The sequence below is a fragment of the Actinacidiphila sp. bgisy167 genome (genome assembly GCF_965342175.1).
Lineage (GTDB): Bacteria > Actinomycetota > Actinomycetes > Streptomycetales > Streptomycetaceae > Actinacidiphila.
On the sequence record NZ_CBDRBL010000024.1, the window covers coordinates 1 to 56,900 of the forward strand.

At 73.2% G+C, this 56,900-nt stretch carries 53 protein-coding genes and 1 pseudogene (1 of these 54 running past the window's edge); 37 read left to right on the forward strand and 17 right to left on the reverse strand.

The window, feature by feature from the left end:
- Positions 1–52: 52 nt before the first annotated feature.
- Positions 53–226, reverse strand: coding sequence for a hypothetical protein (locus ACRWND_RS12225; protein ID WP_431948734.1), 174 nt, complete (start codon positions 224–226; stop codon positions 53–55).
- A 205-nt stretch (positions 227–431) separates the two neighbouring features.
- Between ACRWND_RS12225 and ACRWND_RS12230 the strand changes: the two genes are divergently transcribed.
- From ACRWND_RS12230 to ACRWND_RS12250, 5 genes are all read left to right on the forward strand, one after another.
- Positions 432–1,694 (forward strand): NYN domain-containing protein, encoded by a 1,263-nt coding sequence (locus ACRWND_RS12230; RefSeq protein WP_431948735.1) that lies wholly within the window; start codon positions 432–434, stop codon positions 1,692–1,694.
- Between the two features lie 59 nt (positions 1,695–1,753).
- Positions 1,754–2,764: an ABC transporter ATP-binding protein gene (locus tag ACRWND_RS12235; protein WP_431948736.1), complete on the forward strand. Its 1,011-nt coding sequence runs from the start codon at positions 1,754–1,756 to the stop codon at positions 2,762–2,764.
- Positions 2,761–2,895 (forward strand): hypothetical protein, encoded by a 135-nt coding sequence (locus ACRWND_RS12240; RefSeq protein ID WP_431948737.1) that lies wholly within the window; start codon positions 2,761–2,763, stop codon positions 2,893–2,895. Before ACRWND_RS12235 ends, ACRWND_RS12240 begins: the two co-directional genes overlap by 4 nt.
- A gap of 110 nt (positions 2,896–3,005) precedes the next feature.
- The gene (locus ACRWND_RS12245; protein ID WP_431948800.1) at positions 3,006–3,722 is read left to right on the forward strand and encodes an ABC transporter permease; all 717 of its coding nucleotides are present in this window, start codon (positions 3,006–3,008) and stop codon (positions 3,720–3,722) included.
- Positions 3,723–3,864: 142 nt separating this feature from the next.
- Complete coding sequence (locus ACRWND_RS12250) at positions 3,865–4,395, forward strand: ABC transporter permease (RefSeq protein ID WP_431948801.1); 531 nt, start codon at positions 3,865–3,867, stop codon at positions 4,393–4,395.
- Positions 4,396–4,758: 363 nt separating this feature from the next.
- On the opposite strand, the gene ybaK is transcribed toward ACRWND_RS12250, so the two are convergent.
- The 3 genes from ybaK to ACRWND_RS12265 all read right to left on the reverse strand — a co-directional run bounded on the left by ybaK (position 4,759) and on the right by ACRWND_RS12265 (position 8,035).
- Positions 4,759–5,259, reverse strand: a complete 501-nt coding sequence (gene ybaK / locus ACRWND_RS12255) for a Cys-tRNA(Pro) deacylase (RefSeq protein ID WP_431948738.1) — start codon at positions 5,257–5,259, stop codon at positions 4,759–4,761.
- 17 nt (positions 5,260–5,276) lie between these two features.
- Positions 5,277–5,984 carry an LON peptidase substrate-binding domain-containing protein gene (locus ACRWND_RS12260; RefSeq protein ID WP_431948739.1) on the reverse strand — a complete coding sequence of 236 codons (708 nt, stop codon included), beginning with the start codon at positions 5,982–5,984 and terminating at the stop codon, positions 5,277–5,279.
- Between the two features lie 479 nt (positions 5,985–6,463).
- Positions 6,464–8,035, reverse strand: a complete 1,572-nt coding sequence (locus tag ACRWND_RS12265; protein WP_431948740.1) for an oxidoreductase — start codon at positions 8,033–8,035, stop codon at positions 6,464–6,466.
- Between the two features lie 130 nt (positions 8,036–8,165).
- Between ACRWND_RS12265 and hisD the strand changes: the two genes are divergently transcribed.
- The 8 genes from hisD to hisF are packed head-to-tail and all read left to right on the forward strand — an operon-like array spanning position 8,166 to position 13,913.
- Positions 8,166–9,488 (forward strand): histidinol dehydrogenase, encoded by a 1,323-nt coding sequence (gene hisD / locus ACRWND_RS12270; protein ID WP_431948741.1) that lies wholly within the window; start codon positions 8,166–8,168, stop codon positions 9,486–9,488.
- The gene (locus tag ACRWND_RS12275) at positions 9,485–10,585 is read left to right on the forward strand and encodes a histidinol-phosphate transaminase (RefSeq protein ID WP_431948742.1); all 1,101 of its coding nucleotides are present in this window, start codon (positions 9,485–9,487) and stop codon (positions 10,583–10,585) included. Before hisD ends, ACRWND_RS12275 begins: the two co-directional genes overlap by 4 nt.
- Before the next feature lie 4 nt (positions 10,586–10,589).
- On the forward strand, positions 10,590–11,183 hold the full coding sequence (gene hisB, locus ACRWND_RS12280; RefSeq protein WP_319661088.1) for an imidazoleglycerol-phosphate dehydratase HisB: 594 nt from the start codon (positions 10,590–10,592) through the stop codon (positions 11,181–11,183).
- Complete coding sequence (locus ACRWND_RS12285) at positions 11,183–11,335, forward strand: hypothetical protein (protein ID WP_431948743.1); 153 nt, start codon at positions 11,183–11,185, stop codon at positions 11,333–11,335. Before hisB ends, ACRWND_RS12285 begins: the two co-directional genes overlap by 1 nt.
- A gap of 14 nt (positions 11,336–11,349) precedes the next feature.
- Entirely contained in the window at positions 11,350–12,000 is a 651-nt protein-coding gene (gene hisH, locus ACRWND_RS12290; RefSeq protein ID WP_431948744.1) for an imidazole glycerol phosphate synthase subunit HisH, read from the forward strand.
- A 13-nt stretch (positions 12,001–12,013) separates the two neighbouring features.
- A complete protein-coding gene (priA, locus tag ACRWND_RS12295) occupies positions 12,014–12,748 on the forward strand; it encodes a bifunctional 1-(5-phosphoribosyl)-5-((5-phosphoribosylamino)methylideneamino)imidazole-4-carboxamide isomerase/phosphoribosylanthranilate isomerase PriA (protein ID WP_431948745.1) in 735 nt (244 codons plus the stop codon).
- A complete protein-coding gene (locus tag ACRWND_RS12300; RefSeq protein ID WP_431948746.1) occupies positions 12,745–13,143 on the forward strand; it encodes a Rid family hydrolase in 399 nt (132 codons plus the stop codon). Before priA ends, ACRWND_RS12300 begins: the two co-directional genes overlap by 4 nt.
- Before the next feature lie 5 nt (positions 13,144–13,148).
- Positions 13,149–13,913: an imidazole glycerol phosphate synthase subunit HisF gene (gene hisF, locus ACRWND_RS12305; RefSeq protein WP_431948747.1), complete on the forward strand. Its 765-nt coding sequence runs from the start codon at positions 13,149–13,151 to the stop codon at positions 13,911–13,913.
- 36 nt (positions 13,914–13,949) lie between these two features.
- On the opposite strand, the gene ACRWND_RS12310 is transcribed toward hisF, so the two are convergent.
- The 5 genes and pseudogenes from ACRWND_RS12310 to ACRWND_RS12330 form a co-directional block, all read right to left on the reverse strand.
- Positions 13,950–14,702 carry a hypothetical protein gene (locus ACRWND_RS12310; protein ID WP_431948748.1) on the reverse strand — a complete coding sequence of 251 codons (753 nt, stop codon included), beginning with the start codon at positions 14,700–14,702 and terminating at the stop codon, positions 13,950–13,952.
- Between the two features lie 103 nt (positions 14,703–14,805).
- Positions 14,806–15,990 carry an MFS transporter gene (locus ACRWND_RS12315; RefSeq protein WP_431948749.1) on the reverse strand — a complete coding sequence of 395 codons (1,185 nt, stop codon included), beginning with the start codon at positions 15,988–15,990 and terminating at the stop codon, positions 14,806–14,808.
- Between the two features lie 3 nt (positions 15,991–15,993).
- A pseudogene (locus tag ACRWND_RS12320) lies at positions 15,994–16,444 on the reverse strand (NUDIX hydrolase).
- Between the two features lie 201 nt (positions 16,445–16,645).
- Positions 16,646–17,284 (reverse strand): TIGR03085 family metal-binding protein, encoded by a 639-nt coding sequence (locus ACRWND_RS12325; protein ID WP_431948750.1) that lies wholly within the window; start codon positions 17,282–17,284, stop codon positions 16,646–16,648.
- Between the two features lie 39 nt (positions 17,285–17,323).
- A complete protein-coding gene (locus ACRWND_RS12330) occupies positions 17,324–18,202 on the reverse strand; it encodes a hypothetical protein (protein ID WP_431948751.1) in 879 nt (292 codons plus the stop codon).
- Between the two features lie 81 nt (positions 18,203–18,283).
- Here ACRWND_RS12330 and hisI point away from each other — a divergent pair, with 81 nt between their 5' ends.
- From hisI to ACRWND_RS12400, 14 genes are all read left to right on the forward strand, one after another.
- On the forward strand, positions 18,284–18,631 hold the full coding sequence (gene hisI / locus ACRWND_RS12335; protein ID WP_431948752.1) for a phosphoribosyl-AMP cyclohydrolase: 348 nt from the start codon (positions 18,284–18,286) through the stop codon (positions 18,629–18,631).
- A gap of 32 nt (positions 18,632–18,663) precedes the next feature.
- Positions 18,664–20,184 (forward strand): anthranilate synthase component I, encoded by a 1,521-nt coding sequence (locus ACRWND_RS12340; RefSeq protein WP_431948753.1) that lies wholly within the window; start codon positions 18,664–18,666, stop codon positions 20,182–20,184.
- Positions 20,185–20,273: 89 nt separating this feature from the next.
- Positions 20,274–20,951 carry a TIGR02234 family membrane protein gene (locus ACRWND_RS12345; RefSeq protein ID WP_431948754.1) on the forward strand — a complete coding sequence of 226 codons (678 nt, stop codon included), beginning with the start codon at positions 20,274–20,276 and terminating at the stop codon, positions 20,949–20,951.
- Positions 20,952–21,073: 122 nt separating this feature from the next.
- On the forward strand, positions 21,074–21,286 hold the full coding sequence (locus ACRWND_RS12350; RefSeq protein ID WP_431948755.1) for an HGxxPAAW family protein: 213 nt from the start codon (positions 21,074–21,076) through the stop codon (positions 21,284–21,286).
- Positions 21,287–21,395: 109 nt separating this feature from the next.
- Positions 21,396–21,812 (forward strand): DUF2752 domain-containing protein, encoded by a 417-nt coding sequence (locus ACRWND_RS12355; RefSeq protein WP_431948756.1) that lies wholly within the window; start codon positions 21,396–21,398, stop codon positions 21,810–21,812.
- A 146-nt stretch (positions 21,813–21,958) separates the two neighbouring features.
- A complete protein-coding gene (trpC, locus tag ACRWND_RS12360) occupies positions 21,959–22,768 on the forward strand; it encodes an indole-3-glycerol phosphate synthase TrpC (RefSeq protein ID WP_431948757.1) in 810 nt (269 codons plus the stop codon).
- Positions 22,769–22,776: 8 nt separating this feature from the next.
- Positions 22,777–22,914 (forward strand): tryptophan biosynthesis modulator TrpM, encoded by a 138-nt coding sequence (gene trpM, locus ACRWND_RS12365; RefSeq protein ID WP_431948758.1) that lies wholly within the window; start codon positions 22,777–22,779, stop codon positions 22,912–22,914.
- A gap of 198 nt (positions 22,915–23,112) precedes the next feature.
- Positions 23,113–24,357, forward strand: coding sequence for a tryptophan synthase subunit beta (gene trpB, locus ACRWND_RS12370; protein WP_431948759.1), 1,245 nt, complete (start codon positions 23,113–23,115; stop codon positions 24,355–24,357).
- Positions 24,354–25,163: a tryptophan synthase subunit alpha gene (trpA, locus tag ACRWND_RS12375; RefSeq protein ID WP_431948760.1), complete on the forward strand. Its 810-nt coding sequence runs from the start codon at positions 24,354–24,356 to the stop codon at positions 25,161–25,163. Before trpB ends, trpA begins: the two co-directional genes overlap by 4 nt.
- 75 nt (positions 25,164–25,238) lie before the next feature.
- Positions 25,239–26,075, forward strand: coding sequence for a DsbA family protein (locus ACRWND_RS12380; protein WP_431948761.1), 837 nt, complete (start codon positions 25,239–25,241; stop codon positions 26,073–26,075).
- Positions 26,076–26,204: 129 nt separating this feature from the next.
- Positions 26,205–27,290, forward strand: coding sequence for a prolipoprotein diacylglyceryl transferase (gene lgt / locus ACRWND_RS12385; RefSeq protein ID WP_431948762.1), 1,086 nt, complete (start codon positions 26,205–26,207; stop codon positions 27,288–27,290).
- A gap of 189 nt (positions 27,291–27,479) precedes the next feature.
- Positions 27,480–28,253 carry a VIT1/CCC1 transporter family protein gene (locus ACRWND_RS12390; protein WP_431948763.1) on the forward strand — a complete coding sequence of 258 codons (774 nt, stop codon included), beginning with the start codon at positions 27,480–27,482 and terminating at the stop codon, positions 28,251–28,253.
- A 288-nt stretch (positions 28,254–28,541) separates the two neighbouring features.
- Positions 28,542–33,128, forward strand: a complete 4,587-nt coding sequence (gene gltB / locus ACRWND_RS12395) for a glutamate synthase large subunit (protein ID WP_431948802.1) — start codon at positions 28,542–28,544, stop codon at positions 33,126–33,128.
- Positions 33,121–34,581: a glutamate synthase subunit beta gene (locus tag ACRWND_RS12400; RefSeq protein WP_431948764.1), complete on the forward strand. Its 1,461-nt coding sequence runs from the start codon at positions 33,121–33,123 to the stop codon at positions 34,579–34,581. Before gltB ends, ACRWND_RS12400 begins: the two co-directional genes overlap by 8 nt.
- Positions 34,582–35,052: 471 nt before the next feature.
- Here ACRWND_RS12400 and ACRWND_RS12405 read toward each other — a convergent pair whose 3' ends face one another.
- Complete coding sequence (locus ACRWND_RS12405) at positions 35,053–36,120, reverse strand: hypothetical protein (RefSeq protein ID WP_431948765.1); 1,068 nt, start codon at positions 36,118–36,120, stop codon at positions 35,053–35,055.
- 153 nt (positions 36,121–36,273) lie between these two features.
- Between ACRWND_RS12405 and ACRWND_RS12410 the strand changes: the two genes are divergently transcribed.
- The 3 genes from ACRWND_RS12410 (at position 36,274) to ACRWND_RS12420 (ending at position 39,442) form a co-directional block, all read left to right on the forward strand.
- Positions 36,274–36,492 (forward strand): hypothetical protein, encoded by a 219-nt coding sequence (locus ACRWND_RS12410; RefSeq protein WP_431948766.1) that lies wholly within the window; start codon positions 36,274–36,276, stop codon positions 36,490–36,492.
- 38 nt (positions 36,493–36,530) lie between these two features.
- Positions 36,531–38,360, forward strand: coding sequence for an alkyl/aryl-sulfatase (locus ACRWND_RS12415; protein WP_431948767.1), 1,830 nt, complete (start codon positions 36,531–36,533; stop codon positions 38,358–38,360).
- A gap of 101 nt (positions 38,361–38,461) precedes the next feature.
- On the forward strand, positions 38,462–39,442 hold the full coding sequence (locus ACRWND_RS12420; protein WP_431948768.1) for an alpha/beta fold hydrolase: 981 nt from the start codon (positions 38,462–38,464) through the stop codon (positions 39,440–39,442).
- 99 nt (positions 39,443–39,541) lie between these two features.
- Here ACRWND_RS12420 and ACRWND_RS12425 read toward each other — a convergent pair whose 3' ends face one another.
- From ACRWND_RS12425 to ACRWND_RS12435, 3 genes are all read right to left on the reverse strand, one after another.
- Positions 39,542–40,444: a hypothetical protein gene (locus ACRWND_RS12425; RefSeq protein ID WP_431948769.1), complete on the reverse strand. Its 903-nt coding sequence runs from the start codon at positions 40,442–40,444 to the stop codon at positions 39,542–39,544.
- A gap of 42 nt (positions 40,445–40,486) precedes the next feature.
- Entirely contained in the window at positions 40,487–41,509 is a 1,023-nt protein-coding gene (locus ACRWND_RS12430; RefSeq protein ID WP_431948770.1) for a class I SAM-dependent methyltransferase, read from the reverse strand.
- 220 nt (positions 41,510–41,729) lie between these two features.
- Complete coding sequence (locus ACRWND_RS12435) at positions 41,730–42,128, reverse strand: VOC family protein (protein WP_431948771.1); 399 nt, start codon at positions 42,126–42,128, stop codon at positions 41,730–41,732.
- Positions 42,129–42,506: 378 nt separating this feature from the next.
- Here ACRWND_RS12435 and pepN point away from each other — a divergent pair, with 378 nt between their 5' ends.
- From pepN to ACRWND_RS12450, 3 genes are all read left to right on the forward strand, one after another.
- Positions 42,507–45,020, forward strand: coding sequence for an aminopeptidase N (pepN, locus tag ACRWND_RS12440; protein WP_431948772.1), 2,514 nt, complete (start codon positions 42,507–42,509; stop codon positions 45,018–45,020).
- 779 nt (positions 45,021–45,799) lie between these two features.
- Positions 45,800–47,185 (forward strand): pyridoxal phosphate-dependent decarboxylase family protein, encoded by a 1,386-nt coding sequence (locus ACRWND_RS12445; RefSeq protein ID WP_431948773.1) that lies wholly within the window; start codon positions 45,800–45,802, stop codon positions 47,183–47,185.
- The gene (locus tag ACRWND_RS12450) at positions 47,182–48,615 is read left to right on the forward strand and encodes a lysine N(6)-hydroxylase/L-ornithine N(5)-oxygenase family protein (RefSeq protein ID WP_431948774.1); all 1,434 of its coding nucleotides are present in this window, start codon (positions 47,182–47,184) and stop codon (positions 48,613–48,615) included. The genes ACRWND_RS12445 and ACRWND_RS12450 overlap by 4 nt, the downstream gene beginning before the upstream one ends.
- Here the strand turns inward: ACRWND_RS12450 and ACRWND_RS12455 are convergent.
- The 3 genes from ACRWND_RS12455 to ACRWND_RS12465 are packed head-to-tail and all read right to left on the reverse strand — an operon-like array spanning position 48,557 to position 51,983.
- Positions 48,557–49,315 carry a succinate dehydrogenase/fumarate reductase iron-sulfur subunit gene (locus ACRWND_RS12455; protein WP_431948775.1) on the reverse strand — a complete coding sequence of 253 codons (759 nt, stop codon included), beginning with the start codon at positions 49,313–49,315 and terminating at the stop codon, positions 48,557–48,559. The genes ACRWND_RS12450 and ACRWND_RS12455 overlap by 59 nt on opposite strands.
- A complete protein-coding gene (locus ACRWND_RS12460) occupies positions 49,312–51,246 on the reverse strand; it encodes a fumarate reductase/succinate dehydrogenase flavoprotein subunit (protein ID WP_431948776.1) in 1,935 nt (644 codons plus the stop codon). Before ACRWND_RS12460 ends, ACRWND_RS12455 begins: the two co-directional genes overlap by 4 nt.
- 2 nt (positions 51,247–51,248) lie before the next feature.
- Positions 51,249–51,983, reverse strand: a complete 735-nt coding sequence (locus tag ACRWND_RS12465) for a succinate dehydrogenase cytochrome b subunit (protein WP_431948777.1) — start codon at positions 51,981–51,983, stop codon at positions 51,249–51,251.
- Between the two features lie 93 nt (positions 51,984–52,076).
- Between ACRWND_RS12465 and ACRWND_RS12470 the strand changes: the two genes are divergently transcribed.
- The 4 genes from ACRWND_RS12470 to pyk all read left to right on the forward strand — a co-directional run bounded on the left by ACRWND_RS12470 (position 52,077) and on the right by pyk (position 56,026).
- Positions 52,077–52,964 (forward strand): LysR family transcriptional regulator, encoded by an 888-nt coding sequence (locus tag ACRWND_RS12470; protein ID WP_431948778.1) that lies wholly within the window; start codon positions 52,077–52,079, stop codon positions 52,962–52,964.
- Between the two features lie 65 nt (positions 52,965–53,029).
- A complete protein-coding gene (locus tag ACRWND_RS12475; protein WP_431948779.1) occupies positions 53,030–53,182 on the forward strand; it encodes a hypothetical protein in 153 nt (50 codons plus the stop codon).
- Positions 53,183–53,736: 554 nt separating this feature from the next.
- Positions 53,737–54,441 (forward strand): SIMPL domain-containing protein, encoded by a 705-nt coding sequence (locus ACRWND_RS12480; protein WP_431948780.1) that lies wholly within the window; start codon positions 53,737–53,739, stop codon positions 54,439–54,441.
- Between the two features lie 145 nt (positions 54,442–54,586).
- Positions 54,587–56,026, forward strand: a complete 1,440-nt coding sequence (pyk, locus tag ACRWND_RS12485) for a pyruvate kinase (RefSeq protein WP_431948781.1) — start codon at positions 54,587–54,589, stop codon at positions 56,024–56,026.
- Between the two features lie 145 nt (positions 56,027–56,171).
- On the opposite strand, the gene ACRWND_RS12490 is transcribed toward pyk, so the two are convergent.
- Positions 56,172–56,900, reverse strand: partial view of a lytic transglycosylase domain-containing protein gene (locus ACRWND_RS12490; RefSeq protein ID WP_431948782.1) — the 3' portion only. Its footprint extends 546 nt past the window's final position; the window shows 729 of its 1,275 coding nt (coding positions 547–1,275); its start codon lies off the right edge, out of view; it ends in the stop codon at positions 56,172–56,174.

Genomic DNA, 56,900 nt, shown 5'->3' on the forward strand with positions numbered 1-56,900 from the left:
CCCCCTTCCGGCCGGGGTCCCACCCTCGGTCATGAGCGAGCGGCGCTGCGCGCTAGTTGTGGCCGAACTTCTTCTGCCGCTTGGGCGAGGTGTGCGGTTCGGCACCCGGGGCCGTCATCGCCATCGGCTCGCGTCCGCCCGCGCTCTTCGCGTGCTCTTCGGTGGTCGCGGCGCTGCGGTCGTGCTGCCGGCCGGTACGTTCGCCCCGGTTCTTGTTCTTGCCCACGATTCCTCCTTGGGGGAAATCACGGATGATGGGCCGCACCCAGGCTTGCACGTGAGTACGAAGGTCGCATTTCGGGCAGTTGCCTCAGTGTGGCGCGCCGGTGATCGCGTAACCGGTCACAACGCCCCGGAGTTCGGGCAGACTCGGGGCGACAGCGTCGCCAGGGGGACGGACGGCAGGACTTTCGGAGAAGAGGGTGAGACCGATGGACCGCTGCGTCGTCCTCGTGGACGCCGGCTACCTGCTCGGAGCCGCCGCGAGCCTCCTCGCCGGAGAGCCCTCCCGGTCCCGGATCACCGTCGACCACTCCGAGATCGTCACGGGTCTGCGGGAGCGCGCCGAGCAGGAGACCGGGCGGCCGCTGCTGCGGATCTACTGGTTCGACGGCGCCCCCGACCGCGTCCCCCAACCGGAGCACCGCAGGTTGCGCGTGATGCCCCGGGTGACGGTCCGCCTCGGCGCGCTGACCCGCACCGACGGGCGCTGGGCGCAGAAGGGCGTCGACGCGGCCATGCACGCCGAGCTGTCGGAGCTGGCCCGCAACCGGGCGTGCTCCGACGTCGTGCTGGTCACCGGCGACGGCGATCTCCTGCCCGGCATGATGACGGCGAAGGAGCACGGCGTCGCCGTCCACCTGTGGGCCGTGCAGGCCGCGGACGGTGACTTCAACCAGTCCGAGGACCTGGTGGCCGAGGCCGACGAGCGGCGCGTGCTGGACCGGGAGTGGATCACCCGGGCCATCCGTGTGCGCGAGCCCGCCGGGGTCTGCGCGCCCCTCACCCCGCGGCCCGAGATCGCCGCCATCCTCTCCGCGCCGCTGCCCGAGACCGCTCAGGGGGCCGAGCCGCAGCCCGCGGCCGACCAGCCCGCGGAGCCGGGCGCCGCAGCGCCCCAGGTCGCCACCGCCGACCGCAACGGCAACCGGGCGAAGCCCGGGTCGCCCGCGGCCGCCTCGGGCAAGGCAGTGGTGCCCACCCCCAAGGACGTCGCCGGCCTCGTCCACCGCGGGCACTCCGCCGCGCATCCCGCCTCCCAGGCCACCGCCTCCCCGGCCGGTGCCGGCGCGACCCTGCGCTGGTCCTCCGACCGGGGGCTGGTCGGCGGCGCCGAGGCCGCCGACCCGGGCCTGCCCACTCTGGCCCAGCTCACCAGCCCCGAACAGCGCTGGGCGGACCGCGAGGAGGACATCACGGCCGTCAGCGGCGACCCGTACGAGGTCGGCCAGGTCTTCGCCCGCCGCTGGATCGGCCGGCTCACCGACCCGTCCCACCTGCAGGAGCTCTCCGCCGAGTACCCTCGCGTCCCGCACCGCATCGACGGCGAGCTGCTGCGCTACGCCGCCCGGTTCGGGCTCCTGGCCCACAAGGACGACCAGATCGACGAGCACGACCGTTACGCCATCCGGGCGGGCTTCTGGCGCGAGATCGACGCCCGCGCGGCCCCCGCGGGAGCTCCGGCGGGGGAGTGAGCGCGCCGGACCCACCCTGCGGCGCCTTCCGGCCTGGACGCAGCGTAGGCTCGATCCTCGTGAGTACGGGCACGGAACAGGACGCCACCGCGCGGGCGGTGGTGGTGACCGTGCGCGGGCTCGTGAAGAGCTACCCGGCCGGGCGGGGCAGGCGCGGCGCCGGGAGCCCCCCGGTGCGTGCCAACGACGGCATCGACCTGGACATCCGGGGCGGCGAGATCTTCGGGCTGCTCGGCCCCAACGGCGCCGGCAAGACCACCCTCGTGCGCCAGTTGACGGGACTGCTGCGCCCCGACGCGGGCAGCGTGCAACTGCTCGGGCACGACCTCGTACGGCACCCTGAGCGCGCGGCGCGACTGGTGGGCTACCTCGGCCAGGAGTCGAGCGCGCTGGACGAGCTGACCGTCGCCCTCGCCGCCGAGACCACCGGACGGCTGCGCGGCCTCGACGCCGGGTCCGCGCGCGCCGAACGCGACGCGGTCCTGGAGGAACTGGAACTCACCGCCCTCGCCTCCCGGCCGCTCAAGCGCCTGTCGGGCGGCGAGCGCCGGCTCGCCTGCTTCGCCGCCGCCCTGGTGGGCGAGCGGCCGGTGCTCGTCCTGGACGAGCCGACCACCGCCATGGACCCGGTGGCCCGGCGCGCGGTGTGGGCGGCGGTCGACCGGCGGCGCGCCGCACACGGCACCACGGTGCTGCTGGTCACCCACAACGTGATCGAGGCCGAGACCGTGCTCGACCGGGTCGCGGTCATCGACGAGGGCCGGGTGATCGCCTGCGACACCCCTGCTGGGCTCAAGGCGCTGGTCGCCGACGAGGTACGGCTGGACCTCGTGTGGCGGGACGAGCCCCCGCTGGCCGTGCCGGCGGTGGCGGCCCTGCGGGAGACCGCCGGTGTCACCGGGCGCCGCTGGACGCTGCGGCTGCCGCAGCAGCGGGCCCGTGCCCTGGTCGCCGAGCTGACCGGTGGCCCCGCCTTCACCGCACTCGACGACTTCACCCTGACGGCGCCGAGCCTGGAGGATGTCTACCTGGCGCTCGGCGGCCGGGGGAAGGGACTGGTCAAGGCGTGAACGGCGGCAACGGCAGCGGCGACAGCCGGAATGGCGTCAACCCCGGCGGCATGACCATGACCTCGGACGTGGACCGGAACGTGAACCTGGACATGGCGCGCGGCACCGCGCAGCAGGGCGGTACGCAGTGACCATCATCTCCACGGGAGCCGCCACCCCGACGGCGGCTCCGGCGGCGCCCGTCACCCCCCTCGGCGCGGAGGCCGCGACGCTCGCCCCGCGCGCCCGGCTGCTGCCGGCGATGGCCGCGGTGTACCGGGCGCAGCTGTCCCGGGCGCGCATCGCCCGGATCCCGCTGCTGTTCGTGGCGACCTTCCAGTCGGTCGGCATCATGATCATGATGCGGGGTGTCGTCGACGGCGGTCCGGCCGCGCGCGCGGTGGTCGCCGGGTCGAGCGTGCTGGTCGTCGCCTTCGTGGCGCTCAACCTGCTGGCCCAGTACTTCGGGCAGCTGCGCGCCTCCGGCGGGCTCGACCACTACGCGACCCTTCCGGTGCCGCCGGCCGCGGTGGTGCTGGGTGTGGCGGGCGCGTACGCCTCCTTCACCGTGCCCGGGACGCTCGTGACGGCGGGCATCGGCTGTGCGCTGTTCCAGCTGCCCGTGGCGAACCTGTGGGTGCTCGCCGCGGTGATCCCGCTGGCGGGGGCCGCGCTCTCCGGGCTGGGGGCGGCGCTCGGACTGCTCGCGCCGCGCCAGGAGCTGGCCACCCTGGCCGGGCAGCTCGGCATGTCGGCCGCGCTGCTGCTGGGGGTGCTGCCGGCCGGCAACCTCCCCGAGCCCATCCGCTACGTACGGGATCTGCTGCCCTCCACCTACGGCGTGGAGGCCCTCATCCGCAGCTTCGACGCCCGCCCCCACTGGCTGGGCGTGGTGGCCGACCTGTCGGTGTGCGCGGCCGTCGGCCTGGTGTCACTGGCAGTGGCCACCTGGGCCTACCGCCGCGCGGCCTGCCGGTGACCTTCGGGCATGGGGCTGCCGAGGTGCCGGTGACGCGTGTCGTGGACGGACCTGGCACGATGGCAGGGTGACCGCGCTTTCGACCTCGCATGAGCCATGGCCGCCCGCGCCGCTGCCGCCGTCCTCGGAGCAGGAGGGCCGCATGGACCCCGTCCGGGAGCTCAAGAGCGGCGCGTTGACGGCGGTGCTCGTGGCCGTGACGGGCGTGCTCCTCGGCCTGCTGTGGCTGTGGCTCGCGCCGCGGATCCCGCTGGTCTCCGACGGCAAGGCGGTCTACCTCAAGGACACCGAAGGGGAGCAGGCGATCGGCGCCGACGGCACCTTCGTCCTCCTCGGACTCTGCATCGGGGTGCTCACCGGCGCGCTCGTCTACTGGCGGAACCGGCGCGGCGGCGTCGGAGTCGTCCTCGGCATGGCCGTGGGCGGCGTACTGGGCTCCCTGCTGGCCTGGCGGCTGGGCAGCTGGCTCGGCCCCACGAGCGACCTGATCGCGCACGCCAGGGCGGTCGGCGCGAAGAAGGTGTTCGACGGTCCGCTCGAGCTCCAGGCCAAGGGCGCGCTTCTGGCGTGGCCCATCGGGGCCGTCCTCACGCACCTGGCGCTCACCACGGCCTTCACATCGCGCGACGAGCAACCCCCCGCCGCGCAGCCGCCGCCTCCCGCGGGCGGCTGACCGGCCGGACGCCGGAGCCCGCGAGGTCGTGCCGGGGCGCCTGCCGGGCCCTTGGCCGTGGACACAGCGCCGTCGGCCGACGCAGTGCGCGGGGTCGAGCACACTGTTCAGCCGCCCACGACGACACCCTCGCCCTTGGGATTCACGGGGTTCACCGCACGAAGAGGACGCGGTGAGAGTCTTTGTCGAGGTAGAAGGCGGCGGTGTAGAGGTCACGCGTGATGGATTTGTCCAGGCGGGTGCTGCTGAGCCATCGCGAGACCGGCGAAACCCCGGCAGCTTCGGCAACGGGGCCAGGAATGCCCTTGGGCCTGCGCAGCTCGAAGTGCCACCCAGGATGTTTCAGGAGCGCGGCGCCCGGGGTCAGGCACGTGCGATCGGCGCGACGACCGCGTCCGTGAGCCGCACCAGGTCCTGGGGCGCCAGCTCGACCTCCAGGCCGCGCTTGCCGGCCGAGACGAAGACCGTCGTGTGCTCCAGCGCGGAGGCGTCCACCACGGTGCGCAGCCGCTTGCGCTGGCCCAGCGGGGAGATGCCGCCCCTGACATAGCCCGTGGTCCGCTCGGCGGCGGCCGGGTCCGCCATGCCGGCCCGCTTGCCCCCGGCCGCGGAGGCGAGCGCCTTCAGGTCCAGGGAGCCCGCGACGGGGACGACGGCGACCGTGAGCGCCCCGTCCACGTCCGCGACGAGGGTCTTGAACACCCGGTCGGGGGAGGTGCCCAGCGCCTGCGCGGCCTCCTGGCCGTAGCCGAGCTCCGAGGCGGGGTCGTGGGCGTACGCGTGCACAGTGAAGGCGGCGTTCGCCTTCTCCAAGGCGACGGTGGCGGGCGTGCCGCCGGAGGACGACTGCTTCTTCTTGGCCATGGCGCTCAGAGAATACGTCAGTTGGGGCTCGGGACCTGCCGGGTCAGGTCCACTGCGGGCAGAACGCGCAGCTTGTCGATGACGGCGGCCTCGTGACGCAGCAGCCGCAACTCCTGCTCCAGCCGCGCCGCGGTGTCCGGCGCCTCCAGCAGCGCCTGCTTCGCCGGGGTCCCGACGACGGTCGCGGCCGCCACCAGGTACGACAGCACGGTCGGGTCGTCCGGCAGTTCCTGGTGCCCGGCCAGACTCCGCTCGCGTGCCCCGGCCAGCCGCTTGCGGTAGATCCGGAAGGCGCGCGCCACGTCGGACGCCAGCGCCCCCGAACCGATGCCCGGTTCCTCCGCGACCTCCTCCACCTCACCGACGAGGTACGGCCCCGAGGCGTCCACCGACAGCAGCCTGAAGCGCGTGGTGCCGGTGGCCACGACGTCGAAGCCGCCGTCACCGCGTTCCCCGATGGTCGTCGCGTCCGCGACGCAGCCGACGGGATACAGCGCCTCGGACAGATCCGCCGCGTATCCGGCCGCCGCGTCCTTCGCCCCGGCGGGGGCGACCTCGTGGCCGTCCTTGATCGCCACCACGCCGAACCGGCGCGGAGTGTCCTCCGGCACGGCCAGCAATTCGCGGAAGAGGGCGCGGTAGCGCTCCTCGAAGACGTTCAGCGGCAGCACGAGCCCCGGGAAGAGGACGGAGCCGAGCGGGAAGAGCGGAAGGCGAGCGGTCACGGGCAGCAAGCCTAGGGCCTGCGGCGCCCGCCCCTTGCCGTCTCGTCCCGTGCCGCCCGTTTTCGCCTCCTGGCGGGGCGGGGCGCACCGGGCGGCGCTCGCCCGCCGCCGCGGGTCGGCGGCTCGGCGTCGGGATGCGGCCGGCCGTACGGGGCGGCCGCGGGCGTACGACGCTGGGGCGGCCTCCGAGCACGGGCACTGCGCGGCCGCCCGCCCGGGTGAGCTCCGGGGTGCTGTCGGGCGGCCGGTGGCCTCGTCCGGCGTTCGCACCTCGCCGGGGCGGTCGGCCCTTCGCGTCCGCGCGTCCCGGCGGCAGCTGCAGGGCAGAGGAGGCGGGGGCGTGTCGTCGGCGGTGAGGAATCCAGCCGAGTACGGTGCGGGCCGCGGCGGTCTCTCTGGCCTGCCGGCGGCATGCCTGCCGGGGTGCCGGTCGCGGCCCGCGCACCCGGCCCCCAGCGCGCTCGGTGGGCGCGCGGGTGTCAGCCGCGGCGAAGGAGGCGGGACGCGCCGGCGGCGACGGTGGTGGCGAGGATCCATCCGAGCATGGTGAGGGCCGCGGCGGCCCACTGAGCGCTGCCGTCGAGGCGCCAGGCGTTGTCCTGTCCGAGGTTGATGACCGGCAGGAGCAGGTCGAGGGCGAACAGCGGGGCGCTCCAGTGGGGGAAGGCGCCGCCGTCGACGGGCTGGGGCTCGCCGTGGGCGGAGAAGAAGACCGCGCCGAGCGCCCACAGCAGGGCCATCCATATGGCGGCCCGGCCCGCGCGGTAGCCGTAGCCGACGGTCACGTCCTGCAGGTATCCCCACAGCTTGCCGGCGAGCGGCAGGGTCTCCCGGCGGCGGCGGTGCTTGGCCAGCAGCACCTCGCGGGCGTCGGCGTCCTCACCGCTCGCGCGCAGGGCGGCCGCCAGGTGCTCGTAGGGCTCGGGGCTGTACTCCGGCGTGGCGGCGGCCAGCCAGTCGATCCGGGCGCGCAGGGGGAAGGCGCCCTCTGGGCTGAGGGAGCCGTAGGCGAAGCCGACCAGGTCGAGGCCGCCGGCCTCGGGCCAGCAGGTGCGGTTGTCGGTGAGGTTGCCCACGCGCGCGCCGGCCAGCGAGATCGTCCCGGTCGGCGGCTGCTCGAGGGTCAGCCGCAGTTCGGGGGTCTGGACCCGGCGCAGCGACAGCTGCTGCCCGGCGGAGAGCCGGAACCGCGCCTGGTGGATGATCACCGCGTTGCCGAACCGCCCGTCGTCCAGCCGCACCCCGCCGTCCGCGCTGAAACGCCGGGTGCGCACGCCCAGCGGCGGCGTGCCGCCGCCGGAGCCGCCCGTGCCGACGTAGCCCGCGCTGAGGTAGAGCGTGTGCTCCACGGTGACCCGGGCCGCGTTGAGCGCGTAGCGCCCGTACGGGTTCTGCAGCCGGCTGCCGCGCAGGCTGAGGCGACCGCCGATGCGGGCACTGCGCAGACTGATCTCGCCGGTCGCCTCGATCAGCTCGGCCTCGACGTCCTGGGCGACGACGAGCCCGTCGGCCGCCAGCGCCCGGCCGTGCCGGTCCTTGCGCAGGGTGATCTGGTTGAGCAGCAGGTCCGTGCCGATGTGGGCGTCGGTGAGCCGGATCCCGCCCTCGATCGTGCACTGCGGCAGGTGCAGGTCGCCCGAGGTGTGCAGCCGGGCCGCCTCCAGCCGCGGTATCGCGCAGCGCACCAGGCGCAGCGTCGTGAAGGTGCACTCCGCCAGCAGCACCTGCTGCTCGAAGCGGCAGTCGTGCAGCTCCACATACGGGACCACGGTGCCGCCCGACACATTGAGCTGCCCGCTGATCTGGGCCCCGGACAGCTTCACGCACGACACGCGTCCCGAGGCGGCCTGCGGCCCGTCGAGCAGCAGCTTGGCGATCACCTCGGCCCGCACTGTGCGGTCCGGGCCCCAGAAGCGGTCGGCGGCGGGGTCGTCGCGCTCCGGGATGCCGGTGCGCAGGTCGTACAGCTCCCCCCGGCGGAACGCGTCCCACAGGCCCTGCTCCACAGCGGTCCAGTCGTGCGGCGGCGCGACATCCGACGGCTCGGTCACCGGTTCCCCTCCCGTGGCTCTCCGCGACGACGGCAACGCTAGCGGGGGAGATCACCGTGCGGGGCCGGTACGCGTATCACGGACTGATACTCGGCGAAGCCCCCAGGGGCGGTTCTCTACACTTGAGAGAGTGATCTCCCGTATCGATCTGCGCGGCGACGCCTTCCCGGCGGACGGTGTCGACCGCGACCTGCTGCCCCGTGCCGAGCTCGATGTCGAGGCCGCGCTGGAGAAGGTGCGCCCGATCTGCGAGGACGTGAGGCATCGCGGCACCGCGGCACTGATCGAGTACGCGGAGAGGTTCGACGGCGTCGCCATCGACCGGGTACGCGTCCCGGCCGAGGCGCTGACCCGGGCACTGGAGGAGCTGGACCCCAAGGTGCGGACCGCGCTGGAGGAGTCCGTCCGCCGCGCCCGGCTCGTCCACGGCGAGCAGCGCCGCACCGACCACACCACGCAGGTCGTGCCCGGCGGCACGGTCACCGAGCGGTGGGTGCCGGTGGAGCGGGTGGGCCTGTACGTGCCCGGCGGCCGCTCGGTCTACCCGTCCTCCGTTGTGATGAATGTCGTGCCCGCGCAGGAGGCCCAGGTCGGCTCGATGGCCGTCGCCTCGCCCCCGCAGAAGGAGTTCGGCGGGCTCCCGCACCCGACGATCCTCGCCGCGTGCGCCCTGCTCGGCGTCGACGAGGTGTACGCCGCGGGCGGCGCCCAGGCCGTCGCCATGTTCGCGTACGGCACCGAGGAGTGCCGTCCGGTGAACATGGTCACCGGCCCCGGCAACATCTGGGTCGCCGCCGCCAAGCGCCTGCTCAAGGGCAGGATCGGCATCGACGCGGAGGCGGGCCCGACCGAGATCGCCGTCCTCGCCGACGCCACGGCCGACCCGGTGCACGTGGCCGCCGACCTGATCAGCCAGGCCGAGCACGACCCGCTGGCCGCCGCCGTCCTGGTCACCGACTCCGTGGACCTCGCCGAGGCGGTGGAGAAGGAGCTGGAGCGGCAGGTCGCCGCCACCCGGCACGTGGCGGACCGGATCGCGCCCGCGCTGTCCGGCCGGCAGTCCGGGATCGTCCTGGTCGACGGGATCGAGCAGGGCCTGCAGGTGGTGAACGCGTACGCGGCCGAGCACCTGGAGATCCAGACCGAGGACGCCGCCGCCGTCGCCGCCCGGGTGCGCAACGCGGGGGCGGTCTTCGTCGGCGCCTACGCCCCGGTCTCGCTGGGCGACTACGCCGCGGGCTCCAACCACGTCCTGCCCACCGGCGGTTGCGCCTGCCACTCCTCGGGCCTGTCGGTGCAGTCCTTCCTGCGCGGCATCCACGTCGTGGACTACACGCGAGAGGCGCTCGCGGAGATCGCCCCGCACGTGGTGACCCTGGCCGACGCCGAGGACCTGCCCGCGCACGGCGCCGCGGTCCGCGCCCGATTCGATTGGACGGTTCCGGGTTCGTGACCGGCATCGACGACCTGCCCATCCGGGACGAACTGCGCGGCATGTCCCCCTACGGCGCCCCGCAACTCGACGTGCCCGTACGCCTGAACACCAACGAGAACCCGTACCCGCTGCCCGAGCCGCTGGTCGAGCGGATCGCCGAGCGGGTCCGCGAGGCCGCCCGCGACCTCAACCGCTACCCCGACCGGGACGCGGTGGAACTGCGCACGGAACTGGCGAAGTACCTGACCCGCACCGCCGGGCACGAGGTGGGCCTCGCCAACGTGTGGGCCGCCAACGGCTCCAACGAGGTCATCCAGCAGCTGCTGCAGACCTTCGGCGGCCCCGGGCGCACCGCGATCGGCTTCGAACCCTCGTACTCCATGCACGCCCTGATCTCCCGCGGCACCGGCACCGGCTGGATCGCCGGCCCGCGCCGCGAGGACTTCACCATCGACGCGGCCGCCGCCGAGCAGGCCATCGCCGAGCGGCGGCCGAACGTGGTGTTCGTCACCTCGCCCAACAACCCCACGGGCACCGCCGTCGAACCCGGCACCGTCGTGGCGCTGTACGAGGCCGCCCAGGCCGCCGGACCCTCCCTGGTGGTCGTCGACGAGGCGTACGGCGAGTTCAGCCACCGCCCCTCCCTGCTGCCGCTGATCGAGGGCCGCCCGAACCTGGTGGTCAGCCGCACCATGTCGAAGGCCTTCGGCGCGGCCGGCCTGCGGCTGGGCTACCTCGCCGCCGACCCCGCGGTCGTGGACGCCGTCCAGCTGGTGCGGCTGCCGTACCACCTGTCGGCCGTCACCCAGGCCACCGCGCTCGCCGCCCTGGAGCACACCGATACGCTGCTGGGGTACGTCGGGCAGCTGAAGGCCGAGCGGGACCGCCTGGTCGCCGAGCTGAGGGCGATCGGCTACGAGGTCACCGACTCCGACGCCAACTTCGTGCAGTTCGGCCGCTTCGAGGACAGCCACCGCGCCTGGCAGGCGATCCTCGACCGCGGCGTGCTCGTCCGCGACAACGGCGTACCGGGGCGGCTGCGGGTCACCGCGGGCACCCCGGCAGAGAACGACGCGTTCCTCGAAGCGGTACGCGAGCTGAAGAAGGAGCACTGACCACATGACACGCGTCGGCCGCGTGGAGCGCACGACCAAGGAGACCTCCGTCGTCGTCGAGCTCGACCTCGACGGCACCGGCAGGACCGAGATCTCCACCGGCGTCGGCTTCTACGACCACATGCTCGACCAGCTCGGACGCCACGGCCTGTTCGACCTCACCGTCAAGACCGAGGGCGACCTGCACATCGACACCCACCACACCATCGAGGACACCGCCCTCGCGCTGGGCGCCGCCTTCAAGCAGGCGCTCGGCGACAAGGTCGGCATCTACCGCTTCGGCAACTGCACCGTCCCGCTGGACGAGTCCCTCGCCCAGGTGACCGTCGACCTGTCGGGCCGCCCGTACCTGGTGCACACCGAACCCGAGAACATGGCGCCGATGATCGGCTCCTACGACACGACGATGACCCGGCACATCCTGGAGTCCTTCGTCGCCCAGGCCCAGATCGCCCTGCACGTCCACGTCCCGTACGGGCGCAACGCCCACCACATCGTGGAGTGCCAGTTCAAGGCGCTGGCCCGGGCCCTGCGCTACGCCTCCGAGCGCGACCCGCGCGCGGCCGGCATCCTCCCCTCGACGAAGGGCGCCCTCTGATGAGCAAGGCCGCGGTCCTCTTCATCCTGCTCGGTCTCTTCCTGGCCGGCGGGGTGTACTCCTTCTGGAAGCAGAAGATGCCCAAGAGCGTCGTCGTGCTGCTCGGTGTCGGCTCCGCCATGTCGCTGGCGGCCGGCCTGCTGCGGCTGTAGGGGGTTGGCGTCAGATGAGCAAGGCCGCCAGGAAGGTCGTAATCCTCGACTACGGCTTCGGCAACGTACGGTCCGCCGAACGCGCGCTCGCCCGGGTCGGCGCGGACGTGGAGATCACCGCCGACTTCGACGAGGCGATGAACGCCGACGGGCTCCTCGTCCCCGGGGTCGGGGCCTTCGCGGCCTGCATGGCCGGGCTGACGGCGGTGCGCGGTGAGTGGATCATCGGGCGCCGGCTGTCGGGCGGCAGGCCCGTGATGGGCGTCTGCGTCGGCATGCAGATCCTCTTCGAGAAGGGCGTCGAGCACGGCGTCACCACCGAGGGCCTCGACGAGTGGCCCGGCACCGTCGAGCCGCTGCAGGCGCCGGTCGTGCCGCACATGGGCTGGAACACCGTCGAGGCCCCCGAGGACTCCCGGATGTTCGCCGGCATGGACGCCGGCACCCGCTTCTACTTCGTGCACTCGTACGCGGTGCGCGCCTGGGAGCTGGAGACCGCCAACCCCACCATCCGGGCCCCCAGGGTCGCCTGGGCCACGCACGGCGAGCCCTTCGTCGCCGCGGTGGAGAACGGCCCGCTGTGGGCCACCCAGTTCCACCCCGAGAAGTCCGGCGACGCCGGCGCCCAACTGCTGGCCAACTGGCTCGACACCTTCAAGGACTAGGACGCACGCCGCCATGAGCACGACGCACCGCCTCGAACTCCTGCCCGCCGTCGACGTCCGCGACGGCCAGGCCGTCCGCCTCGTCCACGGCGAGTCCGGCTCCGAGACGTCCTACGGCGACCCGATGGCCGCCGCCCTGGCCTGGCAGCAGGCGGGCGCCGAATGGCTGCACCTGGTCGACCTGGACGCCGCCTTCGGCACCGGGGACAACCGCGGGCAGATCGCCGAGGTCGCCCGCTCCATGGACATCAAGGTCGAGCTCTCCGGAGGCATCCGCGACGACGAGACGCTGGCCGCGGCCCTCGCCACCGGATGCACCCGGGTCAACCTCGGCACCGCCGCCCTGGAGTCCCCGGAGTGGGTCGCCAAGGTCATCGCCGAGCACGGCGACCGGATCGCGGTCGGCCTCGACGTCCGCGGCACCACCCTGCGCGGCCGCGGCTGGACCCGCGACGGCGGCGACCTCTACGAGACGCTGGCACGCCTGGACGCGGAGGGCTGCGCCCGCTACGTCGTCACCGACATCAACAAGGACGGCACCCTCCAGGGCCCCAACCTGGAGCTGCTGCGGAACGTCTGCGCCGCCACCGACCGCCCGGTCGTCGCCTCCGGAGGCGTCTCCTCCCTCGACGATCTGCGGGCCATCGCCGGCCTGGTCCCCGAAGGAGTCGAAGGCGCCATCGTGGGTAAGGCCCTGTACGCCAAGGCTTTCACCTTGGAGGAGGCTCTGGAGGCCGTGTCGCGATGACCCACACCCCCGCCGTACGGCGTGTGCGCGGCGACGGCCCCTTCGAGGAACAGTTCGGTTCCGCACGCGGCGTCGCGGCGGGGGACCTGGTCCTGGTGGGCGGCACGATGCCGTTCGTCGGCCCGGTGCTGTACGGCGAGGGAGACCCTTACGAGCAGGCCAGGACGGCGTTCGCCAACGCGCTCGCCACGCTCGGGGAGTTCGGCCTCGGCGCCGAATCGGTCGTCCGTACTCGCGTGTACCTCACCCACACCCGCGACGTGGACGCGGTGGGCCGGGCCCACAAGGAGGTCTTCGACGCCGTGCGCCCCGCCGCCACGGTGGTCGTCGTCTCCGGGTTCGCGGACCCCCGGGTCCTGGTCGAAGTCGAACTGGAAGCGTTCCGAGGAGCTTGAGCAGCATGACCCTGGCGGTCCGAGTCATCCCCTGCCTGGACGTGGACGGCGGCCGGGTCGTCAAGGGCGTCAACTTCCGCGACCTGCGGGACGCCGGCGATCCCGTCGAGATGGCCAGGCTCTACGACGCCGAGGGCGCCGACGAGCTGACCTTCCTCGACATCACCGCCTCCTCGGGCGACCGTGAGACCACCTACGACGTGGTGCGGCGCACCGCCGAGCAGATCTTCATCCCGCTCACCGTCGGCGGCGGCGTGCGGTCGGCCGACGACGTCGACAGGCTGCTGCGCGCCGGGGCCGACAAGGTGGGCGTCAACACCGCCGCGATCGCCCGCCCCGATCTGCTGCGCGAGATCGCCGAGCGGTTCGGCCGGCAGGTGCTGGTGCTGTCCGTGGACGCCCGCCGCACCAACGCCGGGACCCCGTCCGGTTACGAGGTCACCACCCACGGCGGCCGGCAGGGCACCGGCATCGACGCGGTCGAGTGGGCGCACCGCGCCGCCGAACTGGGCGCCGGCGAGATCCTGCTCAATTCGATGGACGCCGACGGGACCAAGGACGGCTACGACACCGAGATGATCGCCGCCGTCCGCAAGCACGTCACCGTCCCCGTCATCGCCTCCGGCGGCGCGGGCCGCGCCGCCGACTTCCCCCCGGCCGTCGCCGCCGGCGCCGACGCCGTCCTCGCGGCCTCCGTCTTCCACTTCGGCGACCTCAGCATCGGCGAGGTCAAGCGGACGCTGCGCGACGCCGGGCACCCGGTGCGCTGAGGCGGGCGCCCGGCCGCCCCGGCTCCGAGGCGCGGTTCACCGCTCGCGCAGCAGCTCCGCACGCCACTGGAACGGGCTGCGCGCCACCGCCTTCGGCACCTCCTCGTTCCACCGCTCGGCCAGTTCGTCCACCGAGCGCACCAGAGCGCGCCGCATCCACGGCCGGGCGAGCCGCAGGACGACGGCCCCCACCGGCCGCAGCAGCCACCGGCCCCGCACGGACACCGTCACGCGGACCTGCCACCCGCCTTCCGCCGGACGGGGCGCCACGGTGAGCTCCGCCCGTGCCAGGCGATGGACCAGGTGCGCGCGGGCGGGGCCGCCGCGCGCGGGGACCCCGGTGTCCGCCGCCGTCCACCAGGCGTCGAAGTCCACCCGGGCGCTGCCGGCCGCCCGCGCCAGCCACGGCCGCGCGCTCTCGCCCTGTGCGGTCCCGTCCACCTGGACCAGCCGGGGCTGCCGGGCGTCCTTCAGCACGCCCACCAGGCGGAGGCGGCCGTCCGGTACGGTCGTCACCTGCTCCAGGCGCACCATCCCGCGCCGGTTCCAGTCGCGGACCGTGAGCCGGACCTCGGCTTCCTCGTCCGAGGCGTCGTACACCGCCCCGGGCCGCACATGCCGTCCGGTGACCAGCGTGACGTCCGGCACGACACGCCCCCCGGGCAGCAGCACCCGCCCGCCGTCGGTCCGGGACTGCTCCGCGACCTCCGCGAGCATGCCGACCATGCCCGTGAACCAGGCACGGGGCACCGGCGCGACGTGCACGGCATGACTGACGATGCGAACCACGGCGCCAGCATGAAGGCGGCGCGGCCGCGGCGACAGACGGCGGACACGGCAGTCGCACGCCCCTCGAACCTGCCGGGAGCGGGCACCGGGGCGCCCGCGCGGCCTACCCGGCGGGCTGGAGGGCGGCGCGGCGGGCCAGGAAGGGGCGCGCGGCGGCCAGGGTGAGGGCGGAGAGGGTGGCACCGCTCGCGGCGCTGACGGCGGCCGCCCGCAGCGAGCCGTCGGCGAGGACCAGGCCGCTGACCGCGGAGCCGCCCGCGATGCCGGTGGTGACGAGGGTGACCAGCCAGGCGAACGCCTCGGTGACGGTGCCCGCCGGGGCGAGCTCACCCGTGAGGCGGAAGACCACGGTGAGCAGCGGTGCGAAGAACACCCCGCTGAGCAGGGCGGCAAGCGCCATCGGCAGCGGGCCGGGGAGCAGGGTGAAGGGCCAGAAGGTGAGGGCCATACCGGCGCCGGTGACGGCCGCCTTGGCGGCGGCGTCCGCCCGCCAGGGCAGGGCCGCGATGAGCAGGGCGCCGATCAGCGCCCCGGTGGAGTTCAGCGCGAGCAGGGCGCCCGCGCCGCCGGGCAGCGGGTGCCGCTCCGCGTAGGCGACGGCGAAGACGTTGAACGTGCCCAGGGCCCAGCCGCAGCCGGTCAGCGCGCACAGCAGCACCACCAGGGCCCGGCTGCGCAGCGGGCCCAGCCAGTGGACCGAACGGGCGGCGGAGACCCAGGCACGGGAGGGCGCGGAGGTCGCGACGCAGATCGCGCCCGCCACCCCGAGGGCGGCCGCGACCAGCAGCGCCATCCGGGCCGGGCCTGCCACGGCCAGCCCGCCGACGAGCAGCGGGCCGCCGATGAAGACCAGTTCCTGCGCGCCGGCGTCCACGGCGTACGCCGACTCCAGTTCGCCGGGCTCCACCAGATCGGGCCACAGCGCCCGCAGGCACGGCTCCAGCGGAGGCGAGGCCGCCCCGGCGACGGCCGGACCGAGCACCGCCACCGCCGTACTGCCCGGCGCGGCGGCCAGCGCGGCGAAGCCGGCGGCCGACACCAGCGACGAGACGACCAGCACGCCCGGCTGGCCCAGCCGGTCCACCCACCGTCCGAGCAGCGGCCCGCCGATCGCTCCGGACACCGCGTAGACGCCCCCCGCGGCGCCGACCAGCCGGTAGTCGGCGCCCGCGGCGCGCAGCGTCAGCGCGATGGCGAGGGCCGCCATGGCGGTGGGCAGCCGCCCGACGAGCGAACCGGCGAGCAGCCGGCCCACATGGGGCCGGCGGAGCAGCTTCAGATACGGCACAGGTCACCCACGGAGGTCCAGCGCTGCGCCGATCACTGCGTGCACCAGGGTCTCACCCGGCGCGCGGTTCTCCTTCAGCCGTTCGAGGTCCTGCGGACCGAACCAGCCGTACGCCGTGTGCTTGCCGGGCTCCAGGCGCGGCCGCGTGAGGTCGCCGTCGACGTCGACGACGAAGTCCGCCTCGTGGCGCAGGCCTTGTCCGTCGTCGCCCTCCCAGGTGGACACCCCGATCAGCCGCCGTACCGCGCGCAGCCGCCAGCCGGTCTCTTCCTCCACCTCGCGGGCGAGGGCCGCCAGGAGGGTCTCGCCGGGCTCCACATGGCCGCCGACGATGTCCCAGCAGTCCGGGAAGAGCCGGCGGCCGGGGGAGCGGCGCTGGGCGAAGGCCCTGCCCTGCGCGTCGAGGATCACCCCCCCCGACGGCCCAGGTCTCACCCGGACGCGGCACCGGCATCCCGATCCCCGTCACCTCGACGCCCGTTCTTGTCCCGCCCCGGTCCGTGTCCATGGCCGCAGAGCGTAGCTCCGATACGCCGCGCACCGGGCCGGTACGGAACCGCTGCCCGGTCGGGCGGCGGCCGCTGGGGGCCGTCGTGAGGGTCGCCGCGCCGGCGCCGCGGCGGTCGGAACGCGCCCGCCGCGGCCCCTGGGCGCGTCAGCCGGTGATCCCCAGCCTGGCGTCATACAGCCGGGCCACCGCGTCCTTGTCGCCCTCCGTCTCCACCCGGGCCGAGTTCTGCCGGCCGAAGGCGAACAGCAGCAGTTCGCCGGGCTCCCCGGTGACCGTGACGACCGGGGCGCCGCGGTGCGCCACCGCGGTCTGGCCGTCCGGACGGCGCAGCACCACGCCCACCGGGGACTTGCGGCCCAGCAGCCGGGCGGTGCGTTCCAGCCGGGACCAGAGGAGGTCGGCGAAGACCGGGTCCAGCTCGCGCGGCGACCAGTCCGGCTGGGCCCGGCGCACGTCCTCGGCGTGGACGTAGAACTCGACGGTGTTGGCCGCCTCGTCGATCTGTTTGAGGGCGAACGGCGACATCCGCGGCGGCCCGCTGCGGATCAGCCGGATCAGTTCCTGGTAGGGGCGTTCGGCGAACTCCTTGCGCACACGCTCCGACCGGTCCGCGAGGAAGGGGATGACCAGGCCGGCCGAGGCGTCACTGCGGCGCTCGCGCACCACGATGTGGGCGGCGAGGTCGCGGGTGGTCCAGCCCTCGCAGAGGGTTGGCGCCTCGGGGCCGGCACTCTCCAGCAGGTCGGCGAGGAGCAGACGTTCACGCTGGGCATGAGTCGACATGCCGTCAGCCTACGTCCGTCCACCGCCGGTGGGCAGTAGCTACGTCAGCGGTTCGGTCAGCTTCTCGCCGTCGAGCTTGTTGCTGAGCGTCAGGGAGCAGGAGACGGTGTTCATGCCCTGGACCTGGTAGCCCGTGAGCTTCGGGTACAGCGCGTAGTAGAAGTAACCGGGGTTGTCCTCGAGGTCCTTCAGGCGCTTGGCGGCGTCGGCCTCGCACAGCTTCAGGACCTTCGCCTTGAGCTCGGCCTCGGTGGCGAAGCTGCCCGTGATGGTCTCGTTGGCGATGACCTCGGCGTCGTGCGGGCCGTCGCAGGAGACGGTGGTGACCTCGGTGACGCCGCTGTCCAGGCCCGGGTCGTCGAAGCACTGGCCGGGCCTCAGCACGACGTACTTGCGGAAGGTCTCCGAGGGGTCCGGCTGCGTGGACGCGACGGCCGTGTCGCGGTCGGTGGGAGTCGAGGTGGTGGGGCTGCTGCTGGTGGATCCGGTAGCGCCCTTGTCGTCGTCCCCGCCGCCGAGGGCGACCGCCAGGCCGCCGACGACGACCGCCGCCAGGACGACCGCGCCGATGGCGAGTGCGGCCACCTTGGCGCCGCCACGGCCGCGCGGCGGGGGCGGCGGGGGCGGGTAGCCGTAACCGCCGCCCTGCTGCGGGGGCGGGTAGCCGTGACCGCCGCCCTGCTGCGGGGGCGGGTAGCCGTGACCGCCGCCCTGCTGCGGGGGCGGGTAGCCGTAACCGCCGCCCTGCTGCGGGGGTATCGGGAACTGCTGCTGGTTCTGGTACGGCGGCGACGGCTGCGGCTGGTACTGCGGCTGCGGCTGGTACTGCGGCGGGCCGAAACCCCCCGGAGGCGGCCCAAAACCGCCGCCCTGTCCGGAGCGCGGCTCGTCGGGCGGCGACGTCGGAGGAAAACTCATGGACGAAGCATGCCCCATACGGGTGAGGCCAGTGAGCGCCGGAGCCGAAGTCCCACCGCCGGGAGCGGGCAGAATGGTGCTATGGAATCCCCGCTCGACCCAGCCGTCGCCGCCCGTCTCAAGCGCACCCCCGATGGCCTCGTGCCCGCTGTCGCGCAGCAGTACGACACCGGCGAGGTCCTCATGCTCGGATGGATGGACGACGAGGCGCTGCACCGCACCCTCACCACCGGCCGCTGCACCTACTGGAGCCGCAGCCGCCAGGAGTACTGGGTCAAGGGCGACACCTCCGGTCACGTCCAGCACGTGAAGTCGGTGGCCCTGGACTGCGACGGCGACACGATCCTGGTCAAGGTCGACCAGGTCGGCGCGGCCTGCCACACCGGCGACCGCACCTGCTTCGACGCCGGCGACCTGCCGCTGTCCTGAACGGGCCGCGCCCGGGCATTAGGCTGCGGACCATGACCACGGGCACCGTCACCCCCGACCTCGAGACCTTCCGCAAGCTGGCGCGGGACCGCCGCGTCATCCCGGTCAGCAGGAAGCTGCTGGCCGACGGGGACACCCCGGTCGCTCTGTACCGGAAGCTCGCCGCGGAACGGACCGGCACCTTCCTGCTGGAGTCCGCGGAGAACGGCCGGTCGTGGTCCCGGTACTCCTTCGTCGGCGTCCGCAGCGCCGCCACCTTGACCGAGCGCGACGGCCGGGCCCACTGGACGGGCACACCCCCGGTCGGGGTGCCGGCCGACGGCGACCCGCTGGAGGCGCTGCGGGCCACGATCGAGGCCCTGCACACCCCGCGCGACCTGCACGACGACGCCGGGCTTCCGCCGTTCACCGGGGGCATGGTCGGCTACCTCGGCTACGACGTCGTACGCCGGCTGGAGCGCATCGGCGACCACGCCCGCGACGACCTGGGGCTGCCCGAGCTGACCATGCTGCTCACCTCGGACCTGGCGGTGCTCGACCACTGGGACGGCTCGGTGCTGCTGATCGCCAACGCGATCAACCACAACGACCTGGAGACCGGGGTCGACGAGGCCCACGCCGAGGCCGTGCGGCGCCTCGACGCCATGACCGCCGACCTGGCCCGCCCCGTGGACTCCGCGCCCGCCGAACTGCCGCCCTCCCGGCTGCCGGAGGAGGTCGTCTCGCGCTTCGGCGGCCCCGCGTACCAGGCCGCGGTGGAGACGGCCAAGGAGTACATCCGGGCCGGCGACGCCTTCCAGGTCGTGCCCTCGCAGCGCTTCGAGACGCCCTGCTCGGCGAGCGCGCTCGACGTCTACCGCGTACTGCGGGCGACCAACCCCTCCCCGTACATGTACCTGCTGCGCTTCGACGGCTTCGACGTCGTCGGCTCCAGTCCGGAGGCGCTGGTGAAGGTCGAGGACGGCCGGGCCATGGTGCACCCCATCGCGGGCACCCGGCCGCGAGGCGCGACGCCCCGGGAGGACCAGGCGCTCGCCGACGAACTGCTCGCCGACCCCAAGGAGCGCGCCGAGCACCTGATGCTGGTGGACCTCGGCCGCAACGACCTCGGCAGGGTCTGCGAGCCGGGCAGCGTCGAGGTCGTCGACTTCATGTCGATCGAGCGCTACAGCCACGTCATGCACATCGTCTCCACCGTCACCGGCAGCCTCGGCGCCGGCCGCACGGCCTTCGACGTCCTGACCGCCTGCTTCCCCGCGGGCACCCTGTCGGGCGCGCCCAAGCCCCGCGCGATGCAGATCATCGACGAACTGGAGCCCACCCGGCGCGGCCTGTACGGGGGAGCCGTGGGATACCTGGACTTCGCCGGGGACTCCGACACCGCGATCGCCATCCGCACAGCGGTGCTGCGCGACGGAACCGCCTACGTGCAGGCCGGCGCCGGCGTCGTCGCCGACTCGGACCCCGTCAGCGAGGACACCGAGTGCCGGAACAAGGCCGCCGCGGTGCTCCGCGCCGTCGCCACGGCGAACCGGATGCGCCCGGGGGCGTGACCCGTCCGGACGGACGCCCACGGGCACCGGACGGACGCGGGGCGGGCCCCGCGTGCCGGGGCTGCGCGGCGACGGGGGATAGTGGACGGGTGAGCAGCCCCGTACCCCAGCCCAGCACCCTCGCAGAGCCGGCCGCCGAGTCCACGTCGCGCCGGCGCTCGGCCGGCCGCGGCAGCCTCCTCCTCGCCCTGGCGAGCGGTGTGCTCGGTGCCGCGGTCGTGCTCCTGGCCTCGGGCAAGACCTGGCAGGAAGGCAGCGCCCCGTTCGCCGCCGGCGGAATGCCGGTCGAAGTCTCCGGCCAGCAGGTCACCGGCGTGCCGGGCGCGCTCGCGCTGGTGGGCCTCGCCGCCCTCGTCGCGGTCTTCGCCGTCCGCGGAGCCGCCCGGCTGCTCGTCGGCGGGCTGATCGCGCTGTGCGGGGCCGGGGCCCTGGCGGCGGCACTGCTGTCGCTGGGCGACACCTCGGCCCTGGACGCGGCCGCGGCGACCGCCAGCGGTCTGTCCCGTACCACCGTCACCGGGGCCTCCACCAGTGCCTGGCCGGGCGTCTGCGCGGCCGGCGCCGGGCTCCTGCTGCTCGCCGGCGCCGTCGCCCTGCTCCGCGCGCGGACCTGGCCCGGTATGTCGAACCGGTACGGCCGCGCCACCCCGAACGGCGCCCGCTCCACCCGCCCCACCCGTGCCGCCGCGTCAAGTGCGGGCGAGGGGCGCCCCGAAGACCTGTGGAAGGCGCTCGACCGCGGTGAGGACCCCACCGAGGCACCCTGACGCGCCGGGCCACCCCCGCGCGCGAGGCGTGAGCGCAACGGGGGACAATGTCGGGTGACCCGTGCCGTCGCGCGGGCGGACGAACTGACGACCTTTTCTCGAAGAACGACTTGGGAGCACTCATGGCGGGCAACAGCCACGGACACACCCCTGCCGCCTGGACCGGCGTGACCATCGCCTTCATCGGCTTCTGCGTCGCGGCTGCCTTCGTCGTCCTGGCGGAGCCGATCGGTATGTTCGCGGGCCTGGCGGTGGCGGCGCTGGGCGGTCTGGTCGGTCTCGGCATGCGTGCCGCGGGGCTCGGCCAGCAGCGGCCGGAGAAGCAGCGCGCCTGATCCGTGTGAGGGGCTGTGGAGCCGCTGCCGGTGGGTTCGCCGGTGGCGGCTCGGCGTTTTCCGGCCACCCCGGCTGTTCCGGGCGGGCACGGAGCGGCACAATCACGGGGTGACCGAGACCGCCGCCAGGCCCAAGCCGAGTGCCCTCGCCGCCCCTCTGGGCGTCCTCGGCGGTGTCGCCGCCGCCTTCGCGTACGTCGGCACCTTCGACCCGAACGAGGCCGGGCACTATCCCGTGTGCCCCCTGCTGCACTACACGGGCCTGTACTGCCCGGGCTGCGGCGGGCTGCGCAGCGCCTACGCGGTCGTGCACGGGGACTTCGGCACCGCGTTCGGCCTCAACGCGCTCGCCGTGGCGGGCTATCTGCTCTTCGCCGTGCTGTGGACGGTCTGGTTCACCAGGACGCTGCGCGGGCAGCCGTTCGCCCTCGCTCCGCGGGCCGTCCACTGGTGGGCGATCGTGGGCGTCGTGGCCCTCTTCACCGTCGTCCGCAACCTCCCGTTCGGAGCCGCGCTGGCTCCCTGACCTGCTCCGCGACAGGGTCCGTACGGTCCGCCGGCGGGCGGCGGCACCGCCGGATGCGGGTGCTCCGCCCACCGGCGGTTACCATCGCAGTGCCGGTGGAACATCTCACTGGCTTGATCGTTTCGGTGTGGAAGGGGTCCGGTCGCGTGAGTGTGCTCGACGAGATCATCGACGGAGTCCGCGAGGACCTCGCCGAGCGGCAGGCCCGAACCTCCCTCGAGGAGCTCAAGGAGCGGGCGGCGAAGGCGCGCGACGCGAAGGACGGCGTGGCAGCCCTGCGCGGGGACAGCGTCAAGGTCATCTGCGAGGTCAAGCGGTCCAGCCCCTCCAAAGGCGCCCTCGCGGCCATCGCCGACCCCGCGGGCTTGGCCGCCGACTACGAGGCGGGCGGCGCCGCCGTCATCTCGGTCCTCACCGAGCAGCGCCGCTTCGGCGGCTCGCTTGCCGACCTGGAGGCCGTCCGCGGCAAGGTGGACGTCCCCGTGCTGCGCAAAGACTTCATCGTCACCGCCTACCAGCTCTGGGAGGCCCGCGCCTACGGGGCCGACCTGGCGCTGCTGATCGTCGCGGCCCTGGAGCAGGACGCGCTGGTCTCCCTCATCGAGCGGGCCGAGTCCATCGGGCTCACCCCGCTGGTCGAGGTGCACGACGAGGAGGAGGTCGCGCGGGCCGTCGACGCCGGCGCCCGCGTCATCGGCGTCAACGCTCGCAACCTCAAGACCCTCGAGGTCGACCGCGGCACCTTCGCCCGGGTCGCCCCGGAGATCCCGGACCACATCGTCAAGGTGGCCGAGTCCGGCGTCCGCGGCCCGCACGACCTCATCGCCTACGCCAACGAGGGCGCCGACGCGGTGCTCGTCGGCGAGTCCCTGGTGACCGGCCGCGACCCCAAGGCGGCCGTCGCCGACCTGGTCGCCGCCGGCGCGCACCCCGCGCTGCGCCACGGACGGGGCTGACCGGCGCCATGACGGCTTACGCGCGACTGGCCCGGGGCTGTCGGCCCCGTGGCTGCCGCGCGCCCGCGCGGCGCGTCCTCGGTCGCCGCGTGCGCTACCACATCGGCTGCGAGCCGGGTCAGATCAACGGGCGCCGATGGCGCTGAGGGCGGCGCCCGCCCACTGATCCGGGCGCGGCCGTGCCCACCGGCGTCCCGCCGGTGGCCGTCCGGCCGTGCCCTCCGGTGGCGGACGCGCGCCCATGCCGCCGGCGGCGCCCGCCGTGCCGCCGCGCCGTGACGAGACCACTGGTACGCGAGACCACGGGGGCCCGTGCCCGCGCCCCCGAAGGAGCCGAGAACGTCATGTCCGCAGACTTCTTCATCCCCGACCCCGAGGGCCGGGTTCCCAGCGCCGAGGGCTACTTCGGCCGGTTCGGCGGCAAGTTCATCCCGGAGGCGCTGGTCGCCGCCGTGGACGAGGTCGCCGTGGAGTACGACAAGGCGAAGTCCGATCCCGCCTTCGCCGCGGAGCTGAACGACCTGCTGGTGCACTACACCGGCCGTCCCAGCCCGCTCACGGAGGTGCCGCGGTTCGCGGAGCACGCCGGCGGGGCACGGGTATTCCTCAAGCGGGAGGACCTCAACCACACCGGCTCACACAAGATCAACAACGTGCTGGGCCAGGCGCTGCTCACCAAGCGCATGGGCAAGACCCGGGTCATCGCCGAGACCGGCGCCGGCCAGCACGGCGTGGCCACCGCCACCGCCTGCGCCCTGTTCGGCCTGGAGTGCACCATCTACATGGGCGAGGTCGACACCGAGCGCCAGGCGCTCAACGTGGCCCGCATGCGCATCCTCGGCGCCGAGGTCGTCCCCGTGAAGTCCGGCAGCCGCACCCTGAAGGACGCGATCAACGAGGCGTTCCGCGACTGGGTCGCCAACGTCGACCGCACCCACTACCTGTTCGGCACGGTGGCGGGTCCGCACCCGTTCCCGGCGATGGTGCGCGACTTCCACCGCGTCATCGGCGTCGAGGCGCGCCGCCAGATCCTCGAGCGCGCCGGCAGGCTGCCGGACGTGGTCGCCGCGTGCGTGGGCGGCGGCTCCAACGCGATCGGCCTCTTCCACGCCTTCCTCCCGGACGAGGGCGTGCGCCTGCTGGGACTGGAGGCGGCCGGCCACGGTGTGGAGACCGGCGAGCACGCGGCGACGCTGACCGTCGGGGAGCCCGGCATCCTGCACGGCTCCCGCAGTTACGTCCTGCAGGACGACGAGGGCCAGATCACCGAGCCGTACTCGATCTCGGCCGGGCTGGACTACCCCGGCATCGGGCCAGAACACGCCTATCTGAAGGAGACCGGACGCGCGGAGTACCGCCCGGTCACCGACGACGAGGCGATGCAGGCGCTGCGGCTGCTCTCCCGCACGGAGGGCGTCATCCCGGCCATCGAGAGCGCCCACGCCCTCGCGGGCGCTCTGCACGCCGGCCGGGAACTCGGCGAGAAGGGCCTGGTGCTGGTCAACCTCTCCGGGCGCGGCGACAAGGACATGGACACGGCCGCCCGCTACTTCGGGCTGTACGACGAGGCTGAAGGAGCACAGCGGTGAGCGGGCAGCTCGAGTTGCTGGACCGGACCCTGGCCGGGGCCAGGGCCGAGGGACGCGCCGCCCTGGTGGCCTACCTCCCGGCGGGCTTCCCGACCGTGGAGGGCGGCATCGAGGCGGCGAAGGCCGCCCTGGAGGGCGGCGCCGACGTCGTCGAGATCGGCCTGCCGCACAGCGACCCCGTGCTGGACGGCCCGGTCATCCAGACGGCGGACGACATCGCCCTGCGCGGCGGCGTGCGGATCAAGGACGTACTGCGCACGGTGCGCGAGGCACACGCCGCGACCGGGAAGCCGATCCTGGTCATGACCTACTGGAACCCGGTCGACCGCTACGGCGCCGAGCGCTTCGCGGCCGGGCTCGCGGAGGCCGGAGGCGCGGGCTGCATCCTGCCGGACCTGCCGGTGGAGGAGTCCGAGGCGTGGCGGAAGGCCGCCGAGCAGCACGGCCTCGCCACCGTGTTCGTGGTCGCCCCGAGCAGCCGCGACGAGCGGCTGGCCAAGATCACGGCGGCGGGCACGGGCTTCGTCTACGCGGCCTCGCTCATGGGGGTCACCGGCACCCGCGAGAGCGTCGGCGCCGAGGCGGCCGACCTGGTGCGGCGCACCCGCGCGCAGACCGAACTGCCGGTCTGCGTGGGCCTCGGCGTCTCCAACGCCGCCCAGGCGGCCGAGGTGGCCGGCTTCGCGGACGGGGTGATCGTCGGCTCGGCGTTCGTCAAGCGGCTGCTGGACGCGCCGGACCTGGAGCAGGGCCTCGCCGGCGTACGCGAACTGGCGGCGGACCTCGCCCGGGGCGTCCGCCGGTAGCGCTACCTCACTCTTCCGGGGGAAACATGGGCCGGGGGTACGCGCGAGCGTGCCCCCGGTTCGTTGTCCCTGGGTGTGAGCGAGAAGAACCGTGAAGGAAAGCGCACTGCCCGGGAACGGCTGCAGGAGCAGCGCGCCCACGACCAGCGCCGGCAGAAGCGCAAGAGGACGCTGATCGTCGCGGGCTCCGTCGTGGGCGTCCTGGCGATCGGAGCGGTCATCGGAGTGGTCGTGTCGGGCAGCGACGGCGGCAGCGGTGCGGGAGCCCCGGCCGTCACCCCGGCGGGCGCGACCGGCAAGGACAAGCTGGCCCTTCCCAACGGCGCGAGCGACGCGCCGTCCACCCTGACCGTGTACGAGGACTTCCGCTGCCCGGCCTGCGCGGCCTACGAGAAGGAGCTCCGCGACACCGTCCACGGCCTCCAGGACGACGGGCAGCTCAAGGTCGAATACCACCTCGTCCGGCTCATCGACGGGAACCTGGGCGGCAAGGGCTCGCTCAACGCCGCCAACGCCGCGGCCTGCGCGCAGGACGAGGGCAAGTTCCGCGCCTTCCACGACGTCCTGTACGAGAACCAGCCGGAGGAGACCGACGACCGCTTCGCGGACAAGAACTTCCTGCTGGAACTGGCGGGCAAGGTGCCGGGCCTCAAGAACTCCGCCTTCACCACCTGCGTGAAGGACGGCACGTACGACGACTGGGTGAACGCCAACAACGAGGCCTTCGGAGCCGCCGGCTTCAACTCCACGCCCACCATCCTGCTGGGCGGCACCAACCTCCTCGCCCAGGGGCAGCCCAACCTGACCGCGGACCGGCTCAAGCAGCTGGTCACCGAGGCCAACAAGGGCAAGAAGCCCGGCACCGAGACCCAGGGCGCCACCCCGCCGAGCGCCTCGGACTCGCCGGGATAGGCGAGCGGCCCGGCCGCCGCCGGGGGCCCGCCGTGGCCCCGCGGACCGGCTGAGAGCGCCGCCTGTTATCCAGCCGTTGCCGGGCGGGTCCCCGCCGCAGCCGCCCGGCACGGTAGCGTCGGAGGTGCCATGGAACTCGAACTCGCATTCATTCCCAGCCCGTCGCGTGGGGTCATCCACCTGGGCCCCATCCCTCTGCGCGGCTACGCCTTCTGCATCATCATCGGTGTCTTCGTGGCCGTGTGGCTCGGAGGCAGGCGATGGGCCGCCCGCGGCGGACTGAAGACCACGGTCGCGGACATCGCCGTCTGGGCGGTTCCGTTCGGCCTGGTCGGAGGCCGCCTCTACCACGTGATCACCAGTTACGAGCTCTATTTCGGCGAGGGCAAGGACTGGGTCGGCGCGTTCAAGGTCTGGGAGGGCGGCCTCGGCATCTGGGGCGCCATCGCCCTGGGCGCCCTCGGCGCCTGGATCGCGTGCCGGCGCCGCGGCATCTCGCTGCCCGCGTACGCCGACGCAGTGGCGCCCGGCATCGCTTTCGCCCAGGCCATCGGCCGCTGGGGCAACTGGTTCAACCAGGAGCTCTACGGGCGTCCCACCGATCTGCCCTGGGCGCTGAAGATCGACAGCGTCCACCGGCCGGCCGACAGCCTGGACGTCGCGACCTACCATCCGACCTTCCTGTACGAGTCGCTGTGGTGCGTCGGCGTCGCCCTGCTGGTCATCTGGGCCGACCGGCGCTTCAAGCTGGGCCACGGCCGCGCCTTCGCGCTCTATGTCGCGGCCTACACCGTCGGGCGCTTCTGGATCGAGTACCTGCGCGTCGACGACGCACACCATGTGCTCGGCCTTCGGCTGAACGACTGGACGTCGATCCTGGTCTTCGTCGCCGCCGTGGCCTACATCGTGGTCTCGGCGAAGCTGCGACCGGGGCGTGAGGAGGTCGTCGAGCCCGCGGCCGTCGCTGCGGGCGGGGCCTCCGGGGAGGACGCGGGCCCCGACGAGGCCGACGCCGAGGTGGACGACGCCAAGGTGGCCGACGCCGAGGTGGCCGACGCCAAGGTGGCCGACGCCGAGGTGGACGACGCAGAGAAGGTCGTCGCCAGGGTGGCCGACGCCGAGGTGGACGACGCCGAGGACGCGGGCGGGAAGGACGGCAAGGACGCCGCTCCCGTCCCCGTCGACGCCGAGGCCAAGCCCGCCAAGAACCTCTGACGCCCGCGTGGCGCGTTCCGCGGCCGCCGTCACCGCCTGGTGGCCGCGGCCGCGGCGTTTCCCGCCGACGGCGTTTTCGCAGGTAAGGCAGGCTTTCCTTGCTGGAAACGCAGGAAATTCGAGCGTACGGTCGAGGCGTTCGGGGGAGCGGGGCGGGGAGCGCCGTCCCCGGAAAGGAGCGTCTCGACCATGTCGTCAGCCGTGGAGCACACCGCACTGGGCACCTCCCCTGAGCGGAAGCCGGGGGAGGACGACCAGGCCGCGCCGTACCATGTGGCGCACCACACCCACCGGGACGTGAACGGCTGCTGGCTGAGGCCGGCCGTGTTCGGGGCGATGGACGGTCTGGTGTCGAACCTGGCGCTGATGACCGGCGTCGCCGGCGGCAACATGGCCCCCTCCGCCATCGTGGTCACCGGATTGGCGGGGCTCGCGGCGGGTGCCTTCTCGATGGCCGCGGGCGAGTACACCTCGGTCGCCTCCCAGCGGGAGCTGGTCCAGGCGGAGCTGGCCGTCGAGCGGCTGGAGCTGCGCCGCAACCCCCAGGACGAGCTGCGCGAACTGGCCGCGCTGTACGTCGCCCGGGGCGTCGAGCCGGAGCTGGCCGAAGAGGTGGCCCGGCAGATGTCCCGTGATCCGGAGCAGGCCCTCGAGATCCACGCCCGCGAGGAGCTGGGCGTCGACCCGACCGACCTGCCCTCGCCGCTGGTCGCGGCCGGTTCCTCGTTCCTGTCCTTCGGCATGGGCGCCCTGCTGCCGGTGCTCCCGTACCTGTTCGGTGCGACGGTGGTCTGGCCCGCGGTGCTCGTCGCCCTGGCCGGCCTCTTCCTCTGCGGGGCCGCTGTGGCGCGTGTGACGGCGCGCAGCTGGTGGTTCAGCGGACTGCGGCAGCTCGTCTTGGGCGGAGCCGCCGCCGGGGTTACCTTCGTTCTGGGCGCGTTGTTCGGCACCGCCGTCGGCTGAGCAGCCGGCCGGACGAACAGCCGCCCGTCGCAAGCCACGTGTTAACCGCTCGTTTCAGCGCGACTGATTAAGGGCATCAGTCTGTGGCCGCGGGCAGTGTCGCCTGCGTCTCACGTGAGCGATGCTGGCCCTGAACTGCCTGCTCGTAGCGTTGCTTAGTCCACATGATGGAACTGGCTATCCACTTTTCGGCCATCCGGCCATCATGTAACCTGCACGAAATCGCAGAGGGCCAACGTCGTCCCTAGTGCGCATGTCATATGCCAGATGACGACGACGGGAGAGCCGATGCGTTCCGCGTCCACGCACCCCCAGGCCACCGGCTCCGGTTCCGGACGGTCGCGCATGGACGGGCGTCCCGCCCCCCAGGGGATGTACGACCCCCGCAACGAGCACGACGCCTGCGGCGTCGGCTTCGTGGCCACCCTCACAGGCGAGGCGGACCACGCGCTCGTGAAGCAGGCGCTGACCGTGCTGCGCAACCTGGAGCACCGGGGAGCCACGGGCTCCGAGCCGGACTCCGGCGACGGCGCGGGCATCCTGATGCAGGTCCCGGACGCGTTCCTGAGGGCGGTCGCCGACTTCGACCTGCCCGCCGCCGGCGCGTACGCGGTCGGCACGGCCTTCCTGCCCGTCGAGGACGAGGACCGCCGCAAGGCCGTCGAGTCCATCGAGCGGCTGGCCGTCGAGGAGGGCCTCGCCGTCCTCGGCTGGCGCGAGGTGCCGACATGCCCCGACGATCTCGGCGCCACGGCGCGCTCGACGATGCCGCGCTTCGCCCAGCTCTTCGTCGCGGACGCGGAGGGCACGCGCTCCGGCATCGACCTCGACCGCCCGGCCTTCGTGCTGCGCAAGCGCGCCGAGCGCGAGGCGGACGTCTACTTCCCGTCGCTGTCGGCGCGCACGCTCGTCTACAAGGGCATGCTCACCACCGGACAGCTCGAGCCCTTCTTCCCGGACCTGTCCGACGAGCGCATCGCCACCGCGATCGCCCTGGTGCACTCCCGGTTCTCCACCAACACCTTCCCCAGCTGGCCGCTGGCCCACCCCTACCGCTTCGTCGCCCACAACGGTGAGATCAACACCGTCAAGGGCAACCGCAACTGGATGCGGGCCCGCGAGTCGCAGCTCGCCTCGAAGCTCCTGGGCGGGGACCTGGAGCGGATCTTCCCGGTGTGCACCCCGGACGCCTCCGACACGGCGACCTTCGACGAGGTGCTGGAGCTGCTCCACCTGGGTGGGCGCTCGCTGCCGCACAGCGTGCTGATGATGATCCCCGAGGCGTGGGAGAACCACGACTCCATGGACCCGGCCCGCCGCGCCTTCTACCAGTACCACTCCACGCTGATGGAGCCCTGGGACGGCCCGGCCTGCGTGACCTTCACCGACGGCTCCGTCGTCGGAGCCGTCCTGGACCGCAACGGCCTGCGCCCCGGTCGCTACTGGGTCACCGACGACGGCCTGGTCGTGCTCGCCTCCGAGTCCGGCGTGCTGGACGACGTCGCCCCGGACCGGGTCGTGCGCAAGGGCCGGCTGCAGCCCGGGAAGATGTTCCTGGTCGACACGGCCCGGCACCGGATCATCGAGGACGACGAGATCAAGGCGCAGCTCGCCGCCGAGCACCCCTACGAGGAGTGGCTGGACGCGGGCCTGATCCACCTCAACGACCTGCCCGAGCGCGAGCACATCGTGCACACCCACGCCTCGGTCACCCGCCGCCAGCAGACCTTCGGGTACACCGAGGAGGAGCTGCGGATCATCCTGGCGCCCATGGCCAAGACCGGCGGTGAGCCGCTGGGGTCCATGGGCACCGACTCGCCGATCGCGGCGCTGTCCGAGCGCCCCCGGCTGCTCTTCGACTACTTCACCCAGCTGTTCGCGCAGGTCACCAACCCGCCGCTGGACGCCATCCGCGAGGAGCTGGTCACCTCCCTGATCAGCGCCGTCGGCCCGTCCGGCAACTTGCTGGAGCCCTCGCCGGCCTCCTGCCGCAACATCACCCTGCCGTTCCCGGTGATCGACAACGACGAGCTGGCCAAGCTCATCCACATCAACGCCGACGGCGACCTGCCCGGCCTCAAGGCCGCGACCCTGTCCGGCCTGTACCGGGTCTCCGGCGGCGGCGAGGCGCTGGCCGCGCGGCTCGCCGAGATCTGCGCGGAGGCGGACGACGCCATAGAGGACGGCGCCCGGCTGATCGTGCTCTCCGACCGGCACTCGGACGCCGAGCACGCGCCGATCCCGTCGCTGCTGCTGACCTCCGCCGTCCACCACCACCTCATCCGCACCAAGCAGCGCACCCAGGTGGGCCTGCTGGTCGAGGCCGGCGACGTGCGCGAGGTGCACCACGTCGCGCTGCTCATCGGCTACGGCGCCGCGGCGGTCAACCCCTACCTCGCGATGGAGTCGGTCGAGGACCTGCTGCGCGCGGGCACCTTCATCTCGGGCCTCGAGCCCGAGGTCGCCATCAGGAACCTGATCAAGGCGCTGGGCAAGGGCGTGCTGAAGGTGATGTCCAAGATGGGCATCTCCACCGTCGCCTCCTACCGCGGCGCGCAGGTCTTCGAGGCCATCGGCCTGGACGCCGACTTCGTCGACACCTACTTCCACGGCACCACCACCAAGATCGGCGGCGCCGGGATCGACGTGATCGCCAAGGAGGTCGCGGCCCGGCACGCCAAGGCCTACCCCGCCTCCGGCATCGCCCCGGCGCACCGCCGCCTGGAGATCGGCGGCGAGTACCAGTGGCGCCGCGAGGGCGAGCCGCACCTGTTCGACCCGGAGACGGTCTTCCGGCTGCAGCACGCCACCCGCTCGCGCCGCTACGACATCTTCAAGCAGTACACGGACCGGGTGAACGAGCAGTCCGAGCGTCTGATGACGCTGCGCGGCCTGTTCCGGCTCAAGGACGGCGAGCGCGCCCCGATCCCGGTCGACGAGGTCGAGCCGGTCTCCGAGATCGTCAAGCGCTTCTCCACCGGCGCCATGTCGTACGGCTCCATCTCGCGTGAGGCGCACGAGACGCTGGCCATCGCGATGAACCAGCTGGGTGGCAAGTCCAACACCGGCGAGGGCGGCGAGGACCCGGACCGCCTGTACGACCCAGCGCGCCGCTCCGCGATCAAGCAGGTGGCCTCCGGCCGCTTCGGCGTCACCTCGGAGTACCTGGTCAACGCCGACGACATCCAGATCAAGATGGCCCAGGGCGCCAAGCCCGGCGAGGGCGGCCAGCTGCCCGGCCACAAGGTCTACCCGTGGGTGGCCAGGACCCGGCACAGCACCCCCGGCGTCGGCCTGATCTCGCCGCCGCCGCACCACGACATCTACTCCATCGAGGACCTCGCGCAGCTCATCCACGACCTGAAGAACGCCAACCCGCGGGCCCGCATCCACGTGAAGCTGGTCTCCGAGGTCGGCGTCGGCACGGTCGCGGCGGGCGTCTCCAAGGCGCACGCGGACGTCGTGCTGATCTCCGGCCACGACGGCGGCACCGGCGCCTCCCCGCTGACCTCGCTGAAGCACGCGGGCGGCCCCTGGGAGCTGGGCCTGGCCGAGACCCAGCAGACGCTGCTGCTCAACGGGCTGCGCGACCGCATCGTGGTGCAGACCGACGGCCAGCTGAAGACCGGCCGCGACGTCGTCATCGCCGCCCTGCTGGGAGCCGAGGAGTTCGGCTTTGCGACCGCCCCGCTGGTCGTCTCCGGCTGCGTGATGATGCGGGTGTGCCACCTGGACACCTGTCCGGTCGGCATCGCCACCCAGAACCCGGTGCTGCGCGAGCGCTTCTCCGGCAAGGCCGAGTACGTGGTGAACTTCTTCGAGTTCATCGCCCAGGAGGTCCGCGAGCTCCTCGCCGAGCTGGGCTTCCGCTCGATCGAGGAGGCCGTCGGCCACGCCGAGCTGATCGACGCCACCGCCGCGGTCGACCACTGGAAGGCCCAGGGCCTGGACCTGGCCCCGCTCCTGCACGTGCCCGAGCTGCCCGAGGGCGCGGCCCTGCACCGCACCACCGACCAGGACCACGGCCTGGAGAAGGCGCTCGACAACGAGCTCATCGCGCTCGCCGAGGACGCCCTGGTGGGCGGCGACCCCGTCCGCGCCCAGGTCAAGGTCCGCAACGTCAACCGCACGGTCGGCACCATGCTCGGCCACGAGGTGACCAAGAGGTACGGCGGCGCGGGCCTGCCCGACGACACCATCGACATCACCCTGACCGGCTCGGCCGGCCAGTCCTTCGGCGCTTTCCTTCCCAGGGGCATCACGCTCCGCCTGGAGGGCGATGCCAACGACTACGTCGGCAAGGGCCTGTCCGGCGGCCGGGTGATCATCCGTCCCGACCGGGGCGCCGACCACCTGGCCGAGTACTCGACCATCGCCGGCAACACCATCGCCTACGGCGCCACCGGCGGTGAGCTGTTCCTGCGCGGCACCACCGGCGAGCGCTTCTGCGTCCGCAACTCCGGCGCCACCGTCGTGTCCGAGGGCGTGGGCGACCACGGCTGCGAGTACATGACCGGCGGCCGCGCGGTCGTCCTCGGCCCGACGGGCCGCAACTTCGCGGCCGGCATGTCCGGCGGCATCGCGTACGTCCTCGACCTCGACCCGCGCAACGTCAACACCGGAATGGTGCAGGTCGAGGAACTGGACGCCGACGACATCAAGTGGCTGCACGACGTGGTGCGCCGCCACCAGGAGGAGACCGGCTCCACCGTCGCCGAGCGCCTGCTCGCCGACTGGGGCCGCACCCTCACCCGCTTCGGCAAGGTCATGCCGAGGGACTACAAGGCAGTGCTCGCCGCCAAGTACGCCGCCGAGCAAGCCGGGCTCTCCGAGTCCGAGACCGTCGCGAAGATGATGGAGGCGGCACATGGCTGACCCGAAGGGCTTCCTCACCACGCCCCGCGAGACCGCTCCGACCCGTCCGGTCGAGGAGCGCAAGCAGGACTGGAACGAGGTCTACGTTCCGGGCGGGCTGCTGCCGATCATCACCAAGCAGGCCGGACGCTGCATGGACTGCGGCATCCCCTTCTGCCACAACGGCTGCCCGCTGGGGAACCTGATCCCCGAGTGGAACGACTACGCCTACCGCGAGGACTGGAAGGCCGCCAGCGAGCGCCTGCACGCGACCAACAACTTCCCGGAGTTCACCGGCCGCCTCTGCCCGGCGCCGTGCGAGTCGGCCTGCGTGCTCGGCATCAACCAGCCCGCGGTGACCATCAAGAACGTCGAGGTCACCATCATCGACAAGGCCTGGGACCACGGGGACGTCACCCCGCAGCCCCCGGACCGGCTCTCCGGCAAGACCGTCGCCGTCATCGGCTCCGGGCCCGCGGGCCTGGCCGCCGCCCAGCAGCTGACCCGGGCGGGCCACACGGTCGCGGTGTACGAGCGGGCCGACCGCATCGGCGGTCTGCTGCGCTACGGCATCCCCGAGTTCAAGATGGAGAAGCGGCACATCAACCGCCGCATCGAGCAGATGCGCGCGGAGGGCACCAAGTTCCGCACCGGTGTCGAGATCGGCCGCGACCTGGACGGCGCCACGCTGCGCAAGCGGTACGACGCCGTCGTCATCGCCGCCGGCGCCACCCAGTGGCGCGACCTGCCGGTCGAGGGACGCGACCTCAAGGGCGTCTACCAGGCCATGGAGTACCTGCCGCTGGCCAACAAGGTGCAGGAGGGGGACTACGTCGCCCCGCCGGTCTCCGCCGAGGGCAAGCACGTGGTCGTCATCGGCGGCGGCGACACCGGCGCCGACTGCGTCGGCACCGCGCACCGCCAGGGCGCTCGCTCGGTCACCCAGCTGGAGATCATGCCGCGTCCGTCGGACGACCGCCCGGCGCACCAGCCTTGGCCGACCATGCCGATGACCTACAAGGTCACCTCCGCCCACGAGGAGGGCGGCGAGCGGGTCTACGCCGTCAACACCGTGCGGTTCGAGGGCGACGAGGACGGCAACGTCAAGGCGCTGCACCTGGTCGAGGTCGAGTTCCAGGACGGGAAGTTCGTGCCGCAGGCCGGCACGGAGAAGGTCATCCCGGCCGAACTGGTCACCCTCGCCATGGGGTTCACCGGCACCGACCAGAAGAACGGCCTGGTCGAGCAGCTGGGCCTGGAGCTCGACGCACGCGGCAACATCGCCCGCGACAAGGACTTCGCCACCAACGTGGACGGCGTCTTCGCCGCCGGTGACGCGGGCCGCGGCCAGTCGTTGATCGTGTGGGCCATCGCCGAGGGCCGTTCCGCCGCCCGCGCGGTGGACCACTACCTCACCGGCGCGAGCGTCCTGCCGGCCCCGATCCGCCCGACGGATCGCCCGCTGACGGTCTGACCCCGTCACCTCGCAGACGTCCCGTACAACGGCGTACGGAACGGAACGCGGCGCCCGCCCCCACCCGACCGGGGGCGGGCGCCGCAGTGCGTTCCGCCCGGAACCGTGCTCCCTCCGCCGACCGACGGGGTTCCTGGGCGTGCTCCGCGGCATCGCACCGCCGCGCCCGGATTCGGCCTGGGAGTCGGTCACAAAACGATCACGGTCGCGGTGATGATCTCCCGCAGGCCCGGGCCGCACGTGAAGCTTGATCCCCTCCGGGCGCAGGGCCACGAGGGGCCGGCGAGGCCGACCGGGTCTGCACACCGGTTCGAGCATCGGGGACTGATTCTGCTCACGGAAATCGACAGCAGATGTTCAGCGATGTGGACAGCACCCTGGCGCGCTTCTTGTTCGATAGACGCCAGGCCCGAGTCCCGACTTCTGGCCGAGGCAGCAGCCGACGCCGAGCGGTGGCGCCGGGCGAGCGGGTCAGGACGTCCAGCAGGTGGAGGTGAACCAGGTCTGGACCTCGTCGGCGGACAGCACACCAGTCAGTTCGGCCGTCCCGGGGAGCATCGGGAAGAACCGGTCGGCGTTCCAACTGCGCGGATACATCGGCTCGTCCAGCACGAGTAGGCGGCGTCCCTCCACAACGGGGATGTCGTCGGGTAGTCCCTCGTTCCAGATCCGCTCTCCGTCCGGGGCGAGGAGTTCAAAGGCCCCGGTCGCGACGGTCCCGGTGCGCCCCTGGGCGGGCTCGGGGTCCGTGGCCAGGCGGACGCTCTCTGCCGACGGTGCGGTGCCGGGTACGTGACCGCCGCCGACGAGCACGTGGGCGAGCAGCGTGTGCAACTGGAAGTTGTCCCCGATGCCGCTGATGCGCACTTCGAACCCGGTTCCGGTGGGCCGGTGCAGCACCACCAGGGGCTCGTCGTCCAGGATCGCCAGCGCGTAGGCCAGGCACTTGAGGTCGTGCCGCTCCAGGGCCGCCAGGTTGCGACAGGCGGGGAGGAGCGTGGATGCGTGCCGACGGCGCACCTCGGTGCTGCGGCACAGCACGGCCAGCGCGGGGGGTTGCCACTGCTCGACCGAGCACCAGGCCAGCGCCAACCGCAACGCCTCGTGCGCCTCACCACCCAGCCGGGCCATCAGCGCGTCGTCGATGATCTTCTCGTCGGCCTCTGGCAGTTCGTCCCCGGCACCGCCGGCGGCGGCCCAGCGGCGGGCGAACTCCAGGGCATCGAGCAGGTCCCGATGGGTGCCATCGAGGACCGGCTCCGCACAGGCCACCGGATCGGCACCCCGTTCCACGCAGAAGCCGGCCATCGTCGCCAGCGTCGGGCGCGGACCGGTGGGCGGAAAGGCGGGGAGTAGCGCGGCCAACCGGGGTCCCACCGCCACGCATTCAGTGTCCGTCGCCGACTGCAGACCACTCGCTGCCGCGTTGAACGCACGTTCGGTGCGGCCACCGTCGCGAGCGGCCACTGCCTGCTCCAGCTCTGAGATGACGGCGGCCAGGTCTGCGGCGTTCTGCTTCCTTCTGAAGATCACCGGCACACCTTAGGCGCGAGGCCTGATAGGTGTCATCAGGCCAACGGCGTTCGAAGATTCCGGACCGCTCCGTGCTATCGAAACTGGTGAACATGTGCTGCCGGTTCTCGTGGACAAAGTCCCCGTGCCGATGGTGGCGGCACCGGACTCCTCGCGGCTGTGCTGGTCAGTGCGGAGATCGGCCGCTGGCGTCGCGCCCGCGTGGTGCGGATCGGCGCCGCAGCAGTGGCATCCCTGATCGTCGTGGGCGTCTGCACGGTCTCGGCCGTGCCGCCCGGGACTGACTGGAAAGGCGACCCGCTGCTGCGAGCCCGTACGGACCCGCCCGGGACGGTGAAGGCGGGAAGGGGGGAACCGCGCCGCTGGTGGCGCACCTGAACGTGACAATTCAGGCGGAACGCTGACATTGTGTCGTCATGACGGCTCTCGCACCCGGCGCACCCGAGGACACGACGGACTTCGCCGATGCCGACCGGGGATTCCTCGGCGCCCTCACCCCCGGCCGTGTCACCGACAGCGACGGCCGGGTCGTCTGGGACGGTGACGCCTACTCCTTCCTCCAGGGCCCGTGCCCCGACACGGCGCACCCCGGCCTGTGGCGGCAGAGCCGGCTCGCCTCCAAGCAGGGTCTGTTCGAGGTCGTCGAGGGCGTCTACCAGGTGCGCGGCCTGGACCTGTCGAACATGACCCTGGTCGAGGGCGACCGCGGCGTCATCGTCATCGACCCCCTGCGCTCCGCCGAGTGCGCCGCCGCCGCCCTCGCCCTCTACCGCGAGCACCGGGGGGACCGGCCGGTCACCGCCCTCATCTACAGCCACTCGCACGTCGACCACTTCGGCGGCGCCCGCGGCGTCCTGCCCTACGGGCACGACCCGGTGCCCGTCCTCGCCCCGGCCGGCTTCCTGGAGCACGCCGCCGGCGAGAGCGTCGACGCCGGGGTCGCGATGACCCGCCGCGCCGTGTACATGTACGGCTCCGAACTGCCCAAGGGCCCCGCCGGGCAGATCGGCTGCGGCCTCGGCCAGACCGCCTCCACCGGCACCGTCACCCTGATCCCGCCGACCGTGCACGTCACCCGCACCGGCCAGGACGAGACGATCGACGGCGTCCGGATGATCTTCCAGCTCACCCCGGGGGCCGAGGCGCCCGCCGAGATGAACTTCCACCTCCCCGCCAAGCGGGTGCTGTGCATGGCGGAGAACGCCACCCACACCATGCACAACGTCCTGACCCTGCGCGGCGCGCAGGTACGCGACGCCCGGCTGTGGGCGCACTACCTCAACGAGGCCCTCGTCCTCTTCGGCAACGCCTCCGACGTCGTCATCGCCTCCCACCACTGGCCGACCTGGGGGCGCGAGGGCATCCACCGACTCCTGTCGTGCCAGCGCGACCTGTACGCCTACCTCCACGACCAGACCCTGCGGCTGATCAACCGCGGCCTCACCGGCACCGAGATCGCCGAGGAGCTGACCCTGCCCCCCGCCCTGGAACGGCTGAGCTCCAACCGCGGGTACTACGGCTCCCTCAGCCACAATGTGAAGGCCGTCTACCAGCGCTACATGGGCTGGTTCGACGGCAACCCGGCCCACCTGTGGCAGCACCCCCCGGTGGCGGAGGCCCGCCGCTACGTGGACTGCCTCGGCGGCACCGACGCCACCGTCGCCAAGGCCAGACAGTACGCCGAGTCGGGCGACCCGCGGTTCGCCGTCACCCTGCTGAACCACGCCGTCTTCGCCGACCCCGGGCACGCCTCCGCGGCGGAGGAACTGGCCCTGCTCTACGAGCGCCTGGGACACGGCTGCGAGAACGGCCCCTGGCGCAACTTCTACCTGATGGGCGCCCAGGAACTGCGGCAGGGCGTCACCCGGACCGCCGTTCTCATCGCCAACCCGGACGTGATGGCCGCCCTCAGCGTCGACCAGCTCATCGACGCCCTCGCCATCCGTGTCAACGGCCCCAAGGCGTGGGACGTCCACCTCACCATCGACTGGCGGCTCATCGACGAGCACCGCACCTGGCACCTGACCCTCTCCAACGGCGCCCTCACCTACTTCTCCACCCAGGACGGGCGCCCCGCCGTCCGGCACGCCGACCTGACGCTCACCCTCACCCGGCCCGAGCTGCACCGGCTCCTCGCGGGGGGCCGTCTCGAGGGCGTCGAGCACGAGGGGGACCTGAAGGTCGTCGCGACCCTCGTCGGGCTGCTGGACACCGCCGACCAGAATTTCCCGATCGTCACACCGTGACGATCGGTGAACGGGCCGCACAAGAAGGTGCGGTGCTCCGTTCGGAGTGATCCGTGCGCGGCCGGCTCCTTCCCCCGGCGCGTGCCCCTAGGGTGACCGCCATGGTGGAACACCGCACGGTCGAAGCGAACGGAATCCGGCTGCATGTCGCGGAGGAGGGCGAGGGCCCGCTCGTGCTGCTGCTGCACGGCTTCCCCGAGTGCTGGTACTCCTGGCGCCACCAGTTCGCGCCGCTCGCCGCCGCGGGCTACCGGGTGGTCGCCCCCGACCAGCGCGGCTACGGCCGCAGCGAACGGCCCGCGGCCGTCGACGCGTACACCATCCTCGACCTCGTCGGCGACGTCATCGGCCTCGTGCACGCGCTCGGCGAGAGCCAGGCCGTCGTCGTCGGGCACGACTGGGGCGCCCCCGTCGCCTGGCACACCGCGCTGCTGCGGCCCGACGTCGTCCGCGCCGTCGCCGGCCTCAGCGTCCCGCCGACCCCGCGCAGCGGCGACGCGCCTCCGCTGCGGTCCATGCGGGAGCTGTACGACGGCCGCTTCTACTGGAACTACTTCGAGCGGCCCGGGGTCGCCGACGCCGAGTTCGCCGCCGACCCGCGCCGCACCTTCCGCCACGTCCTCTACGGCGCCTCCGGCGACAACCCCGCCAACGACCCGGTCCCGGCGCAGCCCCTCGTCCCGCCCGGCGGCGGCTTCCTCGACATGGGCGAGGACCCCGGCGAGCTCCCCGGGTGGCTCACCGAGGAGGACCTGGACGCCTACACCGCCGAGTACGCCGAGGCGGGCTTCACCGGAGGGCTCAACTGGTACCGCAACCTCGACCTCAACTGGCGGCTGACCGCCCCCTGGGCCGGTGCCGCCCTGCGGGTGCCGGCGCTCTACGTCACCGGCGACCGCGACCTCGTCTACGGATTCCCGGGGATGTCCGAGCTGATCCCGGCGTTGCGGAAGCTCCACCCCACGCTGCGCGAACCGGTGGTGCTGCCCGGGTGCGGCCACTGGACCCAGCAGGAGCGCCCGGCGGAGGTCGACGCCGCGCTGCTGGACTTCCTGCGGGAGGCGGCGCCGGCCACGGGCTGACGAGCCATCCACGGGCCGACCACGGGCTGATCACGAGCCCGGCGCGCGGGGCGGAGGCGTGCGGAGCAGGGGTCCGGGGGCCCGCGCAGGTGTGCCGGATCAGGTGTCGCACTCCAGCACCGTGCGGCACAGCCCGCACCGCGCCCTCAGCCGTCCCCGCACCGGGACCCGGATCCGCTGCCGGCACGTGGGGCAGGGGAAGGAGACCCGCTGGGGCTCACCGCCCTCGAAGGCGTATCCGGCCGCCGGATACGCGCCGCCGCGCCGCCGGTCGTGGGCGTACCGGCGGTGCTCCGCCCAGCCGCAGCCGGCCATCGGCGGATGACGAAGGTCGGCTGCGGCGACGCGCAGGCCGGCCCGGTAGGCCTCCCGGGCCCACGGGCTGGTGAGCCACGGCTCGATGTCGTCGCCGAAGGCCTGTGCCCGCTTGGCCAGGACGTAGCCGAACTCCTCTGGTGTGAGATAGCCCAGTTTGGAGGCGGTAGTGGTCAGCCGCTCCCCGCGCAGCGCCGGCTGTTCGCGGTAGGAGTCCAGCAGCAGCCAGCCCGCGCCCAGGTAGGTCGTGGCGGTGTCCGTCAGGATCTCGTTCTCCCGCGCCCCGGGGCACTCCAGGCCGAGCCGGTGCAGATAGACGTGCATGACCTCGTGCGCCAGCACCGCGCCCACGTCGCGCCGGTCCTCCCGGAAGCGGGCGTGCAACTCCACGAAGTATTCCGGCCCCGCGGCCAGTTCAACACTGCCCGCGTGCACCATCTCGCGGAAGCTGACCACCATGCGGGCCTGCGGCAACCGGAAGTGCTCCACGATGGCCCGGGCCACCCGCTGGGCTCCCAGGTGCAGGTCCTCGTCCGCGGGGAACGCCACCGCCTCCGGGCGGACGCTCGCCGGGAAGCGGCTCACCGTGTCGTACGACAGCCGCCGGTAGAGCGCGGTCAGGGCGCCCCGCACCTGCTCCAGGTGCGGGAAGCCGTGCTCGACCGGAAGGGACGACGGCTCGGTCACGGCGCCTCCCCGAGCGCAGATGACGCGTACGACCCTTCGAGCCTACGCGTCGACCCAGGCCGTTGTCGCCGTGCGCTCCGGCCCCGTGCCGCTCGCCGCACCGGCCACCGGCACGCCCAGCGCGGCCAGCCGCTCGGCGGCGGTCGGCGCATTGCCGCCCTCCGCCTGGTAGACGCTGAGCAGCAGCCGCCCGCCCGGCTCCACCAATTCCGCCAGCAGCCTGCCGACCAGGTCGCCCAGCCGGTGCCCGGGCACGCAGTCGGCGAGGGCGTGCACGAAGGTGAACCGGCTGCCGTCCGCAGGCCGCCAGTCCAGCGCGTTGCCCACCGATACCCGGTCCGCCCACCGGGGTAGCCGGCACCGCGCCACCTCCACCAGCCGCGGTGCGAAGTCCACACCGTAGGGCTCGACCACCCGTCCCCGCTCGGCCGCCCACCGCCGAACCGACTCCATCAGCAACCCGTTGGCGCAGCCCACGTCCAGGAAGGTGCCGTCCTTGTGCAGCGCGTCGACCACCATCGAGCGCCGCGCCCGCCACTGGCCCGGCCCCCCGCCGAAGCCCGATCCGCCCTCGGGCGTGGTCGCGCGCAGGTAGGCGGGCTCCAGCAGGCGCAGGGTGCCGGCGAAGTACGAGGAGTCGTCCTGCTCCCGGAAGGAGCGTGCCGCGTCCCGCACGGCACGCCGCTCCGGGCCGTGGGGGAGCAGACCCGCGATCGTCTCGGCGTCGGCCACGACCAGGTCGGCGTCGGCGGCGTGCGGCCGCCGGCCCCGGTAGCGGTCGCCGTCCAACCAGGCGAAGAGCCGCTGACGCTCCGCGTCCCAGGCGAAGGGGTGCACACGCTGCCGGTAGTAGCCGGCGGTCTCGAGCGGGACCCGGGCGGCGGTGTCGAGGCCCCAGTCCTCACCCGGCAGCACCTCGCCGGACGGCAGGCGTACCACCCCGTCCCGGCCGCGCACCGCGCCGACCCCGCCGCCCGGCAGGAACGGCACGAAAGTGACGTGGCGCACCGACGCGGGGTCCGGGTCCCGCTCAAGCAACTCGTACGCCGTCCGCCCCGCGTCCATGCCGGCCCCCTTCGGTCGTGATCGATCGCGCAGGCCCGATCCGGACGGCTCGCGACGCCGTCGCTTCGGGCGCCGGCATGCGACCCACCGTACAAGTGGCCACCGACAACGGGCTGCGGCCTTCCTCCGGGGCCGGCCGATCCTCCCCCCGACCGGCGGCCCCGCGAGAGGGCCGCGAGAGGGCCGCGCGGGAGCCGGCGCGGACCCCGCCGGCCGCCGCTCATCCCGCGACGGCCGGCTCCGCACTCTGCCCGTAGCAGAGGCAGAACGGGTGCCCGGCCGGGTCGGCGAAGACCCGGAAGCCGCTGCGCTTGCCGCCGCTGTCGTGCAGGAAGGTGGCGCCGAGGGCCAGGACCTCCTCGTGGGCCCGCTCCACATCGGCGCGGGTGGGGACCTCGAAGTCCAGGTGGACCTGCTGGGGGTGCTCCGGGTCGGGCCAGCGCGGCGGCCGGTGGACGGGCACCTGCTGGAAGGCGATCCGGGTCCCGTCCGGGGTCCGCAAATCCACCCACGAGGGGTCAGCGGTGTCCAGGTCCCCGCCGAGGATGCCGTGGTAGAAGGCGCCCAGTGTGGACGGGTCAAGGCAGTCGATCACAGTGCACTGCAGGGTGGCGATCATCCGCCGAGCCTGCCCGGTCTCCCCCTCCGGCGGCAAGGACCGGCTCCGGAACCCCTCCTTCCGGTCGACACCAAGCCGCTCTGGCGCAGGGGACCGGCATATCGGACAGCGGTAGCCCCGCACTGGCAACGCCAACTCCGGCACCCCGGCTTCGTACGGCGGGGACACGCGACCGGCGTCGCCGTCCGCCGCTCGACGCGCGCGGGGCGTCCGCGCCCCCCACGCGAGACACCCTGGCCCGTTCGACTCCGCCGGCGGCGCCCACGGACCCACCCCGGCCCGGCTGCGCGCCATCCCCAGCCGCCTGCTCGCGGGGCTGCGGTCGTCGATGCGGAGCCCCCCGTACGCCGGGGGAGGGAGATGAGGCAGCATGAGCGCATGCCTGCTCTCACCCGTGCCGAGGCCGAGATCCGCGCACGCCGGATCTCCGTACAGCACTACACCGTCGACCTGGACCTCACCCGTGGCGACGAGGTGTTCGGATCGACCACCGTCATCCGCTTCACCGCCCTGACCGACGGCGACACCTTCGTCGAGCTGAAGCCCGCCGCTCTGCACAGCGCCGTCCTGGACGGGCGGCCGCTCGACGTCGCCGCCCTGGACGACAACCGGCTGCCGCTTCGCGGTCTGCCGGCCGGGCCGCACGAGCTGCGGGTCGAGGCCGACATGCGGTACTCCCGCACCGGTGAGGGCATGCACCGCTTCACCGACCCCGCCGACGGCGAGACGTATCTGTACACCCAGCTCTTCCTTGACGACGTGCAGCGCGTCATCGCCGCCTTCGACCAGCCCGACCTCAAGGCCGTCTTCGAGGTCACCGTGACCGCGCCCCCGGCATGGACCGTCCTCGGCAACGGCGTCGCCGAGCGCACCGGGGAGGCCGAAGGCCGCTGGCGCGTGGCGCCGACCCCCCCGATCAGCACCTACCTGCTCGCCGTCGCCGCCGGTCCCTGGCACTCGGTGCGCACGGAGCACGCGGGCCTGCCCTTCGGGCTGCACTGCCGCCGCTCCCTCGCCCCGCACCTGGACGCCGACGCCGAGGAGCTCCTCGACATCACCCGGCGCTGCTACGACCGCTACCACGAGCTGTTCGAGGAGCCGTACCCCTTCGACTCCTACGACCAGGCTTTTGTGCCCGAGTTCAACGCGGGCGCGATGGAGAACCCCGGTCTGGTCACCTTCCGCGACGAGATGGTCTTCCGCTCCGCCGTCACCGACACCGAGCGGCAGAGCCGCGGCATGGTCGTCGCCCACGAGATGGCCCACATGTGGTTCGGCGACCTCGTCACCCTGCGCTGGTGGGACGACATCTGGCTCAACGAGTCCTTCGCCGAGTACATGGGCTACCAGGTGCTCTCCGAGGCCACCCGCTTCAGCGGCGCGTGGACCGACTTCGCCGTCGCGCGCAAGGGCTGGGGCTACGACGCCGACCAGCGTCCCTCCACCCACCCCGTCGCCCCCGCCCCGGAGGCCGTCCCCGACACCGCGTCGGCGCTGCTCAACTTCGACGGCATCTCCTACGCCAAGGGCGCCTCCGCGCTGCGTCAGCTGGTCACCTGGCTCGGCCGCAAGGAGTTCCTCGCCGGCATCAACGACCACTTCGCGCGGCACCGCTTCGGCAACGCGGCCCTTTCCGACTTCATCGACTCCCTCGCCCGCAACACCGACCGGGACGTCCACGCCTGGGCCGACCGCTGGCTGCGCACGACCGGCGTCGACAGGCTCACCCCGGTCCCCGTGGACGGTGAAGGCGACGATGACGGAGGCTGGCGGCTCGACGTGACGCGTGAGGGCAGCCGCCCGCACCGCATCGCCGTCGCCGCGTACGACCGGGCCGGCGCCGACCCGGCGCGACTGGTGCTGCGCGAACGCTTCGAGACCGACGTCCCCGCGGACGGCGGGACGCCGGAGGTACGTCCCGGCCGCCGCCCTGACCTGGTGCTCCTCAACGACCAGGACCTGACCTACGCCAAGATCCGCTTCGACGCGCGGTCCTGGGAGACCCTGACCGCCGCGCTGAGCGGGCTGCCGGACCCGCTCAGCCGCGCCCTGGTGTGGAACGCCGCCCGCGACCTCGTCCGCGACGGCGAACTCCCGCCCGCGGCCTACCTCGACCTCGCCCGGGCCCACCTGGCGGACGAGACCGACATCGCCGTCGTCCGGGGCGTGCTCACCTTCGCCCGCGGGCAGCTCGCCGACCGGTACCTCCCGGCCGCCGAACGTCCCGGCGCGCTCGCCACCTTGGAGGCGCTCGCCCGCGACCTGCTCACCCGCGAGGACCCCGGACTGCGGCTGACCGCGGCCCGCCAGCTCATCGGCTCCACCGCCGACACCGGCTCGCTGCGCGGCTGGCTCACCGAGGGCACCCTGCCCGGCGGACCCGTGCTCGACCCCGAGCTGCGCTGGCAGATCCTCACCCGGCTCAGCGTGCTGGGCGCGGCATCGGCCGAGGACATCGCCGCCGAACTGGACGCCGACCCCAGCGCCACCGGCCAGGAGGCAGCCGCCCGCTGCCGGGCCGCGCTGCCCGACCCGCAGGCGAAGCGGGACGCGTGGGCCCTGATGTTCGACGGCGACACCCTGTCCAACTACCTCTTCAACGCCACCGCCCAGGGCTTCTGGCAGCCCGAACAGCTCGACCTCGTCCGGGAGTACGTACCCCGCTACTTCCCCGCCGCGGTGGCGGTCGCGGCCCGCCGCGGCCCGGCTCTGGGCGAAGCCGCCGGCCGCCATGCCTTCCCCGCCGCGGTCGTCGAGCCCCAGGTGCTCGACCTCGGCGAGGAATGCCTGCGCACCGGCGCATCCGAGCCCGCCCCCACCCCCGCCCTGCGCCGCAGCCTCGCCGACCAGCTCGACGACCTGCGCCGCGCCCTGCACGTCCGGACCGCCTGACCGGGCGGTCCCCGAAGGCCCGTGCCGGCACGGCCGGTTGCTCCGTCGGCTCGTCGTCGGCGGGGCACGCCGGACGCGGGGCCGCGGCCGGTGCGCCGGGTGCGGCGGGTGCGTTGCACCTCGCCGGCGCGGGCCTGGCCCGGGGCCGTCTCGGGAGCACCGCCGAGTACGCCAGTGCGTCGCATGCTCAAGGACGTGCCCGGGCACGAGCGCCCGGCGCGGCGGCGGGCAGCCCTGTCCACGCGGCGCCGGAGTCCAGCGTCATGCCGCGCCGCTGTTCCCGCGCTCAGCGGTCGGGCTCCCTCCCTGTCAGGGCCCGCAGCCGCGCGGACTTGCCGTGGTCTGCGTGCCCGGCGGTGGCGGCGACGTGCATGGCAAGCCTCCGTCCCCGGCAGGACGCCGGCCCGACGCACGGCGACCGCCGTCTCCTCGTCTGCTTCTTCGGCACGGCCCGCAGATACAGCAGCCGCCGGCCGTCATCCACCGGGCCGGCACCGCCGGCTCGGCCCCCCGCAGCAGGACCGCGAGACCCGCGCGCAGCGACACGGAACGGCGCTCGGCAGGGTGACGGCCGGCGCCCGAGCACGAGCGAGAGGGCGTGCGCCAGGCGTGTGGGGCACCGCGTGGGCGGCGCTGCGGCGTGAGGGCTGTTCGCGGGTGCGCCGGGGCGGCGACCCGATCGGGGTGCGGGGGCAACACCCGAGGTGGGGGAGCGTCGTTACGCAGGTCGCCCAGCGCGCACGCGCCGGTGATCCGCAACAACGGAGGGCGCCGACTCCATGCCACCCCATCTCGCCGGTGGAAGTGAAGGGCCGGACCGGCTGCGCCCGTTGGTCGAGGTCGTACTCGACGCACTCGCGGCAGGAGCGGCCGCCCGCAAGGGGCCGCTTCCCGCCGGTGGCCCCGGCGCGGTGGCACGGCGGGTCGGCCATGTGCTGGGGAAGGTCCTGCCGGAGGACGGGAGCGGGGCGGCGGAGGCGCTGTGCGCGCTGGTCTCGGTCGTCGCCGAGGGCGCGGCCGACCCGGCGGACCCTTTGTGCGCCGCCCATCTGCACTGCCCGCCCCTGGGCGAGGCCGTGGCGGCCGACCTTGCCGCGAGCGCGCTCAACCCGTCGATGGACTCGTGGGACCAGGCCCCGGCGGCGACCGCGCTGGAGACGGAGGTCACCCGCGCCCTGGCCCGTCTCGTCCACCCCGATGCGGTGGCGCCGGACGCGCTCGTCACGACCGGCGGCACCGAGTCCAACCAGATCGCGCTCCTGCTGGCCCGGGAGGGCGCCCCGGACGTACGGGTCGTCGCCGGGGCCAACGCGCACCACAGCGTGCCGCGTGCCGCCTGGCTGCTCGGAATGCGGCCCCCCGTCCTCGTGGACACCCCCCGCGGCCTGCTCGACCCCGAGCGCGTGCGGGCCGTTCTCGCCGCGGACGACCGCCCGGCCCTGCTCGTCGCCACCGCGGGGACCACGGACACCGGTGACATCGACCCCCTGCCCGAACTCGCCCGCACCGCCCGCGAGCACGGCGCGCGCCTGCACATCGACGCCGCGTACGGCGGGCCGCTGCTGTTCAGCGACCGGGAGGCGCCGCGGCTCGCCGGTCTGCGGGAGGCCGACACCGTCACCCTCGACCTGCACAAGCTGGGCTGGCAGCCCGTGGCGGCCGGGGTGCTCGCGGTGCGGGAGGCCGCGCTGCTGCACCCGCTGGAGCACCGCGCCGACTACCTGAACGCCGCCGACGACACCGAGGCCGGTCTCCCCGACCTGCTCGGCCGCTCGCTGCGCACCTCCCGCCGCCCCGACGTGCTCAAGATCGCCGTCACGCTGCGCGCCCTGGGACGCCGCGGCCTGGGCGGGCTCGTGGAGGCGGTCTGCGACCGGGCACGGCAGCTCGCGGAGCTCGTCAAACGACATCCCGCACTGACCCTGCGGGCCCGCCCGGCCATCAGCACCGTGCTGTTCCGCCCCATCGGCGCCGGCGACGAGGAGGTCGCCGTCCTCCGCCGCCGGCTCATGCTCGACGGCCGCGCCGTCCTCGGCCGGGCCCGCGCCGACGGACGGCTCTGGCTCAAGGTCACCCTGCTCAATCCGGCGACCACACAAGAGGACCTCCAGGCCCTGCTCACGCTCGTCTGCACGACCCACCAGGAAGGCAGCACCCCCCGATGAACACGATCGACGACCACGACTCCCACCAGGACCAGCCCTTCGACCTGCTCGGCATCGGCATCGGCCCGTGCAATCTGTCCCTGGCCGCCCTCGCCGACGGTGTCCCGTATCTCAGCGCGGCCTTCTACGAGCAGGAGTGCTCCTTCCGCTGGCACCCGGGGCTGATGCTCGACGACGCCACCCTCCAAGTGCCGTTCCTCGCCGACCTGGTGAGCCTCGTCGACCCCACGAGCCGGTGGAGCTACCTGAACTACCTCAGGACCCGCGAGCGGCTCTTCCCGTTCTACTTCGCCGAACGCTTCCACACACACCGCGCCGAATACGACGCCTACTGCCGATGGGTCGCCGAGTCGCTGCCCAGCACCTGCTTCGGCCACCAGGTCGACACCGTCCGCTGGAACGCCCGGCGCGCCGTCTTCGAGGTGGACCACACGCGGCTGGATTCCGACGGCCAGGCCGAGGCCCTCGGACGTACGTACGCCCGCAACCTCGTCCTCGGCGTCGGAAGCGCGCCCTATGTGCCGGAACCGCTGCGGCCGCTCGCCGAGGCGCCCGCCGTCCCCGTCGTGCACTCGGCCCACTACCTGGAGCACCGCGACCGGCTGCTGGCCGCCGAGCACGTCACCGTCGTCGGCTCCGGGCAGTCCGGCGCAGAGGTCTTCCTCGACCTGCTGCGCGCCCGGCCCGTCGGGCGCGAACGGCTGACGTGGATCGCCCGCAGCCCCGCGTTCGCCCCGATGGAGTACAGCAAGCTCGGCCTCGAGCAGTTCACCCCCGACTACACGCGCTACTTCCACGGGCTGTCCGAGCCGGTTCGCGACAACCTCCTGCCCCGCCAGTGGCAGCTGCACCGGGCCATCGACCACGGCACGATCGGCGCCGTCCACGACGAGCTGTACCGCCGCACCGTGGGCGGCGGCTGGCCGGACGCCGTCCTCACCCCCGGCGTGACGGTCCGCACGGCCGGCCGCAGGGGCATGGGCGCCGTCGAACTCCATCTGGAGCACGAGCAGCAGGGCGCCCGCAGCAGCCTCATCACCAACGCGGTCGTCCTCGCCACCGGCTACCGCGAGCGCTCCCTCGACGCGCTGCTCGCCCCGATCGACGGGTACATCGCCCGCGACGCGTCCGGCCGTCCCGTCATCGACGAGTGCCATCGGCTCGAGCTGGACCCGGTCGTCGCCGGCACCGGCGCGGCCGTCCACGTGCAGAACGCCGAGCGCCACACCCATGGTGTCGGGGCCCCGGATCTGGGGCTCGCGGCCTGGCGCTCGGCGGTCGTGCTCAACGCCGTGACCGGCAAGGAGCCCTATCCGCTGCCCTCCCGCACGGCCTTCACGACCTTCGGGCTCAGCGCGGCCACCAATCCGGTCAGCCCCTGGACCGCGACCGCTCCTTCCGCAAGGCCCGCAGGTATTCGCGGTTCATAGCCGCGATCGACGGCAGCGGGATGCCCTTGGGGCAGGCCGTCGCGCACTCCCCGGTGTTGGTGCAGCCGCCGAAGCCCTCGTCGTCCACGGCCGCGACCATGTCCAGCACCCGGGTCTCGCGTTCGGGCTGCCCCTGGGGCAGCACATTGAGGTGGTTGACCTTGGCCGAGGTGAACAGCATCGCCGAGCCGTTGGGGCAGGCCGCCACGCACGCGCCGCAGCCGATGCACTCCGCGTGCTCGAAGGCGACGTCGGCGGCCTCCTTCGGGACGGGCGTGGCGTGCGCCTCCGGCGCGCTGCCCGTCGGCACGCTGATGTAGCCGCCGGCCTGGATCACCCGGTCGAAGGCCGACCGGTCGACGACCAGGTCCTTGACGACCGGGAAGGCGGCGGCCCGCCACGGTTCGACGTCGATGGTGTCGCCGTCCTGGAAGTGCCGCATGTGCAGCTGGCAGGTGGTGGTCCGCTCCGGGCCGTGCGCCTGCCCGTTGATGACCATGCCGCAGGCGCCGCAGATGCCCTCGCGGCAGTCGTGGTCGAAGGCGACGGGCTCGTCGCCCGCGAGGATCAGCTCCTCGTTGAGGACGTCGAGCATCTCGAGGAACGACATGTCGGGACTGATGTCCTCGACGCGGTAGGTCACCATGGCGCCGTCGTCCTCGGCGGACGGCTGGCGCCAGATGCGCAGGGTGAGGTTCACGCGTAGCTCCGCTGGGTGGGGTGTACGTACTCGAAGTCGAGGGCCTCCTTGTGGAGCACCGGGGCCTCGCCCGCGCCGGTGAACTCCCAGGCCGCCGCATAGGAGAAGGCCTCGTCGTCGCGGAGCGCCTCGCCGTCCGGGGTCTGGCTCTCCTCGCGGAAGTGGCCGCCGCAGGACTCGGTGCGGTGCAGGGCGTCCAGGCACATCAGCTCGGCGAGTTCGAGGAAGTCCGCGACCCGGTTGGCCTTCTCCAGCGCCTGGTTGAGCGCCTCGCCGCTGCCCGGCACCTTCACCCGGCGCCAGAACTCCTCGCGCAGCTCCGGGATCCGCTCCAGCGCCTTGCGCAGCCCCGCCTCGTTGCGGGCCATGCCGCACTCGTCCCACAGCAGCTCCCCGAGCTCGCGGTGGAACGAGTCCGGGGTACGGTCGCCGTCCACGGCGAGCAGCAGGTTCAGCCGGTCCTCGACATCGGCGACGGCCTCGGCGACCGCGGGGTGGTCCGGCGCCACGGGGTCGTGCGGGCCGCGCGCCAGGTAGTCGTTGATCGTGGCCGGGAGCACGAAGTAGCCGTCGGCCAGTCCCTGCATCAGGGCGCTGGCGCCGAGGCGGTTCGCGCCGTGGTCGGAGAAGTTGGCCTCGCCGATGGCGAACAGGCCGGGCACGGTGGTCTGCAGGTCGTAGTCCACCCACAGGCCGCCCATCGTGTAGTGCACGGCGGGGTAGATCCGCATGGGCCGGGTGTACGGGTCCTCCGCGGTGATCCGCTCGTACATCTCGAAGAGGTTGCCGTACTTCTCCTCCACCTTGGCGCGGCCCATGCGCGCGATCGCGTCGGCGAAGTCCAGGTAGACGCCCTGGCCGCCGGGGCCGACGCCGCGGCCCTCGTCGCAGACGTTCTTGGCGGCGCGGGAGGCGATGTCGCGGGGCACCAGGTTGCCGAAGGAGGGGTAGATCCGCTCCAGGTAGTAGTCCCGCTCGTCCTCGGGGATCTCGTGCGGCGGACGGGTGTCGCCCTCGGCCTTCGGCACCCAGATGCGGCCGTCGTTGCGCAGCGACTCGCTCATCAGCGTCAGCTTCGACTGGTGGTCGCCGGAGCGCGGGATGCAGGTCGGGTGGATCTGGGTGAAGCACGGGTTGGCGAAGTACGCGCCGCGCCGGTGCGCCCGCCAGATCGCGGTGGCGTTGGAGCCCTTGGCGTTGGTCGACAGATAGAAGACGTTTCCGTAGCCGCCGGTGGCCAGCACCACGGCGTCGCCCATGTGCACCGACACCTCGCCCGTCACCAGATCGCGGGCGACGATGCCGCGGGCCCTGCCGTCCACCACGATCAGGTCGAGCATCTCGGTGCGCGGGTGCAGTTCCACGTTGCCCGCGTCGATCTGCCGGGACAGCGCCTGGTAGGCGCCGAGCAGCAGTTGCTGCCCCGTCTGGCCGCGGGCGTAGAAGGTCCGGGAGACCTGGACGCCGCCGAAGGAACGGGTGTCGAGCAGCCCGCCGTACTCGCGGGCGAAGGGCACGCCCTGCGCCACGCACTGGTCGATGATCTGCACCGACACCTCGGCGAGCCGGTGCACGTTGGACTCGCGGGCGCGGAAGTCGCCGCCCTTGACGGTGTCGTAGAACAGGCGGTGCACGCTGTCGCCGTCGTTGCGGTAGTTCTTCGCGGCGTTGATGCCGCCCTGAGCGGCGATGGAGTGCGCCCGGCGCGGTGAGTCCTGGTAGCAGAACTGCACGACGTGGTAGCCCTGCTCCGCGAGCGTCGCCCCCGCGGAGCCGCCCGCCAGCCCGGTGCCGACCACGATCACCGTGTGCTTGCGGCGGTTGGCCGGATTGACCAGTTTCGCCTCGAATCTGCGGCGGTCCCAGCGCTCCGCGATCGGCGCGTCCGGCGCCTTGGTGTCGGCGATCGGCTCGCCCAGTCGGTAGTCCATGGTCACTCCACCCATCCGGTCATCACGGCGACGGGTACGACGAGGAAGCCCGCCGTCAGCGAGGCCGCCAGCACGTTCGCCGTGATCTTCAGCGCGCGGTCGCGGCGCTTGTTCACCGCCCCCAGGGTCTGCGCGGCGCTCCAGAAGCCGTGCCTGATGTGCAGGCCGAGGGCGAGCATCGCGACGATGTAGACGACGTTCACCCACCAGATCCGGAAGTCGGCCACGATGTTCTCGTAGGGGTGGTGCTCCTTGCCCAGCGGGTTCACGGTGAGCATGGTCAGGTCGAGGATGTGCCAGACGATGTAGAGCCCGAGGATCACACCGCCCCAGCGCATCGTGCGGGTCGCGTAGCTGGCCCGCTGCCTCTTGTGCTCGTACTTCGCCGGGCGCGCCCTGATGTCGCGTCGGCTGAGCTGGTAGGCGGCGACACCGTGCAGCACCACGGCGACGACGAGACCGGTGCGCTGGATGTACAGGTACCAACTGTTGTGCAGGGCGGGCTCGCCGATGGTGCGCAGCCACGCCGCGTACCCGTTGAACTCCTCCGGGCCGAAGAAGATCTTCAGGTTTCCCAGCATGTGGGCGACCAGGAACAGCAGCATGATCACGCCGGTCCCGGCCATGACCGCCTTCTTGCCCACGGTCGAGCCCCACAGTGCCCCAAGGAGCGACGGACGGCGGCCTGGTGCCGTCGTCCTCTCCGTCTCCTTCGTCCTCGTCGTCGCCACAGCCATACGCCTGACGCTAGGCGGACCTGCGACGACAGGTCCAAGACATGTTCCAGCTTGTTTCGATAGGACACGCCTATCCGGGGTTATGGTGCGGCTATGCAGCTGCAGCAACTCGTGTACTTCCTCGCGGTCGCCGACACCCGGCACTTCACCCGCGCCGCCGAGCGCGTCCACGTCGCGCAGCCCTCGCTCTCGCAGCAGATCAAGGCCCTGGAGCGAGAGCTCGGGGCGAGCCTGTTCAGCCGCGCCCGCGGCAACATCGCCCTGACCGACGCCGGCGAGGCCCTGCTGCCGCTGGCGCGCCGCATCATCGCCGACACCGAGACCGCCACCCAGGAGGTCCAGGAACTGGTGCACCTGCGCCGCGGCCGGGTGCGCCTGGGCGCCACCCCCAGCCTCGCCACCGGCCTGCTGCCCGACGTGCTGCGCGACTTCCACGACCGCTACCCCGGCATCCGGCTGGTCGTCGAGCAGGGCGGCTCACGCGACCTGGTGCGCGAGCTGGCCTCCGGAAGCCTCGACCTCGCCCTGATCGTCCTGCCGCTGCAGAGCCACGACCCGGCTCTGGACGCCACACCGCTGCTCCACGAGGACCTGGTGGTGGTGACCGCCGTGGACGGGCCGCCCCCCTGCGAGGGCCCCGCCATCCGGATCGGCGACCTCAGGGACCGGCCGCTGGTGATGTTCCGCAGCGGCTACGACCTGCGCGACCTCACCGTCGCCGCGTGCCGGGCGGCCGGCTTCGAGCCGCGGTTCGCGATCGAGGGCGGCGAGATGGACGCCGTCCTGGGCTTCGTCGAGGCCGGACTCGGGCCCGCGGTCGTCCCCGGCATGGTGGCCGGACGCCGCCCCCGGCTGCGCACGACCCCCTTCGAGGCCCCAGGGCTGCAGCGCACGGTCGCCCTGGCGCACCGCAAGGACGTCGAACCCCCGCGCGCCGCCCGGGAGCTGCGCCGTGTGCTGCTGGAACACGTGCCCGTCTGAGCCCGCCGCGCGCGCCCGGCCTGCACGGCGTCCGCGCCCGCGGCCCGCGGCACGCCGGAGGCCATGTGCGCGCCCCGCACCTGGCCTCCTCCCGCACCGGCGACTGCCGGCGCCCGCAGGCGCGGCTCCAGAAGACCGGCACGCCGCCGCTGGTCAGCCTCCAGTCCTGCGCGGCGAAGCGCGCAGGGTCGACGGAGCCGTTCCGCACCACGTGCTGATGGTGTTCCGGATCTCCTCGGAGTGCGCCCACACCCGCGGCGCCGAGGCGGCGGCGGGGAAGTCGCCGCCGCCGTTGGCCCGGTCGTGGTGGACGTGCCGGCACGAAGCGGGCCGACTCGTCGATCGGTGCGCCCTGGAAGAGCACGTGCGGCAGCCGGGAACCGGCGGGGCGGGAGATGCCGATGTCATAGGTGACGCCGCCGACCACGTCGTCGTTGTAGTCGGCGTGCCGCCCGTGTTCGTCAGCTTCGCGACGCCGACGGGAGCGTCGGGCGCTGTCTGCGCGGAGTCGTTCGCGGAGAGGGAGATGTACGCCTTGACCCGGGCGCCGGTCAGCACCCTGGCTTCCTCCCTGCGATTCGGCGGCACGTGTCGGCTCCTGGAGTCCGGAGGCGCGCCCGGCGGTCGCTCGGGGCGCGGTGATCGTCGCCGGTCGCGTGGACCGGCTGCGGTGACGCGCGTAGATCCTGGCGCTCGGGTGCTCCCGGACAACAGCCCCGCCGGGGCGAACAGATGGCTCGTCACCACCCCGTGGGCCTGGCAGGGTGGACACATGACCACAGAACCGGCCAGGGCCTACCCGACCCCCGAGGTCCCGCACATCGGGGTGCGGGGCGAGGCGACGCTCGAGGTCGAGCCCGAGCTCGCCCGGATCGCCGTCACCGTCAGCGCCCGCGGCACCGACCGCCGTGCCGTGCTGGACGACCTCGGCCGCCGCAATGCGCAGGTCCTCGAACTCGTCAAGGCCTGTGGCGACGCCGTCGAGAAGCTGGAGACCGGCGCTTTCGTGATCACCCCCGAGCTGCGGGACCGGGGCCGCGGCGAACGCGTACGGGCTTACCACGGCAGCGTGCGCGTGGGCGCCGCCCTGGTCGACTTCACCGCCTTGGGGGAGCTCACCACCCGGCTGGCCGACCTGGAGCTCACCCGCCTCGACGGCCCCTGGTGGTCGCTGCGCCCCGACTCCCCGGCCTATGGCGAGGCCCGCAGGCAGGCGGCGCGCGACGCGGTGCGGCGCGCCCGCGAGTACGCGCAGGCGCTCGGCGCCCGCCTGGTCGCCCTGGTCGAACTGGCCGACGAGGGGGTGCAGCAGTCCGCGCCCTTCCGTGCCCACCCGGCGATGCGGACGGCAGCCTTCGCGGCGCGCGGCGGTGCCGAGGAGGCCGTCCGGGCCCTTGACCTGGAGCCGGAACGGCAGAGCGTGTACGCGCAGGTCACCGCACACTTCACGATGACAGCACCCGACCTGTCGTCCTGAGCGCCGCGTCGCGATGCGCCCACGGGGCGCTCATCGGAGCGGATTATGGCTCACTTGACCACTCGTCAATCGTCACCCCTCCGGCTGATGTTCCACGGTCGCCCCCACACGCTTCTTACTGTGAAGTAGGTCATAGGCTCGCTCCATGCGCCGAGCAAAAATCGTCTGCACCCTCGGGCCCGCCACCGACTCCTACGACCAGATCAAGGACCTGGTAGAAGCCGGTATGGACGTCGCCCGCCTGAACATGAGCCATGGCTGCCACGCCGACCACGAGGAGCGTTATCGGCGCGTGCGCAAGGCCGCCGAAGAGAGCGGCCGAAGCGTCGGGATCCTCGCGGACCTGCAGGGCCCGAAGATCCGGCTGGGACGCTTCGCGGAGGGCCCCGTCCTCCTCGAACGCGGTGACGAGTTCACGATCACCACCGAGGAGGTCGAGGGCGACCGTCTGATCTGCGGCACCACCTACAAGGGCCTCGCCGCCGACGTCACGCGCGGTGAGCGGATCCTCGTCGACGACGGCCGCGTCACCCTGGAGGTCACCGGCGTCGAGGGCCCGCGGGTCCGCACCCTGTGCGTCGAGGGCGGTCTGATCTCCGACAACAAGGGGCTCAACCTCCCTGGTGTCGCGGTCTCCGTGCCCGCCTTGTCCGAGAAGGACGTCGAGGACCTGCGCTGGGCGCTGCGCACCGGTGCCGACATCATCGCGCTGTCCTTCGTCCGCAGCGGCCGCGACGCCGAGGACGTGCTGCGCGTCATGCGCGAGGAGGACCGCCGGGTCCCCGTCATCGCCAAGATCGAGAAGCCGCAGGCGGTCGACAACCTCGAGGAGATCGTCGCCGCGTTCGACGGGATCATGGTGGCCCGCGGCGACCTCGGCGTCGAGATGCCGCTGGAGGCCGTGCCCCTGGTGCAGAAGCGCGCCGTCGCGCTCGCGCGGCGCAACGCCAAGCCGGTGATCGTCGCGACGCAGATGCTGGAGTCGATGATCGACTCCTCGCGCCCCACCCGCGCCGAGGCCTCGGACGTCGCCAACGCCGTCGTGGACGGCGCCGACGCGGTCATGCTCTCCGGCGAGACCAGCGTCGGAAAGCATCCCGTCGAGACGGTCAGGACCATGGGCCGGATCGTCGCCGCCGCCGAGCAGGACATGCTCGCGGCCGGCCTTCCGCCGCTGACGGAGCAGAACAAGCCCCGCACCCAGGGCGGCGCCGTCGCGCGCGCGGCAGCGGAGATGGGCGACTTCCTCGACGCCGCGTATCTGGTGGCCTTCACCCAGTCCGGCGACACCGCCCGGCGGCTCTCCCGCTACCGCTCGCCCATCCCCGTGCTCGCCTTCAGCCCCGAGCCGGACACCCGCGCGCAGCTCAGCCTCACTTGGGGCGTGGAGACCTTCCTCGGGCCGACGGTGCAGACGACCGACGAGATGATCGACCAGGTCGACGAGCAGCTGCTGCGGATGGGCCGCTGCCAGGTGGGCGACACCATCGTCATCACGGCGGGCTCGCCGCTCGGGGTCCCGGGGACGACCAACCTGGTGCGCGTGCACCGCGTCGGCGAGGACGACTCCTCTTCGCACCGCTGACGTCGCGGACGCCGTCGGCATCCCTGGCCGGGCGGTGGCGTCGGAAGCGGTGTCAGCCCCGACGGACCGGCGGGCGAGGGCCGAGCGGACGGCCGCGCCGGAACGCGGCGCCGACCGGGTGTCGTGGCGAGACGTTCGCGCCGCGTCAGCGGACCGAGCCCGAGGCGGCGCCGCCCTCGGTCTCCTCCGGCGACGGGCTGCCGTCGGGGGAGGCCGTCGCACACGGGTCCGGGGTGCCGGTCGGCGACGGGGAGGCCGTACCGGTGGGGCTCGCGGTGGGCGTGGCGGATTCCGTCGGGCATGTCGGCTCGCCCGTAGGACTCGTGGTCGGGCTTGTCGTCGGGCTCGGGCTCGTGGTGGGGCTCGTGCTCGTGGTGGGGCTCGTGGTCGGACTCGGGCTCGTGGTCGGGCTTGTCGTCGGGGAGCCCGTGGGGGATGCCGTCGGCGGGTGGCTGATCGACGGGACCCCGATCGTGCCGCTGGCGGACACGGTCGGCCTGGGCTTGCCTGTCGGCCGCGGCGAGGTGCTCGCGCTCGGGGACTTCGTCGGCGAGGGGGAGACGGAGGGCCAGGACGACGAGGACGGCGGGTTCACCGGTGTGTCACTGCCCGCGCCGCCGATGTCGGGGACGGAGACGACGGGGCCCTTGCGGAAGTGCTCGTACCAGGTCAGGACGGTGTTCAGATAGGCGGTCGAGTGGTTGTAGCCCAGTATCGCCTGGTGCAGGTTGCTCTCGACCGACAGGTCGCGGTTGCCCGCGCAGAGGTAGCGGCCGGCGGCGAGCGCCGCGTCGAATATGTTGTTGGGGTCGCTGACTCCGTCGTCGTTGCCGTCGGCGCCCCAGGTCCGCCAGGTCGACGGAATGAACTGCAT

Bases quoted from the DNA above. Each gene is read 5' to 3' on its own strand.
- ACRWND_RS12450 (WP_431948774.1), top strand. From the start codon at position 47,182: ATGAACACGATCGACGACCACGACTCCCACCAGGACCAGCCCTTCGAC.
- ACRWND_RS12460 (WP_431948776.1), bottom strand. From the start codon at position 51,246: ATGGACTACCGACTGGGCGAGCCGATCGCCGACACCAAGGCGCCGGAC.
- ACRWND_RS12340 (WP_431948753.1), top strand. From the start codon at position 18,664: ATGACCACGGGCACCGTCACCCCCGACCTCGAGACCTTCCGCAAGCTG.
- ACRWND_RS12470 (WP_431948778.1), top strand. From the start codon at position 52,077: ATGCAGCTGCAGCAACTCGTGTACTTCCTCGCGGTCGCCGACACCCGG.
- ACRWND_RS12435 (WP_431948771.1), bottom strand. From the start codon at position 42,128: ATGATCGCCACCCTGCAGTGCACTGTGATCGACTGCCTTGACCCGTCC.
- hisI (WP_431948752.1), top strand. From the start codon at position 18,284: ATGGAATCCCCGCTCGACCCAGCCGTCGCCGCCCGTCTCAAGCGCACC.
- trpM (WP_431948758.1), top strand. From the start codon at position 22,777: ATGACGGCTTACGCGCGACTGGCCCGGGGCTGTCGGCCCCGTGGCTGC.
- ACRWND_RS12445 (WP_431948773.1), top strand. From the start codon at position 45,800: ATGCCACCCCATCTCGCCGGTGGAAGTGAAGGGCCGGACCGGCTGCGC.
- ACRWND_RS12480 (WP_431948780.1), top strand. From the start codon at position 53,737: ATGACCACAGAACCGGCCAGGGCCTACCCGACCCCCGAGGTCCCGCAC.
- ACRWND_RS12285 (WP_431948743.1), top strand. From the start codon at position 11,183: ATGAGCAAGGCCGCGGTCCTCTTCATCCTGCTCGGTCTCTTCCTGGCC.
- pyk (WP_431948781.1), top strand. From the start codon at position 54,587: ATGCGCCGAGCAAAAATCGTCTGCACCCTCGGGCCCGCCACCGACTCC.
- hisB (WP_319661088.1), top strand. From the start codon at position 10,590: ATGACACGCGTCGGCCGCGTGGAGCGCACGACCAAGGAGACCTCCGTC.
- ACRWND_RS12300 (WP_431948746.1), top strand. From the start codon at position 12,745: ATGACCCACACCCCCGCCGTACGGCGTGTGCGCGGCGACGGCCCCTTC.
- ACRWND_RS12250 (WP_431948801.1), top strand. From the start codon at position 3,865: ATGGACCCCGTCCGGGAGCTCAAGAGCGGCGCGTTGACGGCGGTGCTC.
- ACRWND_RS12420 (WP_431948768.1), top strand. From the start codon at position 38,462: ATGGTGGAACACCGCACGGTCGAAGCGAACGGAATCCGGCTGCATGTC.
- priA (WP_431948745.1), top strand. From the start codon at position 12,014: ATGAGCACGACGCACCGCCTCGAACTCCTGCCCGCCGTCGACGTCCGC.
- ACRWND_RS12415 (WP_431948767.1), top strand. From the start codon at position 36,531: ATGACGGCTCTCGCACCCGGCGCACCCGAGGACACGACGGACTTCGCC.
- ACRWND_RS12400 (WP_431948764.1), top strand. From the start codon at position 33,121: ATGGCTGACCCGAAGGGCTTCCTCACCACGCCCCGCGAGACCGCTCCG.
- ACRWND_RS12325 (WP_431948750.1), bottom strand. From the start codon at position 17,284: ATGTCGACTCATGCCCAGCGTGAACGTCTGCTCCTCGCCGACCTGCTG.
- ACRWND_RS12390 (WP_431948763.1), top strand. From the start codon at position 27,480: ATGTCGTCAGCCGTGGAGCACACCGCACTGGGCACCTCCCCTGAGCGG.
- trpB (WP_431948759.1), top strand. From the start codon at position 23,113: ATGTCCGCAGACTTCTTCATCCCCGACCCCGAGGGCCGGGTTCCCAGC.
- lgt (WP_431948762.1), top strand. From the start codon at position 26,205: ATGGAACTCGAACTCGCATTCATTCCCAGCCCGTCGCGTGGGGTCATC.
- hisH (WP_431948744.1), top strand. From the start codon at position 11,350: ATGAGCAAGGCCGCCAGGAAGGTCGTAATCCTCGACTACGGCTTCGGC.
- ACRWND_RS12350 (WP_431948755.1), top strand. From the start codon at position 21,074: ATGGCGGGCAACAGCCACGGACACACCCCTGCCGCCTGGACCGGCGTG.
- ybaK (WP_431948738.1), bottom strand. From the start codon at position 5,259: ATGGCCAAGAAGAAGCAGTCGTCCTCCGGCGGCACGCCCGCCACCGTC.
- ACRWND_RS12465 (WP_431948777.1), bottom strand. From the start codon at position 51,983: ATGGCTGTGGCGACGACGAGGACGAAGGAGACGGAGAGGACGACGGCA.
- hisF (WP_431948747.1), top strand. From the start codon at position 13,149: ATGACCCTGGCGGTCCGAGTCATCCCCTGCCTGGACGTGGACGGCGGC.
- ACRWND_RS12230 (WP_431948735.1), top strand. From the start codon at position 432: ATGGACCGCTGCGTCGTCCTCGTGGACGCCGGCTACCTGCTCGGAGCC.
- pepN (WP_431948772.1), top strand. From the start codon at position 42,507: ATGCCTGCTCTCACCCGTGCCGAGGCCGAGATCCGCGCACGCCGGATC.
- gltB (WP_431948802.1), top strand. From the start codon at position 28,542: ATGCGTTCCGCGTCCACGCACCCCCAGGCCACCGGCTCCGGTTCCGGA.
- ACRWND_RS12430 (WP_431948770.1), bottom strand. From the start codon at position 41,509: ATGGACGCGGGGCGGACGGCGTACGAGTTGCTTGAGCGGGACCCGGAC.
- ACRWND_RS12330 (WP_431948751.1), bottom strand. From the start codon at position 18,202: ATGAGTTTTCCTCCGACGTCGCCGCCCGACGAGCCGCGCTCCGGACAG.
- ACRWND_RS12245 (WP_431948800.1), top strand. From the start codon at position 3,006: ATGGCCGCGGTGTACCGGGCGCAGCTGTCCCGGGCGCGCATCGCCCGG.